The organism is Dysgonomonas sp. 216 (assembly GCF_010501065.1).
GTDB lineage: Bacteria > Bacteroidota > Bacteroidia > Bacteroidales > Dysgonomonadaceae > QVMM01.
The window spans coordinates 1-57671 of record NZ_QVMM01000002.1 but is presented as its reverse complement, the minus strand read 5'-3'; the positions used below and the strand labels follow the sequence as shown (position 1 = coordinate 57671).

The following is a 57671-nucleotide window of genomic DNA, read 5'->3' as shown; positions in this document are numbered from 1 at the left end:
GCTACAGCCTTAATTTATACAGTTTTCTTATTCACTAAGAGCCATTATGGAGGATCGGCCGAAGAATTTATAAGTGTATCTATAATTGTTAGTTTCTATTATTTTATTCTTTATTTTCGGGATAACGATTTACCAGATAAAAAATACCGAAACCAGATGTTTATACACGGATTGATGTTCGGATTAGCATTTTTGTCAAAACTTAGTATATGTGTATTTTGGGTTCCTCTTTTATTAGTGATTGGTATAAATTTACTATTCAAAAAAGAATATATTAAAGCACTAATATACAGTTTAATATTTTTATTAGGATTCATCGTTTTCATATTACCTTTCATTCTGTATTTTAGCCTGAATTCGGCATTATATGATGCTTATTTCGGCTATATAGAATTCAATTCTATGTATGCCGAATTTAATCCTGACATATGGCTTTTAAGAAAGATTGTAGTTCAATTTATAAAATTGATGATAAACGATTTTATATCGTTCCCTATTCTTGTATTAGGCGTTTGCATGCTATCGTTTACAAAACGGTATATAAAAAACAAGCTTTACAAATTTGGTATACTCGCATCATTCGCACTATCGTTTATATTCATTTGCTTATCAAAGTATATAATGACCTATGCACACATGGTTATTTATGCTTATTCCGTTTTCGGACTAATATTCATTTTTCAAATAATCGATAAAATCATAGATTATAAAAAATATAATTTATACATCTGTATTGCAGTTTTTGTAGGAACTTTAGTAATAGGAACCAACGACAAAAAATTATTTAATGAAGATATAAACTGTTTAACACGAAAAACAGAATGTACCTACATGCAAAAAAAATTTACACAAATAATTAATAAAGAAAAAAATCCTACTCTGCTTAATATAGGACTTGATTTTGGAGTTTTTACAAAATCTGGTATAGTACCCACTTATAAATATTTTTTCTATCCTAATATACCTTATCACATATACCCCGAAATAAGAGATTACCAAGTCAATCTTATCGAAACAAAAGATCCTATGTTTATTGTCATAGGAGAATATTCTTCTTATTTCGAAGTATATAATGATTTACCTGCATTACATAAAAATTATGAACTTATATCTACTTATAATCCGGATAGCACAGATATTGGCAAACAAGTTTTCTTATATAAGCGAAAACACTAAATAAAAATTAACCAACAAAAAAACCAAGACATGAATTGGAAAAAAGAACTGGAATTTAAGCTCGACAATGCTGAAGGTACACTTAAAATTGTTTACACACCTTTATCGGTAAAATTATTTCAAAACGACAAGGAAATAAAGAAAAAAGGATCGTTTGGAGGAGCAAAGTACGAAATAAACACTATTGATGGAGGTCAAGAAACCATAAAATTACTCACTAATGCTAAAAACGGATATACCGTAAAAACAGCGAACGGAGAAACTATTTATCTGGAAGAAAAACTAAGTGCAGGAGATCTTTCTTTTAGGTATAATTATTCCTCTTATTGTTATGAGCTTAGGATTTATATTCGTACTGGTCATGACAGGAGTTATAGGCGGAGCAATTTTAGGAGCAACAGTAGCCTTAGGTATAATGGCATCGTGCAATATAATGAGGAACGAAAAATCTATTGGTGCTAAAATAATTAAATCGGCTATAGTAGGATTAGTTGCTTACGGAATTTATTTTGCGCTTGCACTTGCATTTTCTGCTATATTCGGAGCTATGCTTTTACCATTTGCATAAATAATAAAAAACAACTGAGAATCAAATTATTAATTCTCAGTTGTTTATATTTTCAATTTCAATCATTTACCAATTGATTGACTATCTAAGGCTGTAATAATAAATTTACACATTAAATCTAAAGTGCATTATATCGCCATCCTGCACAATATATTCTTTTCCCTCAACACTCATTTTTCCGGCTTCTTTTACAGCTGCTTCCGATCCTAAAGTCAAAAAATCGTTAAGCTTAATTACTTCGGCACGGATAAATCCCTTTTCGAAATCGGTATGAATAACACCTGCACATTGTGGAGCTTTCCAGCCACTAACAAACGTCCATGCACGAACTTCCTGTACACCGGCAGTAAAATAAGTTTGAAGTCCTAAAAGTTTATAAGCCGATTTTATAAGGCGGGCAACACCCGATTCTTCCAAGCCAAGCTCGGAAAGAAACATTTGACGTTCGTCGTAAGTTTCAAATTCTGCTATTTCCGATTCTATTTTAGCAGCTACTACAAGTATCTGCGCATCTTCGTCTTTCACAGATTCACGAACCTTTTCAACATAAACATTTCCTGCAGATGCGCTAGCTTCGTCAACATTACAAACATACAATACAGGTTTGTAAGTAAGTAAGTAAATTTCACGAGCTATTTTTTCGTCATCTTTATTATCAAATTTAACCGTACGAGCCGATTTACCTTGTTCTAAAGCCTCTCTAAACTGAACCAAAATATCGTAAGCACGTTTAGCATCCTTATCGCCTCCTGTTTTAGCCTGTTTTTCAACTTTTTGTATACGAGACATCACAGTCTCAAGGTCTTTTAATTGCAATTCGGTATCGATAATTTCTTTGTCGCGAACCGGATTCACACTACCATCAACATGTGTTATATTGTCATCATCGAAACAACGAAGAACGTGTATAATAGCATCAGTTTCGCGTATATTAGCTAAAAACTTGTTACCTAACCCCTCTCCTTTGCTTGCACCTTTTACCAATCCGGCAATATCAACAATTTCTACAGTAGTAGGCACAATACGATTAGGTTTAACAAATTCGGCCAACTTGTTCAAACGTTCGTCCGGAACTGTTATAACTCCAACATTGGGTTCTATTGTACAAAAAGGAAAATTTGCCGACTGTGCTTTGGCATTCGACAAACAATTAAAAAGAGTAGATTTTCCAACATTCGGAAGTCCTACTATACCACACTGTAATGCCATTATTTATTTTAAATATTAAATTTCGAGGTGCAAAGATAGGTAAAAAATAAAGACTACGGATATAATTATAATTAAAGCCTTTTATTTCAGACTCTTTTAATAAATTGAATTTCTTGCGGGATCAATCATAGTACGCGATGTTCTGAAAAACTGTTCATCGGCAAGATTACCTGATTTATATTTTTTAATCAAGATACATTCCACGCATCTTCTGTATATCAACCTCAAGAACCTTTTCTAGGTAATTTTCAAGCGATCCATGCTCATTTTCTATAAAATCCAACCCAGCCTTTATAAACTCGGGTTTAACTTCAAATAAAGGCTTTAAATTAGGTTTTTCTTCTATATACTTTGTGTATTTACCACTCAGATAATTGTTAGACGATAAATAATCGTTTAATATAGTTTTTTCATCTACGCCTAATGCCGCCAAAGTTAGTGCCGCTGCCATACCAGTACGGTCTTTACCAGCCGAGCAATGAAACATTAAAGGAATATTATTACTATCCTGAAGTAATTTAAAATATGTTTTATATTGCTCAGTACAAACAGGATCGGAAACCAACATTTTATTTATTTCCATCATAATAGTATCCATTCTCGATAAAGGAGAACCTTCTATGCTTTCGACCGAAGTTATATTTCCGGGACTAATAGAAAGCGGATAAGCATTTTTTACCGAAACCGGCAATTTATCAGGATTTGTTCGAATTTCGCCCTCAGACCTGAAATCGACAACCGAAACCAACGGAACAGACGACAAATAATCCAAATCGGCATCCGTCAGGTTATGTAAATCATCCGAACGAAGTATCTTACCCCATTTTACGTGTCTACCATCCTTTGTTGGTATTCCGCCTAAATCCCTGAAATTATACCCGCCAGACATAGGCAGATGACGTTCGGCTAATATTGCTTTATCTTTACCTGAAACTATATAAAAATACCAACGCACACTACTATCTACATCGATAGGGAAAGTGCCACTCCCCTCTCCTATTGCTACAGGTTCAGAAAGATTGATATTTTCGACAGTAGTTCCGCCATATAGTTTCCACTTTTCGTTTTTATCTACGATTAAATAAGCAGCTTTAGTTTGTTTATCTCTTTTTATCTGTATTTTATCCGACAAGTCGTTCCCTTGATACATAATTTTATATTCTTTATTTCGACACGATGTTGCAAAGCAAATGATAGCTAACATTAAAAATAATGTTTTCATATAATATAGAATTTATATGTATGCGACATTAAAGTTACTAAACTTTTCGGTATATACTTTTTCAACAACCTATATTATTATATTCTTTTTATTTATTAATTAAAAAACTTATGATTATAATTATGGCCTGTTGAAAGTGTTAATACAAACACCTAATTTTATTTGCTTTTTAAGTTATTAATGTTTTTCAGTACAGTTTTAGTATTGTTATCAACAATTATTTTTCTGTTATTATTTCTGTATTTCTTGTAGTTGTGTACTTTTTTAAGATGATGTTGATAACTTGTTATGTTGATAATATTTTTGATAATTGTTCTTCTTTTTATGTTGAAAACCTCGTAAAATATTTAGCGTATTTTTTTGCTAAAAAATTTTAGATTTAAGAATTATCACTGCATGTACTTTTATTTCAAAGTTGCAACTTTTTCTTTTCAACGACTATCAACATTTTATCAACAAGTATTATTAAATACTTTATTATTTTTTCTTGTATAAGTAATAAGAATTACCGGTATTTTCTTTTACCGTTTTTACAATATCGTAGTTATCTTTCAGTATATCAGATTCTTTAAAATATGTATAGTAAAGATTTATATCGGAGAGTATAATAAATTGCGTACTTTTATTTTTTATATATTCTTCTTGTGTATTTCGAATAAGTGGATAGCTTTCGTATGCAATATTAGGATAGAAAAAATATTTAGTATTTGGCATAATATTATCTTTAGTGAAGATAGCAATACTTTTATTTAGTCCTAAGATAATTAGTGTGCGATTGCAACTTTTAGTTATTTCTTCCGAAAAAACACCGATTACATTGTTTGTTTGTTCTGTATCTCTTTTTAAAATATTAATAATATCATTGCCAAAAAAGCCTTTTATAATACAACCTATAATTATTGATGTTATAAATAAAGGTAATATGCATAGAACAGATAATTTTAAATTTACTTTTTCGTTTATAAATTTCAATATATAAATTAAACCGAACGAAACATATATTGTGAGTGGCAGATAGTAGTAATCGAGCATATATGGTACAGCCAATATTGTTATAAACAGAGGTATCGACGATAATATTACGAAAGATTTAAGCCATTTGTTTTTGAGAATATCTGAAAATGTAAAAGATAAAATACCGGTTATTATTAAAATTATAAATACAGGATTTTTTATACATAAATGCCAGAACTTAACAAGAAGTCCTAAAACAAAATGAAAATCGAATTTGAGGTTCGAATACAGCATATTAAATTCGAAGTATCCGAATATAAAATCATTAAAGGCATTATTAAATATAAAATACAATATAAGAGGTATGGTTATTAACGACATACCTAATGTGAAGTATGTAATGTTTGATAAAAAGTTTTTGAAATTTTTATTGTAAAAATCAAAAAGTGCTATTATTAATAATGGAAAAAAGAAAAAGCTTATAAGATTGATTTTTATAAATAGAATGGTAGCAAAAATGAAACCTTGTATAAAAAGTATTTTTTTGTTCGGTTTTTGAGAAATGTTATTGAAGTATTTTATGAAATAATATAAACTAACTGCTAATAACATAACAATAAATTCTTCGGCCGATCCTCCCGAATAAGAATTAGTTAGTATAAATAAAGAGAATATAAAGGATACAATAACCGATAAAAAATTATTAAGAAATAGTCTGGCTGTAAGATATACATAACATAAACCTATAAATAAGAATAAGCTGCTTAATATAAATATGCCTAGAAAACTGTTGTTTGATATTGTATATCCTATACTATATATAAAAAAAATTAGAGGACCTTTGTGGTCAAAAATATCCTGATAAAGAACTTGTCCGTTCAGCATAGTTTTGCCTATATTAAAATATATATTTACATCAGCCCATTGATTTATGTAGTATAGAGGTGAAGATTCGGTGCAAAAAAAAAGCAGTATAAACGAATAAATAAACAGACAAATATATACCGATTTCTCTTTCATAAAAGTTTTTGTATTACCAATCAAAAATCATAGAACTCCTTAATAATTCCGTTCTATTATGTACTCTACCGTGTTTATAAGCGCTTTTTTAATTTTATCTTCAGATAGCGAATTTATAATGTCGAGTGCTTTGTTTTTGTATTCTTCTATTTTTTGGTAAGTATATTCTATACCCCCGTTCTTTTTAGCAAACTGTATAAGTTTCTCTATATTTTCTTCAGTAAAATTATGTTCGTTTATTATAGAAAGTAATTTTTCCGATTCAATGGTATCTGAATTTTTTAAAGCATATAAAAGAGGCAGGGTTATTTTTCCTTCTTTAATATCATTTCCTGTAGGTTTACCCACGTCATCACTGAAATAATCGAAAATATCGTCTTTCATTTGGAAGCAAATTCCCAGATATTCACCCAATTGGGCAAACATATTTACATCCTTTTCGGTTGCACCAACAGATAATGCCCCTATTCTCATACATACCGATATAAGCGATGCTGTTTTTTTCTTTATTACTTCGAAATATTCCTTTTCTTCTATAATAATTTCTTTAACTAAAGAAAGCTGATTTAGCTCTCCTTCAGCCAAATTGCGCCCCAAATTCGATATAGAAGTAATAATATCTATATTTGAGGTAAGCACACTTTTTATAAGAGCTGTAGATAAAAAATAGTCACCTGCCAAAACAGCCATTTTATTATCGAAAGTAGCATTCACAGAAGCTTTACCACGTCTTATTTTCGATTCATCAACAACGTCGTCATGAATTAACGAAGCTGTATGCAATAATTCGACTGTTATAGCAGAATAATAAGTGATATTATTTATTTCGCCACAAGCTTTTGCTGCAAGCAAAAGTAAAACCGGACGGATTTTTTTACCATCAGATTTCATTATATAATCTATGATATTCTGAATCCGTGGATTATCACAAGAGATAGCTTCTTTGTAATAACTATCGAATTTATTTAATTCTTCGGCTATCGGTTCAGCTATTAAAAGCTTTCTATCCATAAAGAAAATTTACTAAGACTAAGGATGCAAAGTTATAAATAATTCGGCTTTTAATGTCATTTATTATAACTTTACCAACAATTACATCGGGTAATTAAATATTATTCTGATAAATTAATTTAATGTATCTTGTACCGATTCGTACAAATTATCAGAAAATTGATATTTAGAATGTTTTTATAAACAAATATTATCTACACTATGAGATTATTTCTTATTGATGCTTATGCACTTATATACAGGTCGTATTATGCTTTCATAAAAAGTCCGAGGGTTAATTCTAAAGGTTTGAATACTTCTGCAATTTTTGGTTTTGTAAATACACTGGAAGAGTTGTTGAAAAAAGAAAACCCAACACATATAGCGGTTGCTTTCGATCCTCCGGGCGGAACGTTCCGTCACGAAGCCTATGAACATTATAAAGCTCAGCGGGAAGAGACTCCCGAAGATATAAAACTATCGGTACCTATTATAAAGGATATAATAGCCGCCTATAATATAAAAATGCTTGAAGTTGCGCGGTACGAGGCTGACGATGTAATAGGTACAATTGCAAAAGAAGCAGAAAAAGAATCGTTCGAAGTTTTTATGATGACTCCCGATAAGGATTACGGGCAGCTCACAAGTGATAAAATATTTATGTACAAGCCCAATTTTTTTGGTGGAGGCTTTACTGTTTTAGACGATAAGGCAGTGATGGAAAAGTATAAACTCTCCCACCCTATTCAGATGATAGATCTTTTAGGGTTGATGGGAGATGCTTCGGACAATATACCCGGATGCCCGGGTGTAGGACCTAAAACAGCCGAAAAATTAGTAGCCGAATATGGTTCTATTGAAAATTTACTGGAGCATACATCAGAGATTAAGGGCTCGTTGAAAACAAAATTAGAGGAGAATAAAGATCAGATTATTTTTTCTAAATTTTTGGCGACTATAAAGACCGATGTTCCTGTTGAGTTTCATAAAGAAGAGTATGAACGTAAAGCTATTAATGAAGAAAAACTGGAAATTATATTCGAAGAATTAGAGTTTCGCACACTTATTAATCGTGTATTAAAAAAGGAAACAAAACCTCTTTCGTCCACAAAAGGCACACCGGTTCAGGGCAATCTTTTCGAAGAATTTTCAGTTCCCGAATCGGAAGAAATAAGCTATTCGAATCTTATCGATTTAAAAGCTATTCCACATAATTATTATCTTGTTGATACAGAAGATAAAATGAGGGAATTATCGGAGAAAATACTAAAACAGAAGAGTTGTTCTTTCGATACCGAAACTACCGGTTTAGATCCTATTATAAGCGAATTGGTAGGTATGTCGTTCTCTTTTACCGAAGGAGAAGCTTACTATGTACCGGTTTCAGCATCTTTTGAAGAAGCCTGTAAACAAGTCACTATTTTCAAAGATTTTTTGGAAAGCGAGTCGATTGAAAAAATAGGACAGAATATAAAGTACGATATCATTGTATTGAAAAAATATGGAATAGAAGTTAAAGGTAAACTTTTTGATACTATGATAGCCCATTATCTGTTGAATCCTGAGTTAAGGCACAATATGGATTATATGGCTGAAACATATTTAAATTATAGAACTATCCATATTGATGAACTGATAGGGTCACGTGGTAAAAATCAGTTGAATATGCGGGATGTATCTAAAAACATAGTTTGTGATTATGCTTGTGAAGATGCTGACATAACATTGAAACTGAAGAATATTCTTGAAAAAGAAATAGAAAATAACAATCTTCAGAAATTATTGTACGATATAGAGTTACCACTTATATATGTGCTTGCTGATATGGAATATACCGGTGTAGTGCTTGATAAGGAAACTTTGGGAGAATCGTCGGAAGTATTGACAAAAGAACTGCAACGTATCGAAAACGAGATATATTCGCTTGCCGGAACAGAATTTAATATTAATTCTGCCCGACAGGTAGGAGAGGTGCTATTCGAAAAATTGAAGGTAATAGATAATCCGAAAAAAACTAAAACAGGACAGTATACCACCAGTGAAGAAACTTTGGAAAAACTGAAAGATAAACATCCTGCAATAGGTAAAATTTTAGAATACAGAGGGCTTAAAAAACTTTTGAGCACTTATATAGATGCTTTGCCCCAACTTATAAGTAAAAAAGACAATAAGCTTCATACATCTTATAACCAAACTGTTACATCGACAGGGCGATTGAGTTCCAGCAATCCTAACTTGCAAAATATACCTATACGCGACGAACAAGGCAAAGAAATACGTAAAGCATTTACAGCCGATAAAAATTGTATATTTCTTTCGGCCGATTACTCGCAAATAGAATTACGTATAATGGCTCATTTGAGCGAAGATCCTCATATGGTGGAAGCTTTTAATAGTGGGGAAGACATTCATGCCGCTACGGCTGCGAAAATATATAAATTGCCGATAAATGAAGTTACCGGCGATATGAGGCGTAAGGCTAAGACAGCTAATTTTGGTATTATTTATGGTATATCGGTATTTGGCTTAGCCGAACGACTTACCATACCCAGAGGCGAAGCTAAAGAACTTATCGATGGCTATTTTGAATCGTATCCCGATGTAAAGAAATATATGGACAATAGCATTGAAATTGCTCGTAAGCAAGGATATGTTGAGACTATTTTTGGGAGAAAACGTTTTTTACCCGATATCAATTCGCGTAATGCTACTGTACGTGGTTATGCCGAGCGAAACGCAATTAATGCTCCTATACAAGGCAGTGCTGCCGATATTATTAAGGTAGCTATGGTTCGCATATTTGAGCGTTTTAGGCTTGCAGATCTTAAATCGAAAATGATTTTACAAGTACATGACGAGTTGAATTTTAATGTTGAAAAAAATGAATTGGAGCAGGTTAAACAAATTGTAATAGAAGAAATGGAAACAGCATATAGTCTGATTGTACCCTTAAAAGTAGACTGTGGTGTTGGAGATAACTGGCTCGAAGCTCATTAATAGAATCTTTTTTTAATAGTATAATAATTTTTGATGTACCTTTGCATTTAACAAGACTATGGAATTGAATAAATAGACAATATGGTGGATATAAAAAAATTACCCACAAGTTATAGGTTTCGTTTTTGGGTTTTTATAGCTATGCTTTGTTTCATGGCATGGTTTATGATGGTTTGTTATTTTCCATCAGGAGAATTAAGATTCGGCCACGATTTGTATTTTCATTTACTTAGGTTTCAGGCATTAATGGATGCACTTCGGGAAGGGTCGTTCCCTATATATATCGACCATGCTTCCTTGAATGGTTACGGTTATGCCACCAAATGGTTTTACCCCGATGTTATTCTTGTTCCGTTTGCTATACTAGGTAATTTTACCAATATTATAATTGCTTATAAAACTATGTTGTTTACAATGACAGTTTTATGTGGAATTATAACTTATGTTTCGGTAGTAAAAGTATACCGAAGCCAGTTTGCAGCTATCATTACAGCACTCTTATATACTTTTTGTGTTTATCGTTTGCAGGATTTGTCTGATAAGGGAGCTTTAGAAGAAGTTTTGGCTTTTACTTTTGTTCCGCTTATTATTTTAGGATGCTTCGAAATTATTACCCGGCATTATAAGAGATGGTATATATTGGCTGTGGGTTTTTCTTTACTTATATTTTCGCATCTTTTATTATCGGTAATGATGTCGCTTATTGTAGCTTTACTTGTTATCATATATCTGAGGAAATTAATAAAAGAACCTATACGTTTCGTTTATTTACTTTTGGCAACAGGAGTTACCGTGCTTGTTACAGTATATTATTGGTTGCCTATGCTTGAACAAATGTTTTCGGATACTTTTTATTTCGAAATTAACCGAGTTGTATTTTCTCCGGGTCATGGTTTGTCCTTTCGGGCGTTATTAAGAGCTTTATTTGCAGGATTTATACCTTCGTCTAAAATATTTTCTATTGGATTGGGAGCTTTGCTAACTATCTCTGTTTGTTTGCGTTTTGTGGTATGGCGAATGTCTGATTTGCAAAAAAGTGTCGATGTGGGAGTTATTATCGGTTTGTTACTTATATTATTTAGTAGTTCGTTTTTCCCTATTTGGATATGGCCTTTTAATAAATTAAGTTTTATTCAGGCTCCATGGCGTTTTTTTCTTATAGCGAGCTATTTTTTCGCATTAGCCGGAGGTTATTATTTATCTCGCTTGATAAGGGGGCTTAAGTACAGGTATATTGCTATGTTTATTGTATTTGTTCTTACTGCCATTGTAATAATAAACGAGAGCTATGGTAACAAAAGTAGAATGATGGCGGTTAATTTCGAAACAGTAGAACCGTCTTTAAGGAATAGTTTTCATTTAGGAGGACTTGAGTATATTTCTTCAAAGGTGCCATCAGTAATGTTTATTGCCGACAGAGGAAATAAAGTTATATCAAAATATAGTAAAACGGTTATATCGGATTTTAATAAAAATAAATCGGGTGTTACAACTTTTGAAATAGCATTAAATGGGCACGATAAGCTGGAATTACCTTTATTGTATTATAAGGGTTATGAAGCATCTGTAAATGGTCAGTTATTAGATATAACAGAAAGTCGTAATGGATTATTGGAGTTAGACGTAAACGGGTCAGGAATTGTTGAAGTTTATTATAAAGGAACAACAATTCAACAATTCAGTTATTATTTTTCGATATTGGCAATAATATTGTTATCTACATATATTTTATGGTTTAACCGTAGAAACTTATTAAACAGATTGAAGATTAATGCATAAAGTAGAGCAGCTTAGGTAAACACTGACCAACAGTGTAGATAAAAAAGTTTGTCGATATGAAGCAAAAAGTCGCCATGGGTAATAATAAATTGATCGAATGCTTGAAAATTTTGCTGAATACGGGTATATAGGGCTTTTCTTAGCATCGTTTCTTGCTGCTACCATTTTGCCTTTAGGTTCCGAAGTTGTATTTGTTGCTCTTATTGCTGCAGGATTAGACGCATGGGCTTGTGTTGCTGTAGCATCTGTTGGAAATTGGTTAGGTGGAATGACTAACTATTATCTTGGTATGCTTGGAAAGATTGAGTGGATAGAAAAATATCTGAAAATAAAACGTGAGAAGATAATTAAACTGCAAAAATGGCTGCAAGGTAAGGGGGCATCTATGGCCTTTTTTAGTTTTTTGCCTGTTGTGGGCGACGTTATTGCCGTGGCTTTAGGTTATATGCGTGCCAATGTATACATTGTGAATGTAAGTATGTTTTTAGGTAAATTTGTACGTTATGTAGCTATCGTGTACGGAGTAAACTTGTTTATGTGATAACGAAAGTTTAGAATTTATATTCTACATCTTAATTAAAATAAGTAACTTAGTATATAGATTAATTACCTGATGTTATTTTAAATATTGGGATGGCGGTTATGCAAAAGATATACGAAAGTTTTTTATAAAGGCATAACTGTAAAGTGATTGTAATTAGAAGAATTCAGAGAAGGAGTTAAAAATGTCGACAATATTATTCAACGAAATAGTTTTTGGGCCTATTCACAGCCGCAGATTGGGAATATCGCTTGGTATGAATATATTACCTTACGATGGTAAGGTATGTTCGTTCGACTGTATTTATTGCGAATGCGGATATAATAAGGATTTCAGAACAAAGACCTCGTTACCAACGCGAGATAATGTGAAACTTGCGCTCGAACACAGATTAAACGAATTGTTGAAAGAAGGCACTATACCCGATGTTATTACCTTTGCCGGTAATGGCGAACCTACTTTACACCCTCAATTTTCGGGTATTATAGATGATACGATTGAACTTAGGAATAAGTACGTTCCCGAAGCTAAGATAAGTGTGTTATCGAATGGTATGCACGTTGGTAAGGAAAATGTGTTTGATGCTCTTAAAAAGGTTGATAATAATATACTTAAACTCGACTCGGCTATATTAGAAACTGTTAAGTTGATAGATTGCCCTAATTCGCCGTCGTATAGTATCGGACATCAAATAGAACTGTTTAAAAAGTTTGAAGGCAACTTCATTATGCAAACTATGTTTGTAAGAGGTACGCATAATGGCAAAGTAGTTGACAACACCACTGATGAGGAAATAGAGGCGTGGATAGAAGCTGTCAGAGCCACTAATCCGCGCGAAGTAATGATTTATACTATCGACAGGGAAACACCTGAAAAGTTGCTCGAAAAAGTACCGGTAGAAGATCTTAATAGGATAGGGGACAGGGTTTCTCAATTAGGAATAAAAGTAAGTGTGGCAGGATAAAGAAAATATATCTCTGAACAGGCAAGTAAAGGAGTGTTCGATTAGAATATTCAGGCTGGACGAAGCCGAATCGGCAGGTTTCGGTAACTATCAGCGTTATGATTTTTACCAGATATTATGGCTTACCAAATCAGAAGGGAATCGAACCTATTTTCTCGACTTTAATGAATATACGGTTAGCAGTAATCAGATTGTACTTATATTTCCGGGGCGAATAGATAAGCTTGATATCGGGGAAAAAGATGGTTACGTGTTTGCAATTGATAACGATACTTTTTTTCGGTTGAATCAGAGGATAGATTCAGGATTCCTGAACGGTTATTTTTCCAATGTTTTTGTTTCGCCCGATACTAAAACTACCCAAATATTGGAGCAGTTAATGAAACTCATTTTAGGGGAATATTATTCCGAAAACCGGGCATTTTTAGTTGAAAGTTATTTCGGAGCTTTTTTATTTCATATATCGTCTGTTTTTGAACAAACAGAGGCATTTAAGAATAAATGCGATGTTTTTGTTGCAACACTGATGAGGCTCATTGATTCATATTTTATAGGAGAAAGAGAAACCGATTTTTATGCCCGCCGGATGGGAGTGTCGTGTAAAAAAGTGAACGAGCTTTGTAAAAGGGGAACCGGAAGAACCGTTAAGCAACATCTTCAGGATAGATTAATACTCGAAATAAAGAAAGAAATACGTCTTGGCGATAAAAACCTGAAAGAGATAGCGTTTAATCTGGGTTTTAACGAGCCCGCCTATTTTACCCGTTTTTTTAAACAACATACCGCTGTTACACCCACCGATTTTCGCGATAACGACCCATTTGTGCAAGTAAAAGGGCGATAATTGTAAGTAAAGCACAAGATGTACTAACTACTTTTGCTCCACAAAAATAAAAAGGAGATGAAAGGATTTAGTTTTATGCAATGGATTGTCATTGTTATTCTGGCTCTGTTAACAGCTTTAGAGCCGCTGAGTATCGATTTATATTTGCCCGGTTTCCTACAAATTTCGGAGTTTTTGAATACCGATTCTGCTTCGATTCAAATTTCACTGTCTACTTTTTTGGCAGGTTTTGCCATAGGGCAATTAGTTTGGGGGCCTTTAGCCGACAGGTTCGGGAGAAAGAAACCTATACTAGTATCATTAATTATTTTTATAGTTTCGTCGGTAGGTTGTATATATGTTTCTAGTATAGAACAGCTTTGGGTTATGCGTTTTATTCAGGCTGTTGGAGGCTGTGGAGGAGTAGTTATTTCGCGAGCAGTGGTAACCGATTACTTCGATAGATCGAATACTCTTAAAATATTTGCTTTGCTGGCTCTTATAATGGGTATTGCCCCTATATTAGCACCTACAATAGGTAACGGAGTTTTAAATATACTGGGATGGAAAGGTTTGTTCGGGACAATGATGGCGTTGGGAGTATTGATGTTTTTGCTTACCGTGTTTTTATTACCCGAAACACATAAAACGGGAATAGTCCAGTCTCATGGAGTATTGCGAAGCTATATGGAAGTTTTTAGAGTCCGGAAATTTCTAGTTTATTCGCTTGTAGCAGGTATAGTAAACGGAGCGCTGATGATATATGTGGCAAATGGGCCTTTCCTTATAATGGAAAAAGGCGGATTTTCGGGTAATACATTCAGTCTGATATTTGCAATGAATGCTTCGGGGCTGATGATTGGTTCTCTTATTGCCACTGTATTGCAAAAATATATGCGCACAAGCAAACTTGTAAAACTAACATTGTTTTCGATGGTGGTTATAGGGTTGTTGTTATTAGCATCCATGTATTTGGGTATGGATATGTGGGCTATATTGGCTGTTCTGTTTTGTTACATGCTTTTACTAGGTGTTCTGTTGCCAGCTACTACAGAATTGGCAATTACACCTTTTATCGAAAATAGTGGTACGGCTTCGGCCTTATTCGGGTCTATTCAGTTGGCAATAGCATTTGTGTGCTCAATAGTATCGAGCCTGATTCATAATGGGGAAATAATTACAGTTGGGTTATCTTTATTTTTATGTGGTGTAGTTGCCTTTATTATCGTGTTTATTCCGGTAGAGGTTAAACGGAGCCCGAAAGAAAGTCTAAGGCCTCTTTAAATCAAAGAGGCTAAGTTTTAAAGCTGCGAATCCAGATATTCGACTGCTGTAAAATGGCTTTCACGTTTATCGACAGGAGGAATATCCATATAATTACCATATTGTTTTTTGAGGTAAGTATCGGGGTCTTTAGGTGCAAAAAAGTATTTACCTTCGAATTTTACAGGGGCGGGCGGAAACATATAACCCGCATTATGATTAGTTGAATTTCCTATACCATAGCTGTGCAATATATTGTTGGGTTTTGTAATTGCACAGATAGCCCTTGCAACCCATACAAATAAATAGCCCAAAGGATAGAGTAGGAGAGACATACTATATTCGTAAAAGTAGCGAAGCGAACGAAAAGGTCTACCTCGTTTTAAACGGCGAAAAGCTCTTCCGTAAAAGAAATCGACGAAGTCTTTTAGTTTACGGTAGGTTCGTTCTTCGGTAAATATGTCAATATACACTCCCTTTTCTTTATATGGAGCCATATCCTCTTCTTCGGAGTGTATAATCGAAAATTTATCGCGCACTTTCGAAAACAGTAAACGATATCCCTTTTCTTTCGGTGTTTGTAAATAAAGATTATCAGGCAGTTCTTTTCTTAATATTTTCAGTAAGCGTTTGTAATCGGGGCGCATCAGCTCGATGTCGATATCGTCGTCCCAAGGGATAAAGCCTCCATGACGCATTGCACCCAAAAGTGTACCTCCGCTTATCCAATAAGGGATATCGTGTTTGCGGCAAATACCGTCAACAGTTTCCAGAATTTCGAGCATCCTGAGTTGGAGTATTCTTAATTCTGAACCTTCGGGGTTGTAATGGCTTAAATCTTCCGTCATATTTATTTATGTTTGGAGGCTTTAGTTGGCGTTAACTCAAACTTTTCAGGTTTTCAAATATTTTATCCCAGCGTTCTTCGTCTATTTTTGCGCCTATAAGTTGTATAACGTTAGCAGCAAGCAATGTGCCTATCTCTCCAGATGTTTTTAATGAATATCCTTTTACAAGTCCGTACAGAAAACCTGCGGCATAAAGGTCGCCGGCTCCTGTTGTATCCACGCAATTGACCGATAATGCAGGTACAAATACTTTTTGGTCGGCCTGTTGTATCCACGAACCTTTTGCTCCTGTTTTCACTATGGCAATATCAACCATTTTGGCAAGTTCGGATACGGCTGCTTCAGGGTCGAGGTTTAGTAACGATTTGGCTTCCTCTTCGTTAGCAAATACTATGTCTACGTATTTTGGCATTATTTCGAGCAGAAAGTCAAGGTTGGCTTCTACTACGTTGTAACTTGCCAAATCTAGAATAACTTTCAATCCGGCTTCTTTTGCAGTAACTATCGATTTACGGATAAGTTCGAGGTTTTGTACTAAATAACCTTCGATATAGAAATAACTGTAGCCTTCAAAATTTTTAGGGTCTATATCGGCAGGGGTAAGGTTTGCAGCAGCTCCCAGAAAAGTACCGAATGTACGCTCTCCATCTTTCGAGATAAATGTTGTAGCAACCCCCGAAGCTTCGTTTGTTTCGGTAAGGTGCGATTTTACCCCGTATTTAGTTAAGTCTTCCTTGAAATAATTTCCGTAAAAGTCTTTTCCTACCTTTCCTATAAATCCAGAGCCAATTCCCAACTTGCCCAAACCTGTAATGGTATTGGATGCCGATCCGCCCGATGCTAAATGTTTTTTAAAATTTACGAGAGCATCACTCAGAGACTTCATTGTTTGTTCGTCAATTAGTTGCATGCTGCCTTTTGGCAGGTTCATTTGTTCAAGTAAGCTATCGTCGTTAATAACTGCAAGTACATCGATCAGGGCATTGCCCATTCCTAGGATTTTCATTTTTATAATTATTTATTATTGGGTACAAAGGTATTGTATAAATTGAGAAATTAGTGTCATTTTTCCGATTTAGGCTTTTTGTTTTTGAACTCAGGAGGCATTACTATGTCGTTCCCGTCTCTTTGTGCATAATAATGTGGCGACATTAGTTCTATGCCGGCTTCGTTTGCCTTATCGTGAATAGACTGATGCAAATCGGAATAAATTTGTGCTAGTTTATCGGCATCTTTTATATATGCATTTATCTGATAAACAGCATAGTAATCGTGTAGCTCTACTTCCAGCACAAATGGCTTTGGATTTGATTGCACACGAGGTGTAGCTAGTGCTGCATTTATTAAAAGTTCAATAATCTGTTCTCTGGGCAATTCATACCCGAAAGTTACTTTTGAGTGTATAATTAAGCCATATTGCTCGGCCGAGTTACTGTAATTGGTTGTATGCGACGACATAATGAATGAGTTTGGTATAGTAACAATCTCATTCTTAGGAGTACGTATACGTGTAACAAAAGGTGTTTTTTCTATTACATTGCCTTCGGTATCGCTTAGCTTTATTCGGTCTCCTACTTTGAAGGGGCGCATATATGTGATAACCAGCCCTGCTATTATATTTGCAATGGCAGTGCTCGATCCTAACGAAACGATAAGCCCAACAAATACCGAAATTCCCTGAAATACACCCGAATCGGCACCCGGTAAATAAGGGTAAATCATGGCAATCATAAAAACATATAACAAAAATCTTATTATATTGAAAGTAGGTTGTGCCCAATCGGGGAAGAAGCCTGTTATTTTTAGTTTTCCGTTTTCTATTTCGGTTGCAATGTACTGAAGCCCTTTGACAATATATTTGATGCAAAAGTATATTATGGCAATAATGAATAAGTTGGGAACGTAATTTATTACTTTTTTAAAAATCATTACTATTGGGTCGAACGCATAGTTAAATAGCTGTAAAGCAATAGCCTCGGTTTGGGGGAAGATTGAGAATAGCATGGGTACACTAATCATCAATTGTATCAGTATTACAAAATACCGGAGCAAATTAGCCGAGAATAACAGAACACGTCCTTGGCGATGGGTGTCAAGAAATTCGTAATCGCGAATGGTTATAGATTTTAGCTTATGCAATGCAAGCCACGATATTTTACGGCGCAGTTTTCGGAATAAATAGTTGGTGAGCCTCCATAAGGCATATTGTATTACGAGTATCAACACAAAAAATAAGATTCGCTTACCAACTTTCAGAAGATTGTATTCTTTCTTGAGTTCGATAATTTTTTTAGTTATGGCAGGAATATATTGGTATGCTAATGCCTCTCTGGTAGAGTTTTGCCATAGAGCATCCTGATCTGTTACGCTAAAAACAACCTTATCGCCATACATTATATCCGAGAGGTTTTCGCTATCCAATACATAAACCGAATCGGTGGTCAGGCTATAGTCCTTCCCTATATTTATTATTATATTCTTTGCATTTTCGGCACGTTTGTGTGCAGTGAGCCCTCCTCTGTTTGCGTAAATTACGAATAAGGTATCTTCATCAATTATTAGCGGTACTCCCGGAGTATGGTTTCGCAGAGAGTCGATACGCCGCCGTTGTTCGGCTTTCTTTAACGAGTCGTTTTTATTGCTTGTACTGGCTTCGTCCAGCCTTCCCAGCAATAAAATTTCGTTTAATTTCATCTGTTGAATCTGGAGAGTAAGTTCTTGCATTCGGATAGAATCGTCCCGAAGTTTTTGGTTTATTAATATCGATGCCGAATCGGAATGAGCTGAATCCACAGCTGTTTGATTTGATTCTGTTGTGACACTTTCTATTAATTCTTTGGCCTTTTCTCTAAGTTGAGCGTTAATAGGTATTGCTATAAACAGGGCTACAGCAAAAAAGAGAATCCTTATCCGGTTTATTCTAAATATGTTAGTCATATCCTAAGCTTTGTAAACATGACAAAGATACATTTAAAAATAAATTCTTTTGTGTATTTAAAAAAGATAATTATCTTTGCATCCGAATTCTTCCTTAGCTCAGTCGGTTAGAGCATCTGACTGTTAATCAGAGGGTCCTTGGTTCAAGTCCAAGAGGAAGAGCAAAAGAATGAAGCGGTTAAGATTTAAGATCTTAATCGCTTTTTTATTTATGCGAATAAATTATCTAAAAAAAACGATGTCTAAAATAATTACTATTTATTCTATTTCTATATTTTTCATTCTCTATTCCTGTGGAAAAAAAGGAGAAAACCAATATAACAATTATAATTTAACATCTAAAGACTGGCAATTTTCAACAAACTGGAAAATCAAAAACGATTTGCTGAAAAAGAAATCGGCATTATATGCATTTCCTGAGAGATTTATAATAGAATATAAACCTGTTGCTGCTTCGTTGCATTATACTACAATATTAGCAAAAGAGAACTGCCCCGAAACAGGAAAAGTGTCCATTTTAAATAAGTGTAAGAATATAGACAAGGCTACTCTTCGTGTTTTGGGTAGGAATCTAAATGATCAATTAATCTATGAAGATTCGCTTGACATTAATACAAAAAACTGCTTGACAAAAAGAGAATTGAAGTTTCCGTTGTCGGATATTGATCAAATAACGATCTTGATCGAAGCCTTTGGTGACACAATATGTGACATTAATACTTTAGAAGACCAATATATATGTATAGAAGAAACAAAAATAAATTTTAGAGGGGAAGAATATGATATTGCAAAATGTGATACACAAGGCTCATTAAATACAGATTTTATATCTCCTGTTTCCGAAAATTGGGAAGGCGATTCGTCCCGTTTTATACAATCCAATGCAGTAAATGATTTTCTAGGAACAAAACAAATAATAGGTATTGGAGAAACACTGCATGGTAGTGAATCCTTAAATAAATTTGCCTTTGAGTTTATTAAGGATCAGATTATCAATAATAATTGCGGATATGTTTTAGTTGAACTTCCGATAGATATGGCTATGACCTTTAATATGTATGTTCAAGGACAGATAACAGGCGAAGCTATGAAATATCTCCATCAGAATTTCAAAAATTATATACATATATCGGATTCTGTTTTTTTTGATTTTCTACAATGGCTCCGAGCTTATAACGAAAATACGACAAAGAAGGTGCTTTTTTGGGGTGTAGATAAAGATCATCGTTTAATGGGGCATTCCTATTGTTTCGATTATTTATTTGCTGTATTCAAGAGTAATAGAGTAAATGGACAAAAGCTACTTCCTTTATTAAAGCTTGTTCATAATTTTAAAGAAGATTATAATTCAATATTTTCCTATATCGACAGAAATGAAGCTATGTTGAACGAGATATTAGGAAAGCAAAATCTGAAATTATTTATTTATACTTTTCGACAATATTTGGATAATCTGTCTATTTATTATGATACTAAAAGAGAAAGAGAAAAGTATGCCCAAATTGCTTTTCGTGATAAATTACTGTTCAAGAATTTCAGATTTTTACAGGAGAACTTTGTCAGTGACGATAGAAAGATTCTTATATATTATCATTATGGGCATCTAAATAAAATAAACTCAGCACCTTCCAGATCTTTTGTTCTCAGTTTTGGATATTACTTAAATAAAGAATTTTCGGAAAAATATGCAAGTATTGCTATAACAACAGGAAAAGGTAGCAGAATGAATGAACAAACAAGTGTATCTTACTATATAGAAGAGTTAGAAAGCCCTCCCTTTTGTAGTTTTGAATATCGAGCTCTGAATTCTCAATACGATAATTTTTATTATCCTTCTGATCGAATAAATGATAATATCACGAGTATGCGGCTTTTATTTAGCCATGGACCTAAGACCAAACATAAACAGTTCGAATATTATCCTTCAATAAAAAACAGGGTAGATGGAATTCTTTTTATAAAAAATAGCCAATCTATAAAAAAAGAGATTTATGATAGTAATAAAAGGCAAAAAATAGAGGAAGATATGTATTGGCAGAAAGAAAAAGAGTTTTCATTACTACTAAAATAAAAAAGGATGCATATCCAAAATTTAAAGTGAAATAATTGAGGACAAGATTGAAGGTTAGATGAAAAACTTTTAGGGTTATTATTGAGAAAACCATTTTTGTGTCAAAACGTCTCAGTTTTTGGATCAAAATAACCTAATTGTTTTGAAGTGTACTTCCTATTTTTGTAAATGAGAAGAGTCGGATTTTTGTGTTTGTTTATTTTTATCTATAGTTCTGTTATTTCATCTTACTCTCAAATACTCAATATCTACAATTCCTAATGAATTGAGTTATTATCAGATGACGGAGATAATCTGTCACAGATCGAAGATTATGATAATAATAGGCAGTTCAATGATATTTAGTTTTAAAATATAGTAATAAACGGAGAACGAACTACGGATTGAAACTATAGAAATTAGGGTTGAAAAGTTCTCAAAAGTATTACCATTTGTTAGCTGTTTGATCAGAGGCGTTCGTTATTGTTAACTTTAATCAAAATAATTGTAATGAGATTTAATTTTTATGTATTGAGAGATTACTTACTAATATCCAAAAATTTATTAAAGCATTTATTTTCAGCAATAGTTTTGTTTTCTTTTTGTGCTTATTCCAATGCAGCTACAATTGATAAAATTGGTTTTGGTAATAAGAAAGAATTGGAGAAACACGGCTTTTCGGGGAATAATTTCAATATAGAAGAAGGCGGATTGAAGCAAACGGCATTAGTATTATTGCCCGACTCTGCAAAGAAAAGCTGGGAAGGAGGTTCTTTCCGTTTCAGAATGAAAGTGAATCCCGAAAAACAAAATTATTTCACGGTAAAATTCTGGGGTAGCGATGTTACTAAAGGCCGTCTTATTTTATTTGCAGAAGGAAAGCAAATCGGATACCGGCACTTGGGTGATATCGATGTGTTGGATCATGGCAGTGACGAACCAGCTTATAATAATCGGTTTTATTATAAAACAAATCCGTTACCTATTTCAGTAACAAAAGGAAAAACGCATATTGATTTCGAAATTAGAAGTAACGGTCCGATTTGGGGATACGGTGGTAATTTTGAGGAATATCAGAAACCGCTGACAGACCCTTGCAGAGGTATTTATGCTTTATACACTCATGACGAAGGATATTTTGTTCCCGACAAAAACGAAAAGCAAGGAATGCCAGAAAAAAATCCGACAATAAGGACTGCACCGGGTGAAGAAGTTATTGATCAGGTGAAGGAAAAGGTATCAGCCGAAATTCAGAAGTTATTGGATTCGGATCGTCCCCTGACTCAAATGCAAATACAATTTCTGGCAAAATCTTATTCTGTAAAATGGGCTCCTTCTTATAATAAGAAACAAACAATAGAACGTCTGGTCAGTAGTATCGACTCACTTTATTTAAGGTATCTCAATAATCCCGAACTTGCCCATAGAGACAAAGCTACACCTAATCCCGGTTGGTTTGGTTTTGGCATGATAGGAGAGTCATTATGGTTATTGGATTCTACAGTGGAGCCTTATCTTGATCAGCCTGTCGATTCTAAAGACGGACAAAATATTAGCCGACGAAAAGCATATACACAAATGCTAAAAGAAAGCAGGGATTGGAACAGGGCTCGTCGTATACAGTATACTAACCAGTCGATGATTAAAGACCTTTACGGTATATATTATTCTAATAAAGGGCTACAATTCCTCAAATCGGAAGATGCTTTTCCCGAAAAACAAGCTTTGCGTTATTTATACGAATCGGTTGGCTTGCAGCCGTGGCTAGGAAGTGACACTCCCGAAGGTCCGGCAAAACCGTTGGGCGATGACTTTATCCAGCTTACCCGTAAAGGATTGACTAAGGAACTCGGTTATGTCGGAACATACGGCGAAGTACTTGACTGGGTGGCCCAAATTTACGAAGCAACTCGTCCGACTCCGGCAGGAGAAGGGGATCGTGCCATCAGGGATCAGCTTTTAAAAATAGCTAAAGCCCGCGCGGCATTCCGATATCAGACACTTGATCCGGAAGGAAATCAGGTAATGCGGGTTGAAACAGTAGTAGGTTGGCGCGACACCTCATATCCGGGTGTAGTGATTTATGCACAGCGTATGACATGGGACGGGACGGCTCTTGAGGTTGTTACTGCCTTAAAAGATAAAACACTGTTGGGTTATACCAAACAAATGTTCGATGATAATCAATTCTTCAAAGAAGTAGCCAAGCAGTTGAAATATGACAATTTCCGTATTACTGCCAGTTTACTACCCCTTCCCGAACAGTACGAATGGGTGAAAGCCAATATCGGTTCGGCTTCCGAGAAATTGCCAATGACATGGAGTGAACCCGATTATTTGTTTACGGATGAAGAAGACGGAGTATTAGCATTGAAAAGCGGAGATGAAATATTATATGTGTCGCTTTATTGGCGTGCCAGATATGCGATTAATAATCTATCGAGAGTGCATTACATAACCCCGTCGTATGACCGAGTTGCCGTTGTGGCGGTGGATTGCGAATTTGAACCCAGTGGATTGTTTTATACTCGGCCAAACTGGACAGATTTCGGTTTTGGAAACGGCGGGCACAGATATCCCGGCGAACAAAGTGTTTCGATTCATGCCGGCGATGTGTTGCCGATAGCTAAAATACCTGACGGAATAAAATTCAAGCCCGGAAATGAAAGCATTTATGCAGGGAAAGCCGATTATTATACGCTCAGATACGGTAAATACCTGATAGGAATGAATTGTTCAGCAGATAAAGTCTTTGATCTTCAGATTCCGGCAGGCGCAAAAAAGGTAACTGATTTCAGCAGTAAAAGCGTTGTAACTTCCAAGGTGCTGAAAGTAAATCCTTTTTCAACCGTTATTTTGGTCGTTGAATGATAACAGGGTTATTGAAAATAAGAAAATAAATTGAAGTTATATAAGTGTTTAAGTTAATCTTATGGTAAAAAAAAGTAGTTTGTTGTTTCTGTTTCTGGTTGTGATAATATTCTCTTCCGTAGCAGGAGTTAAAGTTGAGGATGCTTCTTCAAAGAAGATTTTTCCTTATCCCGAAAGAATTCGTTATAATGGTTCATGTTTAAGCATCGAAGGAAAGGAAATATTTATTTACAGTGCTGCCTTCCATTATTTTCGCACGCCGAAAGAATTGTGGCGCGACCGTTTTACAAAAATAAAAGAAGCCGGATTTAATACCGTCGAAACTTATATTCCTTGGAATCTGCATGAACTGAGCATGCCCAAAGATCTTGACGACTATTCGCAAATTGACCTTACGGCTTTTAAGGAATGGTTGGATATGGCTCAAAATGAATTTGGATTTTATACGGTAGCACGTCCCGGAGCATTTATATGTGCTGAATTTGCCGGAGGAGCTTATCCCCGTTGGCTGGCAAAATATCGCCCCGACGGATTTGACGACGGATTCGACAAGTTTTGGCTTCGTAGTGCCGACGATCGTTATCTCGACTGGCACGACCATTGGTACAAAGCTGTATGTAAACTAATCGAACACGAGCAAATAACCAATAAGCCCAAAGGGCAAAAAGGTATTATACTGATGCAGATTGAAAATGAGTATAATCACCATAAAACCAAAAACAAAGAATATGCTTTGCAACGCATGTATAAAACTACTCAGGAAGCTGGTATAACCATTCCTATATTTACATGCATGACTGACCAAACAAGAGGTAGTGATGATCCTGTTTTGTTGAAAGTATTTGATTGTGATAACTATTATGTAGGACAAAAAGATGCTATTACCTGTGCAAAACGTATGCAGAGCCTGAAACAAAAGCAGCCGGATGCACCCGGGTTTGTAACCGAATTGCAGGGAGGATGGTTTTCAACCGTAATGGGGAAATTGAGTGAAGAGCATTTCTCTGACGACAGGCATTTTTATGCTATTTCCATGATGTCGATTGCCGGTGGATCTACGGGTATATTCCCGTATGTATATGTGGGAGGAACTCATTTTGCTGGTTGGGGAGCCCGCGGACAGACCACAACATACGATTACAATGCAGCTATTAGGGAAAATGGTGCCCGCTCATATAAGTATTATGCTTCAAAAAATGTGGGGGAATTTATTAATAAATACGGTTCTCAATTGATTCATTCGCAAGGGGGAGTGTGTGCATTTAAGGATGCTCCTGCCGAAGTTGTAGGAGGGGTACGTATCTCTGAAGACGGAACACGTTTTGTATTCATACATAACAGTTCTACGGACAAAAAGATGCAGGGAAAGGCAATTGTGACTCCTGAAAATCCGGAATCGGGCGAACCGATATACAATGTAGATCAACACGAAAATAAAGTATTGATAAAGGTTGACGTAAAAGAAAATGCTGCTTTATCCGCTTTACCCGCTTTTGGTATTGATTATGAGTTAGAGCCTATGCAAACCAAGGTGTTGATTATTCCTGCCGGCTCCGCTTCTGAGAAGGGTTCTTGGTGGTTTTTCCAACGTCCGAATCTTAAAGAAGAAAAAGTAAAATCTGTTCGTATAGCAAAAGCAAAAAAGATAAATGAAGATGGGTTAAAAGCAAATTACCAGCCATTGGCTGATGGAGTATCTTTACCCGAAATAAAGGTTAACGATGTCAGATATGTACGCTATCGTTCTAAATTTAAACTCAATGATAAGGAAGCACATGAATATACTCATCTGTTATTTAACACCTTCTCGCGCGATATTGTAAACGTATTGGTAAACGGAAAACTTGCCCCACGGTTATATCCCGATGAAAAATGGGTTTCGGAAGTTACTCGTCAGCGCAATAAATCCTTTGCTTTCATCAATGAAACTGATTATGACAATCGATTTGATATAAAAGGCTTGCTGCGTAAGAAGGACAACGAGATAGTGGTAGTGTACGAGAATATCGGACACGAACATGGTTATTTTCCGATGGAAGAATTGTGCGGTATCCGTGCAGCAGGGTTAGCTGCTAATGATTCTATATTGCAGAAAAAACTGACATGGGAAGTGTCGACGGATTTAGCTGGTATTCAGAACGGGTTTACATCGCCTTCGTTCGAACCGAAGAATTGGGAGGCAGTACAATTAGATACTACTTATGAAATTCCCCGAAAAGGTAATAATATTCAACCCAAAGGAAAACAAGATGCCATGCTGACATGGTACACGGCAGAATTCGTTTTGCCCGAAAATGCGAAAGAAAACACATGGAGACTCTTGATTAATGCTTCAGGTAACGGCTATATTTATGTAAACGGACACAATATCGGTCGTCATTGGGAAGGAGGAGCACAACGTGAATATTATATTCCGGAATGTTGGCTTAATTTAGAGAAAGGTGGAAGAAATGTGATAACACTGGGTTTACGTCAAACTGTTAATGGTGCAGTTGTAAGAGCTATGGAGATAGCATCGTATACAGGTCAAATGTAAATATTTCAAATTCCTCATAATGAGATGTAGCGTAAGATATGCCTATGGTTTTATTCTTACGCTATTTTTTTATGAAAACCGGATGGCATTTTTTGTTGGAGTGTGTCGACTATTTTTCGATATCCGGATAGGGATATAAGATATCTTATTTCGGTATCTTAAATAGTTAAATACTATTCGTTATGGCAGAATGTTTCAAAATATCATATAAATAATGCGAAATTGTCCTATTTGTAGTGATAAAGAACTTCTATTAGTTGTCAGAAACGATAAGGAATATATTAGAATAGAAATAAGTGACACAGGATATGGCATTGAAGAAAAGGACCTGCCTCATATATTCGATCGATTTTATCAGATAAAGCATGATGATACATCGACAGGAAGTGGGATAGGTTTGCATCTGGTTAGAGAATACACCAAATTGCATAATGGAGATATTACGGTAAGCAGCGAGATAAATATCGGCAGTACTTTTACTGTTTATATACCTACTGATCTGCCTAAGAACAACGAGGACAAATATCCAGATGAGGAGAAGAATATAATAAGTAGTATCGCTTTACTAAGTACGAAAGAAAAAGATAACAAAAAAAAGATTCTGGTTGTTGAGGATAACGAAGAGTTTCGGAATTTTTTAACAGAACAACTTAGCGAAAATTATTATGTAATTGATGCTATAGATGGAGAACAAGCCGAAGGGTTGGTGTTATCAGAATATCCCGATCTGATAATTTCCGATTTGATGATGCCTAAAATGAATGGGATTGAATTGTGTCAACGAATTAAAAATAATATACAAACGTCTCATATTCCTTTCATTCTTCTAACTGCCAAAATTTCAAATGAATCTAAAATTTATGCTTATGAGGCCGGTGCCGATTCTTATATTTCAAAACCGTTCAGTTTTGAATTATTATCTGTACGGATAAAAAAGTTGATAGAACAGCAAGAAAACAGGAGAAAGTTATTTCATAAAACTATCGAAATTACTCCCAGTAATATTACTACCACCTCTCTTGACGAGGAGTTGATTAAAAAAGTATTGAGTTTTGTTGAAGAAAACATCAATAATTCGGAGTATTCAACCGAAGACTTGAGCCGAGATGTAGGGTTGAGTAAAGCCCATTTAAACAGGAAGTTACAATCTATAGTCGATTTAACTCCACTCCAATTTATCCGGTCGGTTCGTTTAAAAAAAGCAGCACAGTTATTGATTGATAGTCAGTATAATATAAATGAAATATCTTACATGGTCGGTTTTAATACTTTAAAATATTTCAATTCGTACTTTAAACATGAATTTCATATGACCCCCAGTCAGTACAGAGAAAAAAACAAAGAATAATTTCTCTGGATGATAATTGTTACAAATAGTTCTCGCAAAATGACATGTTGTTTTATTGTGTAAATAGATTGGGAATGGTAGAATAGAAATAAGGTAAAACTGTGAAAATTTTGTTTTTGAACTCTCAACAGTTTTACCTTATTTACTGAGTACGTGTAGTGTATATCTTTTATTTTACTACAGCCACAAACCCTCCGCGAGGAAGGCAGTTGATGTCCATCTTTTGATTCTTTTTAGTTATCTTGATGTTTTCTTCAATATTAAAAACTTTGTCATTGGCTCCATCGCTTATGATTGTAATAGTTTTCCCTAATAACGAAAGCTTTTTGAGATCGACTGAAAGCATCTTTTCTTTATCAGTCCCATTTATTCCTCCTAAATACCATTTATCTCCTTTTTTACGAGCAATAATAATGTGTTCTCCGGGATATCCCTTCAACAATTTTGTGTCATCCCAAGCAGTAGGCAATTCCGACAAAAAATTCTTCACAGCAGATGGAAGCGAATAATAAGTTGAAGGTTTGTCGGGCATATGTTGTAAAGCCGACTCGAAGATTACAGGAAGAGCCAACTCGTGCCCGTAAGATGTAATATGCGGATTTTGTGAATCCGAAAATGTTCCGGGTGTATAATCCATAGGACCTATAACGTTTCTGGTAAAGGGCAAAGTGGTATTATGACATGCTGCAAGAGTTGTAAGCTTTTTATTATTATTGTACCATTCTGCACCATAAACCGCCTCCATCGTCATCATATGTGGATAAGTTCTTTGCCAACCACGGGGGATTGTAGATCCATGAAAATTGATCATCAATTTGTATTTAGCTGCATCCTCAAGCAAGTCAATATAATAATTCATGGAAGAGGCTTTGTCCCCGGGAAAGAAATCAATTTTAATACCAACAACGCCTAGTTTATTGAGCCATGCATATTCTTTTTCCCTGTCTTCTTTCTTATTTAAACGATAAAGAGGCCCGAATTCGGCAGGGCACCAGTGTGTACTGGAATTGTACCAAAGCATTGGCTTAACGCCTTTTTCAAGAGCATATTTTACGGCATCTTCCACATTGCCGCCGTTGCCCATTGCATCCCACTGCCAATCGATCAGATCGTATGGCCATCTCATTTCCGCAGCCAAATCTATGTATTCTTTGACGATTTGAAAATCGCTTGAACTGTGATTATATGCCCAGTATATCCACGAAACAGGACCCGGTTTAATCCAATTAGTATCACTTACTTTAGAAGGATCGGACAAGTCAGTAACTAATGTAGATTCTACGATTGTAGACAAAGAACCAATAATTAGCACACGCCACGGAGAACTCCATTTGCCTTTTACAGAAAGTTTTTCGTCTTCCAATTGTACTTGATATTCGTTGCCTTTTTTTGTATTGTCTAAATACGAACCACAACGATCTCGCGACATATTTGCTTCGGTAAATAAAACAAAAGTTGAATTCGGGAACTCCATAAGCGCGGGATATCCCCATTTACCGCTTGTATGTTCCTCAGACAGAGGGTAGAATCCTTCATAGCCAATTGCGTATTTTTGCATCCAGCGTTTAGCCTTATCTTCAACCAGATAAGTTGTAGATTCATTAATTATGTTTTCGTTATCTGAAGTTGCATCGATGTTATATTGGAAAGCAACACCATCGTTGTAAACCCTCAATATAACTTCCAATATCTGCTGTTTATCATTTTCGAACCGATATATTCTTTCATTTGCAAAGTTTGTACAATGACTTCGTTTGCCTGTTATCATTATATAGTCGTCTTTATGCCATTTACTTTTAGATACTGATACAAGTTTAAGATTATCCGAAAAATTCTGCAGATCTGTTTCCAATCCTAATTTAATATTGGAAAAAATTGTTTTGCCATTATGGTCAACCGAGAAATAAGGATTTTTGGCGTTATCGTGCAATTTAATATTTAATTTCTTATTAGGCGAAACTGTGTTGCTACCAGCCGATAAGGGAAATCCAATACAGATAAAAAAGAAACAAAATAAATAATTTATTCTTCTTAGGTTCATAATATACATTATTAATGTGGAACGGCATTTATTAGTTGCGAACTTTAAATTCCCACAAACCGGGTTCTCCTTCTGTTATTTTTAATCGCAGGTAACGAGTTTTTATTTTCTTGTCGGATATATGAGGCGATTTTATTGCTTTCACACCTTGTTCATCTATTTTTGTCCAATTTATTCCGTCATCCGATTTTTCCAATACCCAAGCATGCCCAAATGTAGGGAAGACAAAAGACATCTCACATTGCGATATAGATGTTTTTTTTCCAAAATCAAGCATAATCCAAGGTTCTTTATCGTCTTTCGAAGCTACCCAACGAGTACCGTTTGATTCGTCAATTGCATTTTCAACCTTATAGTCAAAGGTACGAGTAGTCTCTATTGTTGATGTAGAATCCGGATAATTGCGATTTGTCTCAACCATTTTCGTGCTTATACGTGGCGATTTGATACTGGAAGCTGTAGCTTTAGCTTTCAACGATAGGTTTGCAGCCCGTTTTTGCTTCTTTCCTAAATAACCAACACCTTTAAAGTCGGGGGTAATGGTACGTATTGTACCATCTCCGTTGAATGTTAATTCGTTAGCAAAAACTTGCCGGGTAGTGCTTCCTTCTCCAAATTCCAAATAAACAAATATATATTTATCCAATTCTTCGTCATAAAATATGTTACCATGACCCGGTCCCCATACGCCTGTTTCGAGCGATGTAGAAATAAAAATATCTTTACCTTCCGGAGCATAGAAACCCGATAATGGCCCTTCTTTGCTCATCATGTATCCGTAACAGTAATTCTGATCTCCACCAATTGTATACAGATAGTAGTAGATGCCGTTACGTTTAAAGAAAGCAGGACCTTCGGAATAGCCTTCACGTTTAGTTGGGATATTAACCACAGGACCAACAAGAGTTGTGAAGTCATCTGATATTTTTGCAGCTTTTCTTCTTCGCCAATAGAAATAAGATTGACCATCGTCATCTGTGAATATTTCGCCGTCAATATCTTCTACTATTGGTTTTGTTGGAGTTAAATTCGGATCTGTATTTTCAAATAAAATTCCATCACCGGAAATAACACGGAAAGGTCCTTCCGGCTTTTCTGAAACCATGGCAAATACTCCACTATTTCCTTTAGGATAAACAATGGTAGGAAACAAATAATAAAGACCATCTTTTTCAATTGTTCTACCGGGTGCCCAGTAGCGGAAGAAGCCACTCTTTTCTCCAAAATGCTTACGAGTGTTCCAGTCAATATCGTCAATCAGAACTCCTTCGAAGCTCCAGTTTACAAAATCCTTGGATTTCCACACAACAGGAGGTCCCATTTCCCATAAACCTCTGTCTATATCTGTTGTTCCATAAAGATAATATGTATCTCCAAATTTAGAAACAGAAGGGTCGGCAACGTTATCCGGTATTATGGGATTAAAATTTTGCGCTGTAATAGTGCTTGCGGATATGAAAGTTATTATAAGCAAAATTAAATTTTTCATTTTATGAAAATTTACATAAGTAATCTATTTTTTGTATTCGAAGTAATCAACGTCTACATAGCCATTTTCATTCTTTTCGTTATAAGTGAACATGCCTACTCTTGTTCCCCGATAGTCGTTCCATGTGAATTGGAAAGGTGTTCCTAATTCGATAAATGTTTTTCCATCAGTGCTATATGAAAATTTATTTATACCATCGAGCCCCCAAACGGAACGAAACCAGATATTTTTGGTACGTCCTATTTCGATGTTCTCTGATTTTCCATTCCCACTGAAAACGATATTCATACTTCCATTCGTCTCAGAAATTCCGATATAAGCCGAAGCTCTGGCAAAGTGGCATAGACCAGCAACTTGTCCGTCTTCCATTCCTTGCACATTCATTTTTAGGGTTACTTCACTATGTGAAGTTCTATATATGCGCTGTGTTAATATGTTCGGCGTTTTTCTTAAATTGTTGTTTTCCACAGGTTTTACAGCTCTCATCCTTAAATGCCCTTTTTTCTCTGAAAGTGACCACATCTCGTTACGCGGATAGTAGTTCCACTCCCAATTAGCATCAAGTTTTTTCGATTTAAAATCGTCGAAGAACGGTTTCTTTTTTTTATATTTCTTATTTAAAGGCATCTTGCCAGACCAGATCATATATCCCAGTCCATCGTCTCCTACCTTTCCCATTATAGGCCAATCGTTTATCCAAGTAACAGGTAAAAGACTTGCAATTCTTCCTTCCCAGTCGCCTCTTCCGTGATGTGTGAAAAAGTACCAATTTCCGTCAGGACCTTCAATGATGCCTCCTTGATTAGGTTCGTTTGACTCCTGGTTGTAAGCCATTAATTGTTTTTCTTCGCTCCATGTACCAGAGATATTCTTGGCACGTTTCCCCATTACAAATCGGATGCCATCTTCTACTTTGCTGTATATTAGATAATACCAGTCTTTTACTTTAATAAGTTTGCTAGCTTCACGTCTATCTCCCTCGTTTACAAGCACTGCGCTGTTTCTGTCTATCGAGCTACAATCGGGAGCCATTTTAAAAATATACGTGCGGTAACCTCCTTTGAAGTGTGTTCCGATGAAATATGCTTGTCCGTTTTCGTCCCATATCGCGGAGCAATCGTCCCAACCTCCCTCTGGAAGAATGTTAGTTAAAGGAGCCCACGGGCCTTCGGGTTTTTCCGCCCAAGTAGTGAAGAATCCTTCCTCGGGAGTTCCGAAAAGGACATAGAATTTTCCGTCGTTGTAGCGTATCGAACCTGCCCATATTCCTCTGCCGTAACGATTCATTCTGTCCCAATTCATTTCAGGACCTATTTGACGTATGTCTTCTACAGCATGGCCTATAATATTCCAATTGACAAGATCTTTAGAATGCACCACAGCCATTCCCGGAGAGTATTGGAATGTGGATGTTATAGCATAATAATCTTTTCCGACACGGATGCAGTCTAGGTCACTAAAATCGGCAGGAAGCACAGGATTCTGATACATCCCGTCTGGTTGTTCCCCCCATTTTTCCCACATGCCCCATTTTGATGGAGCTTGTGCAAACATATTTGTGGTGCACAGAAAGTGAATTGTAATAAAAAAAAGTACGATGCGATTTTTTTTCATGGTTAAAAGTTGTTTTATTATTTTATGATTTTTCATGGTTCGTGCCTTTCCGAGTTATATGTTTAATTATTACTTATATAATTGCAATCTGTATCTTGACAAGATACAAAATATTCGGAGGTTTTTCTGATTATAAACTGATACAAAAATAAAACAATTTGAACTTTTAAGTTATGGCTTATTGCTTCAAATAATAGGACGAAATGAGTCATTTGTGGCGAAGTTTTAATAGCCCCTGAATTTTCATTCACTTTTTTGTTTTGGGATTCTAATTTTCTGTTAGTTGTAAGTGTTCAAAATGTATTATGATTTGCTTCAAAACGGCCTAGTTGTGTTCAGATATATTTACGAAATTTACGAACCTGTAAATATATTATATCAATAACTAAAAAATTAGTACACATGAGAACATCTACAACTTTATTTTTACTGCTTTTTATGTTTTCGGCTCTGAATGCCCAAAACACAAAAAGTAGCATGGAAACCGAACCGATGGAAACGGGTATTTACGAGGGATCGTGGGAATCTTTAAAACAGTACGGAGAAGCTCCCGAATGGTTTCAGGATGCAAAATTCGGTATTTGGGCCCATTGGGGTCCACAATGTGAACCGGAAGACGGTGACTGGTATGCACGGGCTATGTATTTTCCGGGAAGTGGTCAATATAATACACATGTTTCGAAGTATGGGAATCCAAGTGTTTTCGGATTCAAAGATGTGATTAACGTTTGGAAAGCCGACAAATGGGATCCTGAGAAGTTAGTTGCCCTTTTCAAAAGGACCGGAGCGCAGTACTTTATGGCATTGGCTAATCATCACGACAATATGGACTTATGGGATAGCAAGTATCAGCCATGGAACTCGGTAAATATGGGTCCCAAACGGGATATATTGGGCGAGTGGGCTAAGGCTGCCAAGGACAACAAGTTGCCTTTCGGTATCAGTATTCATGCTTCGCATGCATGGACATGGTACGAAGGATCTCAGGACTTTGACGGCAATCTGACCAAAGAAGATGGTGCCGGAAAATGGTGGGAAGGCTATGATCCGCAGGATCTGTATGCACAGAATCATCCACGTAGCGAAGGAAGCAGCAATATCGGTAATATTCACAAACAATGGAATTGGGAAAAAGGTGCGGCTCAGCCTTCGGAAGAGTTTTGTAATAATGTTTACAACAGAACCATTGACGCTATAAACCGATACAATCCCGATGTAGTATATTTTGATGACACAGTATTGCCTTTTTATCCGATAAACAACGATATAGGTCCCCGTATTGCGGCACACGCATATAACAAAAGCCTGAAAGAAAATGGAAGTCAGAAGGCTGTTATCCTAGGTAAAGTTCTGAATGAAGATCAGAAAGAATGTATGGTTTGGGATATTGAACGGGCTATTCCCGACAAAATAGAGGAAAAGTATTGGCAAACATGTACATGTATAGGTACATGGCACTACCAAACATCTTTTTATGATGATAACCGGTATAAATCGGCAAAGACAGTGATTTATATGCTTGTTGACATAGTAAGTAAAAACGGAAACCTACTTTTAAGCGTGCCAATGAGAGGTAACGGAACCATAGATGATAAAGAAGAGGCTATTCTTAAAGGGATATCTGACTGGATGGACATAAACAAAGAAAGTATCTACGGAACAAGACCGTGGAAAGTATTTGGAGAAGGTCCGACTAACTCGGGGCCTATAAGAGATCAAGGGTTTAACGAAGGCTTAGTGTATACAAGCAAAGACATCCGATATGTGGAAAAAAATGATGTTCTGTATGCAACGGTACTAGGATGGCCCGATGACAGGAAAGTGACTTTGAAGAACTTAGGTACTTTCTCTCCTCATTATACAGGAAAAGTGAAAAAAGTAGAATTACTCGGCTACGGAAAAGTAAATATCGTTAGCCGTAATGAGGACGGATTAACAGTAAAGCTTCCGGCTAAGCAAACGAATGATATCGCCCCTGTTCTCAAAATATCTTTATAACTATTTTGTGATAACTGATATTGATGAATAATAAAAATTAGAAAATTACATGAAGAAATTTAATTTGACGTTATTGTTGATAGTATGTTTGGCTGTGCTTGGTCATGCCCAAGCTTATCAGAAAACCGATTTAGGAATAAAATCAATAGTAGATTCGACTGCAATTGAAATTCAGGTGTATAGCCCAACTACTATTCGGATAGTAAAATCGCTGAAAGAGGTTCCTTTTACGAAGGAAAGTTTATCTGTTATAAAAGAACCTCAAAAAACGGCTTTTTCTGTAAAGCAGGATGGCGATTTAATCATAGTAAAAACAGCAAAAATAGATGTTAGCCTGAATAAACAAAATGGTAAAGTTTCGTTTTTTTCGAAAAAGGCGGGAAATTTACTAAGCGAAGAATCTTCAGCTGTTTTTACAGACTTTAATGACGTCGGAAATAAAACCTACTCAGTTTCTCAAACTTTTAAACTGAATCAGGATGAAGATATTTACGGTTTAGGTCAGCATCAGCATGGTAAAATGTCTCAAAGAAATACCAAATTCAATATGGTGCAAAGTAATAAGGACGATTATGTTCCATTCTTTGTTTCGACAAAAGGGTACGGTTTATTTTGGGACAACTATTCTCCGACATTATTTGAAGATACGCCTGAAGCTACATTATTTAAATCAGAAGTAGGCGATTGTGTTGATTATTACTTTATGTTTGGCGAAAGCATGGATGGTTCAATAGCATGTATGCGCGATCTTACAGGTCAGGCTCCTATGTTTCCGCTATGGACATATGGTTTTTGGCAAAGTAAAGAAAGATATAAAAGCCAGAATGAAGTAGTAGGTGTGGTAAAAAAATACCGCGAATTAGGTGTACCGTTAGATGGCATTATTCAAGACTGGCAGTATTGGGATAGTAACTATTTATGGAATGCAATGGAGTTTCTTAGCCCTCAATATAGAGATCCTAAAAGAATGATAGAAAATATTCATAATATGAATGCTCATATTATCGTTTCTATATGGTCGTCATTTGGTTCAAAAACTAAACAGTTCCAAGAAATGGAGCCAAAAGGGATGCTTTTGGATTTTGGTACATGGCCACTATCGGGAATAGATGTATGGCCTCCCAGACGCGATTATTTATCGGGAGCAAAGGCCTATGATCCATTTAATCCTGAAGCTCGGGATATATACTGGAAGTATCTTAATAAAGGACTTTTTTCGTTGGGTATTGATGGCTGGTGGATGGACTCGACCGAACCAGATCACATGAATCCTAAACCTACTGATTTTGATAATAAAACATATCTTGGTTCACTTCGTAAAGTGCGAAATGCTTATCCTTTAATGACTGTTGGAGGTGTTTATGAAAACCAACGTAAAGCATCATCAGACAAGCGAGTATTTATTCTTACGCGTTCGGCATTTGCCGGTCAACAGCGTTATGGTGCAAATACTTGGACGGGTGATATAAATTCAACTTGGGATGCATTACGCAGACAGATTCCTGCAGGTCTGAATTTTACATTGAGTGCAATTCCTCACTGGAATAGCGATATAGGCGGATTTTTTGCCAATGCTTATAATAATACGGATGGTGATGGAACTGCTACTAAAAACCCATCGTATCAGGAACTGTATGTTCGCTGGATGCAGTTTGGTGCATTTTGCCCTATGATGCGTTCGCATGGAACGCAGATTTCAAGAGAAATTTATCATTTTGGAGAAAAAGGAGAACCTGTTTATGATGCAATTGTAAAGGCAATAGAACTTCGTTATTCGTTATTACCATACATCTATTCGACGTCATGGGAAGTAACCAATAAGCAAGGAAGTTTTATGCGTGCTTTAGCAATGGATTTTGACGATAAGAAGGTGCGAAACATGAACAATGAGTACATGTTTGGAACATCTATATTGGTAGCTCCCATTGTTAATGCCCAATATACTTCAGAGAAAGCCGTAAAATCGAACGAATACTCAGGTTGGGAAAAAACAAACTCAGAGGATGATCGTAAAACTCTACCAGCAGTAGATTTTACTCAACCCAAATCAACTAAAGTTTATCTGCCCGCTGGTACGGCATGGTTTAACTTTTGGACCGGTGAAAAAATTGATGGAGGTCAAGAGATAACCACCGAAACGAAAATAGACATGATTCCTTTATATGTAAAACAAGGAAGTATCATTCCGTTTGGTCCACAGGTTCAATTTGCTACTGAGAAAAATTGGGAAAGTCTTTTGATACGCGTATATCCTGGAGCAAACGGCGAATTTACGTTATATGAAGATGAAAACGATAATTATAATTACGAAAAAGGAGCTTATTCAACTATAACATTCAAATGGAACGACAAATCTAAAACATTGACTATCTCTGACAGGAAAGGTTCGTTCTCCGGTATGTTGAATAATCGCAAATTTAAAGTAGAACTTGCCGGAAAAGACAGCACATACAAGGATGTAGAATATAAAGGTAAAGCAACAAGCGTAAAATTAAATTCACAAACTCGTTAACTAATTTGTGTATTTTATGAAGGTTTGAGAACTTTCTAAGAGAAAAAACAAGAAAATGAAGCGATTGGGATTCAAAATCTCAATCGCTTTTTTTTTACTATATTCTCAACTTAGCACCATTTTCGGCATAACTCATATCGCCAACCGATAAAGTTTTAAAAATGCCATCTTCATATATAACTTTACTTACCGAAGCATTTAGCAGATGGTTTTTCTGTAGTTCTCTACCTCCCAAATTATGCAGCATAGCAGTAATACTCATACCATGAGCAACTAACAATATATTCAAGGGTTTTCCCTTAGCCGATTCTTTTTCGGCTACTAGCTTCAAACCAAGATGAGTACGGGTTTCTAGTTGTTCGAAAGTTTCGGCAATACCAAGTTTATCAAGTGAGCTTATTGCATTCAGAACATGCTCGCCCGATATTTCTTTTCGGAATATAGCTTCCGACATTTTTTCGGGAGAATTATAGTGTAAATAAATAGATGCATCTGTCCACATACGGGAATTTTCCCCCGATTCGTAACTGCCAAAACAGCACTCCCTAAACTCTTTCATTTCTGTTATAGGTAGTTCTGGCTGTCCTTTTTCGTCTAATAATATTTGAGCTGTTTGCCGGGTTCGTCTAAGATCGCTTGTATAAACAGCATCGAACTTAATTTTTCGAAACCCTGCGCCTAAATCCTTTGCCACAGCAACTCCTTCATCTGTTAATGGAGAATCGCACCAACCCTGTACACGCTCAAGTGTATTCATCAGAGTCTTTCCATGACGAACAATATAAAATGTAATAGTAGTTTTCATTCTTGATTTTGCTAGTACTTGTGCAAAGATACACTATGCTTGCGTTTTATTTACAAAACACATATAAAAAGAGAATAACGGATATACTCATTGATTTATATCAACCGGATCGCCTAAGAATTTAGGTTCTTTATCGAAAATAAAATCTACAAAAACTTTTACTCTCGCGAACTTTTCCCTTATGTTTGTTTTTCTCGAAGCCCGCCTGCTTCTCACATCTTCTGCATTATAGCCATAGGCTGTAAGCCCATAATGCTGTGCTAAGAAAATGGCTCTTTCGTTATGAAACTGCTGCGATACTATAATAAACGAACTTTGCCCAAATATCTTATTCATCCTGACAATAGAATCAAGGGTGCGAAATCCGGCATAATCAAGATAAATAATACTATCGGGAACTCCAACTCCGATAAGGGCAACGCGCATATCTTCCGGTTCGTTATAACTATGCTTTCCATTATCGCCACTTACAACAATGGCTTTCACTTTTCCTGCGTCATATAACTCTTTTGCAGCTTGTATTCTATTTATGAAATAAGGATTTACCGCTCCGTTTCTTAAATTTTTTGAAGCTCCGAGAACTAATGCTACTTTTTGCGAAGGAATATCCTCTATACTGTCAAAAATATATTCTCCTGTATCGTGAGGAATTTTCCAGTTGGCATACAACAATGCGGAAAGGACAATAACAGCCACTATGATTGTTACCACAATTATACGTATTGCAAGCTTAGGAAAAGTTTTTTTCATTCCGAATATGTAGATATCAAATTCTGTTGAGTACTGTCTTTATTAAATCTTCGATCGATCCTTTATAGTTCGCATTCGACTCACCGGCCAATCGGTTTGCAATAATGGTGCATATAGTCATTGCCTTATGCCCCATCAGCTTGCCTAAGCCGGCAAGGGGAGCACTTTCCATCTCGTAATTAGTAATAACATGTTCTCCGAACTTGAAAGACTCGATTTTGCTATTTAAATCAGGGTTGGCCAGTGGCAGCCTTACATAGCGTCCTTGTGGCCCGTAAAAACCGATAGCCGATATTGTTACACCTTTAATCATATCAAATCCTATCCTGTCAATCAACTCTTGGTTGGCACTCACAACATAGGGCGAGCAATGCAACGGCGACCAGTTAACATGCTTTTTGAATGCATCTTCAAAATCTTGTTCAGCAACAGTATTCCTGTCTGCATAGTAATTAAGTACACCGTCAAATCCTATCGACTTCTGGGCAACTACATACGATCCTATCGGACAATGAGGCTGAAGTCCTCCTGAAGTTCCAACCCTTACCATTGTCAGCTGTTTAAAATCTTTTTTTACCCGACGGGTAGCAAAATCGATGTTTGCCAAAGCATCCAGTTCTGTTATAACAATATCTATATTATCGGGGCCTATGCCGTGCGACAAGGCCGTAATTCGCTTACCTTTGTATGTTCCGGTAATGGTATGAAACTCCCTGCTTTGAATCTCGCACTCAATATTGTCGAAAAAAGACGCTGTAAGTTTAACTCGTTCAGGATCGCCCATCATTATTATCTTTTCCGATAACTGTTCGGGGCGAATATGTAAATGAAACACACTTCCATCATCATTAATAATCAGCTCTGAGCCGGGTATAGTTCTCATATATCAGTATTTGAAAAATTAAATTTATTTTAATTGTCGGAATACAAACTTACCCATAAAAGTATTACAAACCAGCCATTATTTCAATAAAAGCCCTCAAAATTATAGCGGAGAACGAAGATAATCCAACAATGAATATTATTATTTTTCGGATTATAATATTTAATTAAACTACCTTTGTTGCGATTTATAATAATATCGATAATATGCAAAAAGACATTGATTTACGCCTGAGCCCCCAACAAGCTTCGGATTTAGATACGATTAAAACTATTTTTTCTGCCGAAACGGGTATTCTGTACAAGGATATAGAATCGGTTCGCATTATTCGCCGTTCGATAGATGCACGGCAACGGAATATTATTGTAAACGTGAGGGTCAGAGGCTATATTAATGAACAAGAACCGCAAATTAAATATTCATCAATAGAATACCCCGATGTTAGCAACGCTAAACAAGTAATTGTGGTGGGGGCAGGTCCTGCCGGGTTATTCGCTGCTCTGCGTTTAATAGAACTGGGATTAAAACCAATAGTAGTTGAACGTGGTAAAAACGTACGTGAAAGGAAACACGATACAAGTATGATGAGTAAGGAGCATATTGTAAACCCCGAATCGAATTATTGTTTTGGAGAAGGAGGCGCAGGTGCTTTTTCTGACGGTAAGTTATATACCCGCAGCAAAAAAAGAGGGAATGTAGAAAAAATATTGAACGTGTTTTGCCAACATGGGGCTAATACGGATATTCTTGTGGATGCGCATCCTCATATAGGCACAGATAAACTGCCCGGGATTATTGAAAAAATGCGTATGCAAATAATAGCATCGGGAGGAGAAGTACATTTTAACACACGAATGGACTCTCTCGTTATCGACGATGGTAAAGTCAAAGGCATTACTACAAATACGCAACAAGAATTTGACGGAGCAGTAATTCTGGCCACAGGGCATTCGGCTCGCGATGTTTACCGTATGCTCCATAAACAAAATATACGTATCGAGGCAAAAGGCTTGGCAATAGGTGTACGTATAGAGCATCCTGCACATCTAATCGATCAAATTCAATATCACTCCGAAGAAGGAAGGGGTAAATATCTGCCTGCAGCCGAATATAGTTTTGTTGAGCAGGTTAACGGACGAGGTGTATATTCGTTTTGTATGTGTCCGGGAGGTATTATTGTACCTTCGGCCAGTGGAGAAGAACAAGTAGTTGTAAACGGCATGTCGCCGTCTAACCGAGGGTCTAAATGGTCAAATTCGGGGGTTGTGGTTGAGATTCACCCCGAAGATTTTCCCGAATATTCGGAATATGGCGAACTATCGTTACTCCACTTTCAGGAATATATCGAAAAACTAGCATGGATTCATGGAGGAAAAAGCCAGATTGCACCGGCACAGCGACTTTATGACTTTATAAATAATAAGAAAAGTTCAAATTTGCCACCAACATCATATACACCCGGAATAGTATCTTCCTCTTTACACGAATGGATGCCTCTATTTATATCGTCGCGTTTGCAGGAGGGCTTAAAAGCCGTAGGAAAGAAGAATAGGGGATATTTAACAAACGATGCATTAATTATAGGTGTCGAAAGCCGAACTTCATCGCCTGTCAGGGTTGTGCGCGAAAGAGAAAGCTTACAACACCCCGATATTGAAGGGCTTTATCCTTGTGGAGAAGGTGCAGGATATGCCGGAGGAATTGTTTCTGCTGCAATGGACGGAGAAAGATGTGCCGAAGCCTTAGCCTTCTGGCTACAAGCAAAGAGCTAAAAATAATTAGCCAATATAATACACGATAAAAAGCAAACAAGCATTACCAATATAAAAGAAATAATAACCCACATATAGGTTAAAACAAACGACTTACCCCATTTCTTTTTTGTGTTTTTTTTATACCACGGAGTAGACATATACCCCGGAGGAATTTGGTATTTACATTTTTTACTTTCATTTTTTGCACTACGCGAACAAGGACAATTGTTTTTGAATTTTCGGAAAAGTATAAGCCTTCGCCACGAAACCGATTTACCATTATAACAATGCTGGCACAATGTATTTTCGTTATAAGAAAATGGGTAATCGTATATGCATGACAGAGCAAGATTGCCTTCGATGTTAATACACCCTACCGATTGTATATCGTCTTTAATAAGAGGCTGGGATTTGGCAATATTGTTTTTGTAACGAAACGATAAATCGGGAATTAAACACAGTTTCCCTTTGGTATCAATATAAATCCATTCGTTATTTATCGAAACCAGAGCTTGCCCATTATTAAAATCCTTTGCATTATCGTATATGAAAGGTATAACAATGCTATTTTCTTTATCAATGTATCCAAACTTTTTATTAAAGCATACAGCGGCCAGACCTTCGCAAAAAGATGAAGCTTTTTCGTACAGAAAAGGTATAACAATTCTTCCTTGTCTGTTGATAAACCCATACTTATTATTATCCTTTAGAAGCAATAAGCCCTCTTTGTATCTGAAGCTTATGTTTGAGAAAAACGAACTGTTGGTTTGCATAGCTTTCCTCTTTTTAGTTTAACCGCAAATTATGAAATTGCAACCAGATAAATATAAAACATTTGGCACTGAAAAGGATAATAATATCCTCTTTTATTGCATAATATGGGTATTTAGTATCAGAAAAAGAAAAGATAGCTGTTGATGCTTCTTTTTTGTTCCTGTTTCCGAAAAAAGGAAAACTAGTAAAAGTGTTAAAAGTTAATCTGTTAAAGTAATTTGTTGATTCCGAAATTTAGATTTAATCGTTATTACAACTGCGAATAAGACATCGAAAAAGTATCGCCATCGGTAATATTACCCGTTTGTAAACCTTTTTTTAACCATCGGGCACGTTGTGCCGAAGTACCGTGATTGAACGAGTCGGGTACGGTATATCCTTGTGCTTCCATTTGTAAACGATCGTCCCCTATTTGTGAAGCGGCATTTAAACCTTCTTCAATATCGCCTTCCTCGATCGACTGAAAAATCTTATTGTCGTGATATGCCCACACACCTGCATAAAAATCGGCTTGCAATTCGAGACGAACATTCAACTGATTGCTTTCCGTTTTGCCTACTTGTCGTTGGCGGCGTTGTACTTGATCGAGTGTTCCTAGCAAATTCTGAACATGATGGCCTACCTCGTGTGCCACTACATAAGCATAAGCAAAATCGCCTCCGGCACTCAGTTGGTCTCTCATCTGGTTGAAGAAGGATAAATCAATATAAAGTGTTTTATCAACAGGGCAATAAAAAGGTCCGGTTGACGATGCGGCTGTACCACACCCCGATGTTGTACTTCCTGTAAACAGTACCATTTTTGGTGGCACATAAGTCATATTATTTTGCTCGAATATCTCCTTCCACACATCTTCTGTTCCTGCCAGTATTGTTTTAGAAAATGCCGCCGCTTCTTCTTCCTCGGGTGTGGGAGTATAAACCTGCTCGGTATTAGTTAAGCCTTCACTTGCCTGTTGAGACAGAAAACTCATAGGGTCGCCACCCATTATCCAAATAATTATAGCGCCTATAATCACTCCGCCTATTCCTAAAGATGTTTTGCCAGCCATTCTTCCTCGGCGATCATCTACATTATCACTCTGTCGTCTTCCGTCCAGTTTCATCGTATTTCTTTTTTTAATTGGTATTTCTTACTGCAAAAAAATATATACTTTTAAACATTCATATATTTTTTTTGTTCGTTTTCGATCACAATTTTCGAAAACGCTGAGCACGAATAAAATACCACACGCACATGAATATAGAAGAATTGAGAGAATATTGTATATCGATAAAAGGTGCGTCCGAAAGCACTCCGTTTTTGGATGACTCTGTTCTGGTGTTCAAAGTAATGGATAAAATGTTTGCTTACGTTGCCCTGAAACCGAAGGATGGAATTTTTAGAGTCAATATGAAATGTATCCCTGAGCGCTCGGCAGAACTGAGGGAACAATATCCAGGAGTGGAAAGGTGTGCCAATACACGTAGTCTGACGTGGAATTCTATTCAAATAGAAAGTGATATTCCTGACGGGCTTATAAAAGAACTGATTGACCACTCGGTGGCGGAAGTTATTAAAGCATTGCCGAAGAAAAAACAGGAGGAATATCATAATTTATGAAAAAAACAGACAACAGATAAAGTTGTCTGTTGTCTTTAGTTTTATATATGTTTTAAAACTTTCCCAACTTAAATATTTTTACGAGCTTTATATTAAACCATAGGGTTGTGAAACCAGGAATTGTAATATTATTTATGGAACCTCCGGTATATCCATAACCTAACTGATAAGGAATAACAATTTCTACTTCGTCTCCTTCTTTCATGTAATATAATGCTGTGCGCCACCCTTCGGGTACTCTTGCAACACCCATGCCTTTTACTACTGCGTTATTGTCTTCAGTCGATTCGAAAGTGATTTTTTCGCCCTCTTTGTCGAAATACCAGCCTATACAGCGATACGAAACGGAGTCGGTGAATAAAACTCGGTCGTCATCGTTAGCCGATGATTTTACATCAATATCATTGTCTGAAATAACAGATGATTTTTTCCATAAGATGTATCCGTCTTGAGTTTGGGAATTCCGGCGTTGGTACGAGCCTTCAGCCTCAGCTTCGCTAAATCTGTTTTCATTCAGTGCTTTCCATTCCTCATCTATTTCATAATCGTCGTCATCTCCAATACAGGATGTTGTTAGAAATAGTATGAAAAACATGCACAAAATCGGCAAGGCGAATATCTTTTTACTCATTGTTATTGATTTTCATTTTGTTCGGAGCAAAAATAAAGGTTTTAGACAGAAAACCTTTATAAAAAATGTGAATATTATCGTGTATTTCTACCTCTTTGTATTTTTTATAGCATTAAGGTTACGTTTTAGTCCTGAAAATTTGGCTCTTTTTATTGCTGAGTGTTTGAAAATCTGCTGGTAATCGGGTTCATCCATCAATTCCAGTTTCTCTGTAGTTAGTGATAAAAAGTCGGGGGAAGGTTCAAATTCATCAATATTATTAGGTGTTGCAAACCTGTTCCATGGGCATATTTGCTGGCATATGTCGCAACCATATAATCGATTATCCAGACAAGGAATTATAGAGATATCTATATCTCCTTTATTTTCTATTGTCTGATAAGAGATACACTTTTGGGAGTTGAGTATATAAGCTTGTTCAAAAGCTTGGGTAGGACAGCCCTGTTGACATTTATTACAACTACCGCACGAAATGTTTAATGGAGTATCGTACTCCAGTTCTATGTTAGATATGATTTCGCCAAGGAAAAAGTATGATCCCTTACCGGGTATAATAAGCAACGAGTTTTTCCCTATAAATCCTATTCCTGCTTTTGCGGCCCAATATCGTTCTAATACTGGTGCTGTATCGCAAAACATACGCCCTTCGAGAAGCGGATGCAAAGTTTTAATATAATCGAATAGCTGTTGTAATTTGTTTTTTACAACGTTGTGGTAATCTTTTCCATAAGCATAATATGCTATTTGAGGATTTGTTTGCGGTTGTTTTTGTTGCGGATAGTAGTTTAAAGCAACGCTTATAACCGATTGTGCTCCTTCGACAAGAAGAGTTGGATCGAGTCGCTTATCAAAATAGTTAGCAAGGTAATGCATTTCGGCATGATAACCTTTTTCTAACCAGCTTTTCACATGTTCTTTTTCAGTTTTGGCATCTTCGGCTTTCGCAAAGCCACAAGCATCAAATCCTAATGAAAAGGCGTATTCTTTTATATTCTCCGATATTGTTTTTCGGTTCATCTGAAAATGTCTGGAAGAAGAAGTTTATTTCTATTTACTTACCTAATAGGCCTTTGGTTACATTCTTTCTGAATTGTAATAACTTAATCCCTTTCGATGGGTTCAATGTTATTGTATAACCAATGCAAAGTATAACCGATGCTCCCCATTTGACGGCTTCGGAAAATAAACGTTTACGATACGATTTCTCCGATATGTTTTTGGTACGTATGCGTTCGCTTTTACCAATGGAGTAAGTTAATTCGTTAAAGAACTGTTCTGTTAGCTTTTCGGCAGGAATATGATGATATACAGGCATACCGGGCAAATAATAACAATCGATATTATTTTCGATAAGGCGCAGCATCATATCTTTGTCTTCGGCACCCATCAGTCCTTTTCCTTTACGTCCAAGATCGGTATTGTAATAGCCAAATCGTTCGAAAAGTTCTTTCTTTATAATTGTATGCCCTGTGCCGGGATAATTTTTTGCTTCCAGCTTTTTCACCTCGTTGCCTTCGTCGTAATAGCCTGTAACTAGCCGTAGGGTAAAATGAGAGAGCCATTTGGGCTTCTCGGTTTCATACACGGGAAGTACGGCTGTTCCGGCAAGAATAATCTGGGGAAAAGCGTTTAAATATCCATCAAACTTAGTCAGATAGTCGGAAGCGATTGTTTCATCGTCGTCAACAAATATTATAAACTCGCCTTTTGCTTCTTTAATGCCCCGATTACGGGCATAAGAAACACCCTGACTGGTTTCTTTTATGTAACGGATGTCAATGGCCGGGTATAAGGCAATCATTTTCAGACAAACAGCCTCGGTATTGTCTGTACTGTTGTTGTCTACAATGAGCAATTCGAATTGGTCTGCCTTAAAATCTAAAAGGCAGACCGATTCGATAGTTTTTCCTATATATTTTTCGCGGTTATACGAACAGATTACGAAGGAATACCTCATTTCTCAACGGAAGTTTCGTTTCCTTTTCTTTTTCCTACAAAGCTGTATACAATAGTTCCAAATAGCAGCAGAATAAGTAATCCGCTACTTATTTCCGATATCGTGCGGGAAGTATAGTATTGATGAGGCACAAACTTAAACTCAATGTTGTGCTCTCCTGCAGGAATACGCATAGCCCGTAAAACCCAGTCGGCTTGGATATGAGGAACAAGTTTTCCGTCAATATATGCTTCCCATCCATTAGCATAATAAATTTCGGAGAATATAGCTAACTGTTCCGATTTGGCGTTCGATTTGTAAACTACCCTGTCTGGTTTATACAGAGTCATTTCTATTGATGCTGTAGAGTCAGGAGTTATTGCTAAACCATTCAGATCTTGCTCGAAGCGTTTATTTATAACTGCTGTTTTTACTGGGTTTGTATGGTTTAATGCTGCAATTTCGTCATCTGCGGTATTAACAAATGTATAACCCGATACAAACCATGCGTTTCCAAAATGATATGGGTTTTCTAATGGTTGCTGATTCGGGCTAAGTATCACATATTTAGTGTTAAGCATATTTAGTGTTGGGGTTGCTTGGAATGTAGCGATAACACTATCGATATTCTGTGTTTGGAACGATGCTACTATCATTTGCATTTCGGGTAAAATGCGGTGTTCTATCAACTCCTGATAACGGCGCAATTTTGCAGCATGATATCCTCCAACAGCTTTGTGGTGGAAAGCTGTTGTGGCTTCGTTAAAGGCTGTTGTTAAATCGTTAGGGTTAGTCATATTCAGAACCCTATACGATGGCGACTTGTCTTGTAAGATATATTTATCGGCAGCCGATTCGGGAAATAATTGAACCGGGCGTTCTTTTTTTACAAAATTCGATTCGTTAAGAAATCGTTTATCAATCGTCCACAAATCGACTAGTACTAAAACAACAAGCAAAGATGTGAATATAATATTTGCTTTGGTTTTAGCCATTTTAGTACCGGCAGCAATCCATAATATAGCTGCAGCCAGCAGTATAAAAATAAGCGAACGTAATGCATCGGCAGTCAGCAAAGCTTCCCTGTCTTTAATCATAGCATCGAGCATCCATCCATAATGATTTGCTATTTGGAGTTCACTATCTTTTGTAAAGCTAAGGAACGAAGTAGGAATAAGCCATAATAAAAGGCAGAAAATACCGGTTACACCTGCCGACCAGTATAAGGCTGTGTGTAGTTTTTTCTTTTCTATAGTTCCGCTCAAATACTCTTTTACTCCCCAAATTGCAACAATAACCATTGTGAGAGAAGGAATGACCAAAGCCATAGAAACTGCCCTGAATTTGTTATAAAGAGGGAAATTATAGAACATCCAGTTATTCAGTATTTCGAAATGACGTCCCCACGACAGTGCTATAAAGAAAAGCGATATAGCAAGGAACATCCACTTCATTTTGCTTTTTATAACAATCATCCCCAGTATGAATAAAAAGCATACGATAGCACCAAAGTAAACAGTACCTTGAGTAAACGGTTGATCGCCCCAGTATTTCGACATAAAGCGCATCAGGCCGTTGGCTTCTGCCTCAGAAATGGTTTTGTTTTGATAATTTGTTATTAATGTTTTATAGCTTTCCGATTTTTCGTCGAACGGAGCAGATACTCCTCCATATAAATTAGGAATAAGTAATGTAAATGTTTCGGCTTTACCATAACTCCAACGAAAAGCGTACTCGATGTCTAAACCTGACGATTGTTTTTCTGTTTCGGAAGGTTGCGAAAGCTCCGATTGCCCGCGGATACTCTCTTCTGCCATCTCGTAGTTCGAGAAGAAATTTGCCGAATTGCTGATAGCCCCTAGCGCAACAGCCACTGTTAAAACGGCTGTGCCTATACCTAATCCTTTGAAATCTTTGTCTTTTATGGTTTTGTATAAGTAACCCAAGTATATAAATGCACAAGTAAGTCCTGTATAATAGGTTATCTGGAGGTGGTTGTTTTTTATTTGCAAGGCTAAGCCTATAGCCATAAGTAAGCCTCCAAGTAAATATTTTTTACGGAACATAACCAGCATTCCGGCCAAAATAAGCGGCATATAAGCTATAGCCCAGGCTTTGGTAACGTGCCCGGCTTCTATAATAACTATGTTGTATGACGATAACGAAAATGCAATGGCCCCCAGTGCGGACGGTAGAGCGCCAAAGCCTAAAACAAGAAACAACAAATAGGCCATGAGCATACCTGTGAATACTGGGCCTGAAGTTCCTGCTCCAAGATTTTTCAGGGGTTTTTCTATATAATCGAGTAAGTTAGGATTAGACCCCCATACGCCTATCTGGTAAGCAGGCATGCCCGAGAACATCGAGCCTGTCCAAACCGATGATTGCCCTTCTTTTGCATAGTATTCGCTCAATTCGTGAGACATACCCGTGAAGTGGTGTACATCGTTCTGTTTTACTACTTTACCCTGAAACTGAGGCGAAAAATATACCAATGTTATAACTAAAAAACAACACACTACCACTAAGTGGGTTAGTATATTTTTCGTAAGATTCTTTCTCTGACCTATCATAATTTATATAAATGTGATTTCTAATTTTTCTTTAATATGTATACAACCGAACTGCATTTTGTTATGCCCGAAAGGCTTTGCAAAAACAAAAAACCTCCTTTTATCAGTCCTACAAGGCTTGCGAGTATTGTCTTTTTATTTTTTTCGCTCAAAAGAGATATATAAAAAACATCAAAGTACATAGGCTTCATTTTTATTACACTAAAACCGTGTTTTTCGGCAAGCGTACGGAAGTCTTCGGGCGAAAAATGCCATAAATGGCGTGGCACATCGTATGCCGCCCAATATTTTTTATAGCAGTTTGCGTCTGCCGATTTTTTGTTAGGTAATGCTATTATCGCTGTTCCATCGGGTTTTAGTATCCGGCGAATAGCACTCATGGTTTCGTTTAGTTGTTCAACGTGTTCTAAAACATGCCACATCGAAACTGCATTTTTCGATTCTGCTGTTATGTTAAATAAATGTTCGGATTCGTGGAAGTTCATCCCGAATTTATCTTTTGCATATTCACGTGCCGATTCTTCTTTCTCTATACCTGTTACCGTCCATCCGCATTCTTTCATTCTATTCAGAAAGTAGCCCGTACCGGTACCTATGTCAAGAATTTCTCCTTTGGCGATTCCTGAATTTTTTATGACCAATTTCGACTTCGATTTAAGGGTAATTTTCCGGACAATATGGTATAATGTATTTATAAATCCTTTTTGCGTATCGCTATGCGATACATATTCGGGGGCATCGTAATAACGGCCTATCACATCTTCGGATGGAAAATTTTGGGTAAATGCAAATCCGCACTTATCGCATTCAAGAATCGTAAACTCCTCGCCCGACGCTAAATAATCTTTGTATTTTAGTTTATCTGTAAATTTATTATTTCCGCAAACGGGGCAGGTGTCGATATGTACGGTTGTCATTTATTATGGTTTATTTTTTGAAAACTCCACAAAAATAACAAATACTTTAAAGAAATACAGGACGTTATAAAAAATTATATGAATGAAAAAGCAACATAACGTAAATTGGTCGTATTGTTATGTTGCTTTCTTGTATCTAATAATTTAATCGAAAGTTTATTTAGCGTACATCTTTTCGCGCAATGCTTTAATATCTTCCGATGTAATATAATCGTCGTAATCCATCATTTTATCAATTGCTCCGTTCGGAGTTAATTCTATTATGCGGTTACATACGGTTTGGATAAACTCGTGGTCGTGCGAAGCCATCAATACATTTCCTTTTAAAACTTTCAGCGTATTGTTAAATGCTTGTATCGACTCCAGATCGAGGTGGTTTGTGGGCGAGTCTAATACCAAACAGTTAGCCTCTTTCATCATCATACGGGCAATCATGCAACGCATTTTTTCACCTCCCGACAATACCTTGGCATTTTTCAGAACTTCTTCTCCCGAGAATAACATTTTTCCAAGGAATCCCTTTATATATATTTCGCTGGTGTCGTCCGAAAACTGTGTCAGCCAATCTACCAGATTTACATCGTCCTTAAAGTAGTCGCTGTTGTCCAAAGGCAGATAAGCTGTGGTTATTGTTTGCCCCCAGCTGAAAGTTCCGCTATCGGGTTGGGCATAGTCGTTTATTATCTCGAAAAAGGCAGTCATTGCCCTCGGATCTTTCGAAAGAAACACAACCTTATCGTCTTTTTCTACATTGAAATTCACGTTGCTGAACAAGGTTTTTCCTTCGATTGAAGCACTTAGCCCCGAAACTTCGAGAATTTTATTTCCCGGTTCGCGCGAAGGTGTGAATATAATACCCGGATATCGGCGCGAAGAAGGTTTTATTTCTTCGATATTCAATTTCTCGAGCATTTTTTTACGGCTGGTAGTTTGCTTCGATTTGGCAACATTGGCGCTAAATCTGCGGATGAATTCTTCCAGTTCTTTTTTCTTCTCTTCAGCTTTTTTGTTTTGTTGCGCTTGCTGGCGCGATGCCAATTGGCTCGATTCGTACCAAAAAGTATAGTTTCCTGCAAAAAGGTTTATCTTTCCATAATCTATATCGATAATGTGTGTACAAACCGAATCGAGGAAGTGCCTGTCGTGCGAAACTACAAGAACAGTATTGTCAAAATTGGCAAGATAATTCTCTAACCACATAACAGTATCGATGTCAAGGTCATTGGTCGGCTCGTCCAATAATAGGTTATCTGGGTTTCCAAACAAGGCACGAGCCAGCAAAATACGTACTTTCTGCTTACCACTCATATTTCCCATCAACTGATAATGTAAATCTTCGGCAATACCTAATCCGCCAAGCAACATGGCGACATCGCTTTCGGCATTCCAGCCTTCAAGTTCGGCAAAGCGTTCTTCCAATTCCGAAGCTCTTATCCCGTCGGCATCAGAGAAGTCTTCTTTTGCGTATAATGCATCTTTTTCCTGCATTATGTTCCAAAGCACAGTGTGGCCTTGCAGAACTGTATTCATAACAGTCTGATCGTCAAAAGCGAAGTGATCTTGCGATAATACCGACATGCGCTCGTTTGGTCCCATGGAGAAGGAACCTTGAGTGGCATCTTTTTCTCCGCTCAATATTTTAAGGAATGTTGATTTTCCGGCACCATTGGCACCTATTATTCCGTAGCAGTTGCCATTTGTAAATTTTAGATTAACATCCTGAAACAAAACCCTTTTACCAAACTGAATACCTAAATTTGAAACTGTTATCATAATTATTATTTAATAAACAAAATGGTGAATAGTTGTTTTTACTATTCACCAATTATTATATGTAATTTATTTGAAATCTCAATGTTAGAATGCTTTTACCGCTATCGATTTCTTAATTTCGGGTTTGATAGTAAATTTCTTTGATTTTCCGTCTATCTTAGCTTCTATGATGATTGAGTTGCTTGAATTGCTTTGCGATACATAGGCATTGAAGTTGTAAAGGTACTGCATTGTTGCTGCATAAATTCCTTTCTTGAAAGCTTTTCTTACATCGCCATATTTATCATGTTTCCAATACATCGCATTGGGATAACCGTTAGCGTCGGTAAATTGGGTTGCCGGATTTCTTAGTTTCATTGTTTCAACAATAAAACGTTTGTATCCTTCCATTACGTCGTCTTTTGTGAAATTGAATTTACTACCATCTATTTTCTCGATAATAGCTCCGGGTTTTATACCTGCATTATAAGCCGGAGAATTTGGATCGACTTCTGTAATGGTTTTTAAGTCATCGAAATTATAATTTAATCCCGTATAATTATATTTCTTGAAGCTTACAGTATAACGCGCAAATGTTTTATCTACCGAATAGGGGAATTGCATCATAATAAGTGATGCATGAGTACGGATGTAATCCTCAAGAGAATAACTATCGTTGCTAAGATACTCCCTTACGTTTGCTTCCCATATAAGCGTTGGATTTTCGGGATCGATAAGTTTTTGCTCGTAAAACCTTATGCTAAAGTGAAGTTCGATACTACCTTCTTGTTCGGCATTTGAATCGTCGCCCGAAAAAATGGGTAATAAAACCATCTTTTCGGTTATAGGATCGTAACGCCATGTTTTTTTATTGGTCGAATTTCTTAGTTTCGGATTTGGTTGGTAGCTATAATCGGTTTGAACTAAGATATCGGGATTTTCATTGTCTAAAACCAAACCTTTTTCTAAAAGAGCACGCTCAATTTCTGCGTTTATATAACTGTCGACATCAGGAGCCCCCGATGTTTCCATGAAACTGAAGGTGTGATAGTCTGTATAGTCGACATCTTTATTGGCTGCTATTTTCAGGGGAAGCGTAAAAGATCTTTCTTGTGTGTCTTCTATACTGTACATCGAAAACGATGTAGCCAGTTCGTATTCGCCTATCGAATTAATTGAACGGCATTGACGAGGAAGTTCGTATTCTTTGAAATAGGTATTTAAATTCCGAATTGTAAGAATTGAATAGTCCGAGTCGGAATTAAATAACCACGAGGCTATTGTTTGATAGTTACGCAGGTAAGTGGCAGCGCCATTTATTTCCATAATAATATCGCCGGGTTGTATTCCTGCTCTTTTTGCCGGAGAGTTTGATTCTACCGACAATATAACGGGTTCGCCATACCCCCAGTTCGGGTTATTGCTTATTTCGAATGTGATTCCAAAATGACAAGTACGTTCAACCGACTGGGCTTTCATTCCCAAAACGGAGATTATAAGCAAAAGTGATGATAATAAAAGTTTCATTTATTGCAGTTTAAAGTTTTGCGCCTTAGTTTTATTTATTCAGTTGGCAAAGATACATTTTTATCTGTTAAATTCAAGATAAGACTTTAACGAAATGCAAACTTGCCGAATTTATTGAGCTATAAAACTTATAAACAAAGAGCCACAGGGAGTTATGTGGCGATAATTGTTTTGTTTATCTGTGTAAACCGGCAACAGGTATATTGTAGGGGCGAGAGTCAAAATTTATTTCAAATTAGGGGGGTATTTGTTCCTAAATTCAGAGCAGTGCTTTTAATCTCGATAAATTTCTATTTCTTTGTTTATAAGGTCTAAACCGAAGAATAAATACCTGGAAAATAGAAATAATGAAAACTAAATTACTAATCTTTTCAACAGTTCTGCTTTTAGCAGTTTCGATGAAAGTTTCATCACAGAATATTAATGTTAAAATTGATCCTCAAACCCAATATCAGCAGGTTGAGGGGTGGGGGGCGTCCCTTTGTTGGTGGGCCCATATGGTCGGTCGGTGGGACGACGACAAGATTGACGAAATTGTTGATTGGATAACCTCGCCCGATGGATTGAATATGAACATATTCCGATACAATATAGGTGGGGGCGACGATCCTTCGCATTACACAACCGGGGATGAAGAAGGTCATATGGTGTCGGGAAAAGGAGTACGGGCCGAAATGGAGGGGTTTAAGCCATCGGAAACAGCAGCTTATGATTGGACTGCCGACGCCGGACAAAGAAAAATAATGCTGAAAATTAAAGAAAAGCGCCCCGATGCTATATTTGAGGCTTTTTCTAATTCTCCTCCTTATTGGATGACATATAGCGGATGTTCGGCAGGAAATAATCCGGCTGGAATAGATAACCTGAAACCCGAATATTACGATGCTTTTTGCGACTATTTAATTGATGTTTGTAAACACTATAAAGATGAATATGGCATAGAATTTAAAACTTTAGAGCCTTTTAACGAACCCCTAACTAGTTATTGGGGTTATCTTGGAGGGCAGGAGGGGTGTCATTTCGGAGCTTCTTCGCAAATATCACTGATAAAAAAGCTATACCCCAAATTACAGGCATCGGGGCTGAATACAGTAATATCGGCATCGGACGAAACCAGTCTTAGCGATTTTATTACAGCACTGAATGCTTATATCTCTGACGGGAACACATTGCCTTTAATCGGACAAATAAATACACATTCCTACTCAGGATCTAATGCCGAAAGAGCCAGTATATTAAGACTATCGGAGAGGGTAGACAAAACTTTATGGCAGTCCGAGACAGGGCCGTCCGGGTTCAGTTCTTCGGGCATTGCAAATAATATTGATTTGGCTCAGCGTTTGTTTGACGATATGCGACTTATGCGCCCTTCGGCTTGGCTCGATTGGCAATTGATGGAGGAATGGAACGATACTTGGTGCCAGATACGTTGTAATTTTGCTGAACAGACTTATTATAGGGTGAAGAATTTTTACATACGCATGCAGGTTACCCGTTTTGTTAAGCAAGGCTACACAATAATAAAAACAAACAACGAAAATGTTCTTGCTGCCGTTAATCCGCAAAGAGACGAACTTGTGCTTTGTTTTATAAACAATACCGATGGAAATCGAACGTTTGCTTGCGATCTTTCGGCGTTTAATGCTATTGGCGAAAAAGCTGTTGTTTACCTGACAAATTCAATAAGGAATTGTCAGAAACAGTTAGATAAAAAAATCGATTCGGAAGTTATAGATGTGAGTACCACAAGGCAGTCGGTTACCACCTTGATTATTCCTGTTCTGTTTGCCGATAAACAAATGTTCGACATCCTTAGCGAAATTACATTTGAGGACAATAATGCCAATGGGTTCAGAAGTAATACTGCGTTTTTTTCGGTTGAAGATAATATGAAAAATGAAGCGCTTAATAACAGCGGAAAGAACCTTGCAGTACAAATAATGGATGGCGACAGCATAATATATAATTTGAATAATACATTACTTACATCCGAAAAGTTCCGCTATCTGCATGTTATGACATATACCGGTATGGATGCTAATTCGGTAGCGAATGGCAATCTGCCTGATGATGTTGTTGTTTTAAATGCAGGCAGCGAATGGAAGGATGTAGTTATTGACCTGAAATCAGGAACGTTTATAGATTCTCTTATTTTTATGTCTTCTCATAATCAGGTATCTCTGTGTCTCGATAATATAGTTATTAATAACAATCCTGATCCGAGAGAAATTACAGAGGAAAGTTCGGTAATAGATTTTGAATCGGATAATTACCGTGCAGAGATGCTAACCAATAATAATGTAATATACAAAATAGAGCCGAACGACGATAAGACGGGGTTAAATGTTTTAGGTAATGCGTTGTCGTTTTTGGTTCCCACTTCCGGATCGTTAGCAACTACTGATACTGTGGCGATAAAACTTTCTTCGCCTCTGAAAATAACCGATAATACTCGTTACCTCCATGTAATGATAAAGCATGCCGAAGGAACAAAGGCGAATATATCGGTTGGTGATATATCGGCAGACAAAATATTCGGAACAAATTCGTGGCGCGATTTAGTTGTGGATATGGAGGCTTATATAGGGAATATTGTATATGAAGTGAAGATATCTCCGTATGCAACATCTAAACTTAATACTAAAGTATGGGTCGATAATATTTATTTCGATAGTAACAGCACTGCTAAAACATATACATTCGAAGCTCCTGAAATTAATGTTCCGTATGCGATTGTTAGCCGTAACAGTGAGAATGCCCTTGCCCAAAGCGACAATCTGCTTATTCAATCTACTTATTCGTCAGATTATAATAATAGCGATCAGCAATGGATATTTGCAAAAGCCGGCGATTATTATACAATTTCTAATAAAAATACCGGTAATTTGATTTCGGATAACGATGAATATTACGCCGAAATAAAGGAAGCCTCGGGCGACTTATTGGGACAAACATTCTTGGTTGAGCATACCGATAACGGATATGCCAAAATTACATCTACTAGAACTAATAAAGCGTTGGATGTTGATAACGCAAGCACAAGCTCGGGTGCTAAAATAGGTTTTTGGGCATTTAAATGGTCAGGTAATTACAATCAGCAATGGGCATTAATAAAACTGACAGATGGGGGAGGGACAAGTATCGATAATGAGATGGTTGATACAAATGCGCCTACATTGTATAGCGGGAAGGGTGTTTTATGCCTAACTAACTTGCCAGATAAAGGAAGCTATATTGTTTATTCGGTTAACGGAATGTTGATGAAACAGGGTGTATGTAAGAGCGATTCCGAAACTGTTTATTTGCCAAGTGGCGTTTACATTGTAAAGGTTATAGATTCGGGTAAGCAATATAACATGAAAGGTGTTGTCAGGTAATATTTCAATACGTATTTATCTATTTAATGAGATGTGTTAGAGATTGATAAATACTACACAAATGCTATAAAACTAAAAATAAAGAAAGTTGTCAGGTATGTCAGTTTTTTTTATTATATGCATTTTATGGCATTGTAAGTTGCATGTAATTCTATATTGATAGAATAAATATATAGCAAGTGTTCTTTAAAATTATACTTATTAATTAACTGTTGTTACTGCGCGTGATCGAAGATCACTTGCATTCCTTTTGCCCTATGCCGCAAAAGGAATCAAAAAGGCATTTTGCGTCTGTACCTTCTTGGGGACAGCATTGCAGCCGTAAAGGCTAAATTAAAAATAACTCGCAGCTAAAGCTGCTCAAACAGCTTTTAATTTTTAACGCCTTTGCCGCCTGCATGCCTTGTCCGTCGAAGCTAAGGCCGCTCTCAGACAATGCATCGCAAAAAGGACCGACCTCGCCGTATGTGCGGGGTACCCGCTTAGCGAAGTGAACGCCCGGAACAAAAAGCTGTTTGAGCATAGCCTGACTTAAAAGTCAGCACAATCTTTTGTGCGAGTTATTTTTTGTTCAGTGAACAAGCTAAATGGCGGGTCGCACAGCAGGCGCAGTCTTGATTTTTTGGTTCGTTTTGCATCA

General features: G+C 36.5%; 40 protein-coding genes, 1 tRNA gene and 1 pseudogene (1 of these 42 running past the window's edge). 19 read left to right on the top strand and 23 right to left on the bottom strand.

Annotation, left to right across the window (positions count from 1 at the left end; genetic code table 11):
* The 3 genes in view from D0T53_RS01840 to D0T53_RS13520 are tightly spaced (at most 30 nt apart) and all read left to right on the top strand, a layout consistent with a single transcriptional unit that may run on beyond the window.
* Nucleotides 1-1176: the 3' portion of a glycosyltransferase family 39 protein gene (locus D0T53_RS01840; RefSeq protein ID WP_163264490.1), read on the top strand. 357 nt of this gene lie to the left of the window's left edge; the window shows 1176 of its 1533 coding nt (coding positions 358-1533); its start codon lies beyond the left edge, outside the window; its stop codon occupies nt 1174-1176.
* A 30-nt stretch (nt 1177-1206) separates the two neighbouring features.
* The gene (locus tag D0T53_RS01835; protein WP_163264488.1) at nt 1207-1638 is read left to right on the top strand and encodes a hypothetical protein; all 432 of its coding nucleotides are present in this window, start codon (nt 1207-1209) and stop codon (nt 1636-1638) included.
* Nucleotides 1610-1744, top strand: coding sequence for a hypothetical protein (locus D0T53_RS13520; protein ID WP_255489370.1), 135 nt, complete (start codon nt 1610-1612; stop codon nt 1742-1744). Before D0T53_RS01835 ends, D0T53_RS13520 begins: the two co-directional genes overlap by 29 nt.
* 105 nt (nt 1745-1849) lie before the next feature.
* Here D0T53_RS13520 and ychF read toward each other — a convergent pair whose 3' ends face one another.
* The 5 genes and pseudogenes from ychF to D0T53_RS01815 form a co-directional block, all read right to left on the bottom strand.
* Nucleotides 1850-2953 carry a redox-regulated ATPase YchF gene (gene ychF, locus D0T53_RS01830; protein WP_163264486.1) on the bottom strand — a complete coding sequence of 368 codons (1104 nt, stop codon included), beginning with the start codon at nt 2951-2953 and terminating at the stop codon, nt 1850-1852.
* A 184-nt stretch (nt 2954-3137) separates the two neighbouring features.
* Nucleotides 3138-4175: a tyrosine-protein phosphatase gene (locus D0T53_RS01825; RefSeq protein WP_163264484.1), complete on the bottom strand. Its 1038-nt coding sequence runs from the start codon at nt 4173-4175 to the stop codon at nt 3138-3140.
* A 477-nt stretch (nt 4176-4652) separates the two neighbouring features.
* Nucleotides 4653-5147 (bottom strand): hypothetical protein, encoded by a 495-nt coding sequence (locus D0T53_RS13515; RefSeq protein ID WP_255489369.1) that lies wholly within the window; start codon nt 5145-5147, stop codon nt 4653-4655.
* Nucleotides 5148-5507: 360 nt separating this feature from the next.
* Nucleotides 5508-6014 (bottom strand): annotated as a pseudogene (locus tag D0T53_RS13700) (glycosyltransferase family 39 protein); the annotation flags it as partial.
* A 174-nt stretch (nt 6015-6188) separates the two neighbouring features.
* On the bottom strand, nt 6189-7160 hold the full coding sequence (locus tag D0T53_RS01815) for a polyprenyl synthetase family protein (RefSeq protein WP_163264480.1): 972 nt from the start codon (nt 7158-7160) through the stop codon (nt 6189-6191).
* A 201-nt stretch (nt 7161-7361) separates the two neighbouring features.
* Between D0T53_RS01815 and polA the strand changes: the two genes are divergently transcribed.
* The 6 genes from polA to D0T53_RS01785 all read left to right on the top strand — a co-directional run bounded on the left by polA (nt 7362) and on the right by D0T53_RS01785 (nt 15527).
* On the top strand, nt 7362-10136 hold the full coding sequence (gene polA, locus D0T53_RS01810; protein ID WP_163264478.1) for a DNA polymerase I: 2775 nt from the start codon (nt 7362-7364) through the stop codon (nt 10134-10136).
* Nucleotides 10137-10217: 81 nt separating this feature from the next.
* On the top strand, nt 10218-11915 hold the full coding sequence (locus D0T53_RS01805; protein WP_163264476.1) for a hypothetical protein: 1698 nt from the start codon (nt 10218-10220) through the stop codon (nt 11913-11915).
* 97 nt (nt 11916-12012) lie between these two features.
* Entirely contained in the window at nt 12013-12456 is a 444-nt protein-coding gene (locus D0T53_RS01800; protein ID WP_163264474.1) for a YqaA family protein, read from the top strand.
* Between the two features lie 184 nt (nt 12457-12640).
* A complete protein-coding gene (locus tag D0T53_RS01795; RefSeq protein WP_163264472.1) occupies nt 12641-13420 on the top strand; it encodes a radical SAM protein in 780 nt (259 codons plus the stop codon).
* On the top strand, nt 13407-14264 hold the full coding sequence (locus D0T53_RS13695) for an AraC family transcriptional regulator (protein ID WP_163264470.1): 858 nt from the start codon (nt 13407-13409) through the stop codon (nt 14262-14264). The genes D0T53_RS01795 and D0T53_RS13695 overlap by 14 nt, the downstream gene beginning before the upstream one ends.
* A 57-nt stretch (nt 14265-14321) precedes the next feature.
* Nucleotides 14322-15527, top strand: a complete 1206-nt coding sequence (locus D0T53_RS01785; protein ID WP_163264468.1) for a multidrug effflux MFS transporter — start codon at nt 14322-14324, stop codon at nt 15525-15527.
* Between the two features lie 17 nt (nt 15528-15544).
* Here D0T53_RS01785 and D0T53_RS01780 read toward each other — a convergent pair whose 3' ends face one another.
* The 3 genes from D0T53_RS01780 to D0T53_RS01770 are packed head-to-tail and all read right to left on the bottom strand — an operon-like array spanning nt 15545 to nt 19291.
* Nucleotides 15545-16354, bottom strand: a complete 810-nt coding sequence (locus D0T53_RS01780; RefSeq protein ID WP_221411480.1) for a phosphorylcholine transferase LicD — start codon at nt 16352-16354, stop codon at nt 15545-15547.
* Nucleotides 16355-16385: 31 nt separating this feature from the next.
* Nucleotides 16386-17360: an adenosine kinase gene (locus D0T53_RS01775; protein WP_163264466.1), complete on the bottom strand. Its 975-nt coding sequence runs from the start codon at nt 17358-17360 to the stop codon at nt 16386-16388.
* A gap of 56 nt (nt 17361-17416) precedes the next feature.
* Nucleotides 17417-19291 carry a mechanosensitive ion channel family protein gene (locus D0T53_RS01770; protein ID WP_163264464.1) on the bottom strand — a complete coding sequence of 625 codons (1875 nt, stop codon included), beginning with the start codon at nt 19289-19291 and terminating at the stop codon, nt 17417-17419.
* Nucleotides 19292-19379: 88 nt separating this feature from the next.
* Here D0T53_RS01770 and D0T53_RS01765 point away from each other — a divergent pair.
* The 5 genes from D0T53_RS01765 to D0T53_RS01745 all read left to right on the top strand — a co-directional run bounded on the left by D0T53_RS01765 (nt 19380) and on the right by D0T53_RS01745 (nt 28096).
* A tRNA-Asn gene (locus D0T53_RS01765) sits at nt 19380-19453 on the top strand.
* A 76-nt stretch (nt 19454-19529) separates the two neighbouring features.
* On the top strand, nt 19530-21362 hold the full coding sequence (locus tag D0T53_RS01760) for an erythromycin esterase family protein (protein WP_163264462.1): 1833 nt from the start codon (nt 19530-19532) through the stop codon (nt 21360-21362).
* 489 nt (nt 21363-21851) lie between these two features.
* Nucleotides 21852-24212: a hypothetical protein gene (locus tag D0T53_RS01755; protein ID WP_163264460.1), complete on the top strand. Its 2361-nt coding sequence runs from the start codon at nt 21852-21854 to the stop codon at nt 24210-24212.
* Between the two features lie 61 nt (nt 24213-24273).
* Entirely contained in the window at nt 24274-26748 is a 2475-nt protein-coding gene (locus tag D0T53_RS01750) for a beta-galactosidase (protein ID WP_163264458.1), read from the top strand.
* 214 nt (nt 26749-26962) lie between these two features.
* Nucleotides 26963-28096 carry a response regulator gene (locus D0T53_RS01745; RefSeq protein WP_163264456.1) on the top strand — a complete coding sequence of 378 codons (1134 nt, stop codon included), beginning with the start codon at nt 26963-26965 and terminating at the stop codon, nt 28094-28096.
* 169 nt (nt 28097-28265) lie between these two features.
* On the opposite strand, the gene D0T53_RS01740 is transcribed toward D0T53_RS01745, so the two are convergent.
* Genes D0T53_RS01740 through D0T53_RS01730 form a run of 3 tightly spaced genes read right to left on the bottom strand, consistent with a single transcriptional unit; the run spans nt 28266 to nt 33240 of the window.
* On the bottom strand, nt 28266-30137 hold the full coding sequence (locus D0T53_RS01740; RefSeq protein ID WP_255489368.1) for a glycoside hydrolase family 97 protein: 1872 nt from the start codon (nt 30135-30137) through the stop codon (nt 28266-28268).
* 31 nt (nt 30138-30168) lie between these two features.
* Complete coding sequence (locus tag D0T53_RS01735; protein WP_163264452.1) at nt 30169-31626, bottom strand: family 43 glycosylhydrolase; 1458 nt, start codon at nt 31624-31626, stop codon at nt 30169-30171.
* 24 nt (nt 31627-31650) lie between these two features.
* Complete coding sequence (locus tag D0T53_RS01730; protein WP_255489367.1) at nt 31651-33240, bottom strand: glycoside hydrolase 43 family protein; 1590 nt, start codon at nt 33238-33240, stop codon at nt 31651-31653.
* A 402-nt stretch (nt 33241-33642) separates the two neighbouring features.
* Between D0T53_RS01730 and D0T53_RS01725 the strand changes: the two genes are divergently transcribed.
* Together D0T53_RS01725 and D0T53_RS01720 are read left to right on the top strand one after the other, a co-directional pair.
* A complete protein-coding gene (locus D0T53_RS01725; RefSeq protein WP_163264450.1) occupies nt 33643-35238 on the top strand; it encodes an alpha-L-fucosidase in 1596 nt (531 codons plus the stop codon).
* Nucleotides 35239-35287: 49 nt separating this feature from the next.
* Nucleotides 35288-37750, top strand: a complete 2463-nt coding sequence (locus tag D0T53_RS01720; protein WP_163264448.1) for a TIM-barrel domain-containing protein — start codon at nt 35288-35290, stop codon at nt 37748-37750.
* A gap of 97 nt (nt 37751-37847) precedes the next feature.
* Here the strand turns inward: D0T53_RS01720 and D0T53_RS01715 are convergent, their stop codons facing one another.
* The 3 genes from D0T53_RS01715 to D0T53_RS01705 all read right to left on the bottom strand — a co-directional run bounded on the left by D0T53_RS01715 (nt 37848) and on the right by D0T53_RS01705 (nt 40188).
* The gene (locus tag D0T53_RS01715) at nt 37848-38555 is read right to left on the bottom strand and encodes a histidine phosphatase family protein (RefSeq protein ID WP_163264446.1); all 708 of its coding nucleotides are present in this window, start codon (nt 38553-38555) and stop codon (nt 37848-37850) included.
* 87 nt (nt 38556-38642) lie between these two features.
* The gene (locus D0T53_RS01710) at nt 38643-39305 is read right to left on the bottom strand and encodes a vancomycin high temperature exclusion protein (RefSeq protein WP_163264444.1); all 663 of its coding nucleotides are present in this window, start codon (nt 39303-39305) and stop codon (nt 38643-38645) included.
* 16 nt (nt 39306-39321) lie between these two features.
* Nucleotides 39322-40188, bottom strand: a complete 867-nt coding sequence (locus tag D0T53_RS01705) for a nucleoside phosphorylase (protein ID WP_163264442.1) — start codon at nt 40186-40188, stop codon at nt 39322-39324.
* A gap of 206 nt (nt 40189-40394) precedes the next feature.
* On the opposite strand from D0T53_RS01705, the gene D0T53_RS01700 reads away from it, so the two are divergent.
* Nucleotides 40395-41960, top strand: coding sequence for an NAD(P)/FAD-dependent oxidoreductase (locus D0T53_RS01700; RefSeq protein WP_163264440.1), 1566 nt, complete (start codon nt 40395-40397; stop codon nt 41958-41960).
* Here the strand turns inward: D0T53_RS01700 and D0T53_RS01695 are convergent.
* Nucleotides 41957-42715 (bottom strand): WG repeat-containing protein, encoded by a 759-nt coding sequence (locus D0T53_RS01695; RefSeq protein WP_163264438.1) that lies wholly within the window; start codon nt 42713-42715, stop codon nt 41957-41959. The two genes, D0T53_RS01700 and D0T53_RS01695, sit on opposite strands and share 4 nt — an antisense overlap.
* A 251-nt stretch (nt 42716-42966) precedes the next feature.
* A complete protein-coding gene (locus D0T53_RS01690; RefSeq protein WP_163264436.1) occupies nt 42967-43821 on the bottom strand; it encodes a neutral zinc metallopeptidase in 855 nt (284 codons plus the stop codon).
* 131 nt (nt 43822-43952) lie between these two features.
* Here D0T53_RS01690 and D0T53_RS01685 point away from each other — a divergent pair, with 131 nt between their 5' ends.
* Nucleotides 43953-44318, top strand: coding sequence for an MmcQ/YjbR family DNA-binding protein (locus D0T53_RS01685; RefSeq protein ID WP_163264434.1), 366 nt, complete (start codon nt 43953-43955; stop codon nt 44316-44318).
* A 52-nt stretch (nt 44319-44370) separates the two neighbouring features.
* On the opposite strand, the gene D0T53_RS01680 is transcribed toward D0T53_RS01685, so the two are convergent.
* The 7 genes from D0T53_RS01680 to D0T53_RS01650 all read right to left on the bottom strand — a co-directional run bounded on the left by D0T53_RS01680 (nt 44371) and on the right by D0T53_RS01650 (nt 53654).
* Entirely contained in the window at nt 44371-44949 is a 579-nt protein-coding gene (locus D0T53_RS01680; protein ID WP_163264432.1) for an FKBP-type peptidyl-prolyl cis-trans isomerase, read from the bottom strand.
* Nucleotides 44950-45036: 87 nt separating this feature from the next.
* Nucleotides 45037-45966, bottom strand: coding sequence for a tRNA epoxyqueuosine(34) reductase QueG (gene queG, locus D0T53_RS01675; protein WP_163264430.1), 930 nt, complete (start codon nt 45964-45966; stop codon nt 45037-45039).
* Between the two features lie 34 nt (nt 45967-46000).
* A complete protein-coding gene (locus D0T53_RS01670) occupies nt 46001-46906 on the bottom strand; it encodes a glycosyltransferase family 2 protein (protein ID WP_163264428.1) in 906 nt (301 codons plus the stop codon).
* Nucleotides 46903-49458: a YfhO family protein gene (locus D0T53_RS01665; RefSeq protein WP_163264426.1), complete on the bottom strand. Its 2556-nt coding sequence runs from the start codon at nt 49456-49458 to the stop codon at nt 46903-46905. The genes D0T53_RS01670 and D0T53_RS01665 overlap by 4 nt, the downstream gene beginning before the upstream one ends.
* Nucleotides 49459-49478: 20 nt before the next feature.
* Complete coding sequence (locus tag D0T53_RS01660) at nt 49479-50375, bottom strand: class I SAM-dependent methyltransferase (RefSeq protein ID WP_163264424.1); 897 nt, start codon at nt 50373-50375, stop codon at nt 49479-49481.
* Nucleotides 50376-50531: 156 nt separating this feature from the next.
* Nucleotides 50532-52148 (bottom strand): ABC-F family ATP-binding cassette domain-containing protein, encoded by a 1617-nt coding sequence (locus tag D0T53_RS01655; RefSeq protein WP_163264422.1) that lies wholly within the window; start codon nt 52146-52148, stop codon nt 50532-50534.
* 84 nt (nt 52149-52232) lie between these two features.
* Nucleotides 52233-53654 carry a PDZ domain-containing protein gene (locus D0T53_RS01650; RefSeq protein ID WP_163264420.1) on the bottom strand — a complete coding sequence of 474 codons (1422 nt, stop codon included), beginning with the start codon at nt 53652-53654 and terminating at the stop codon, nt 52233-52235.
* Nucleotides 53655-54001: 347 nt separating this feature from the next.
* Here D0T53_RS01650 and D0T53_RS01645 point away from each other — a divergent pair, with 347 nt between their 5' ends.
* Entirely contained in the window at nt 54002-57031 is a 3030-nt protein-coding gene (locus D0T53_RS01645) for a glycoside hydrolase (protein WP_163264418.1), read from the top strand.
* Nucleotides 57032-57671: the final 640 nt, after the last annotated feature.

Bases quoted from the DNA above. Each gene is read 5' to 3' on its own strand.
- D0T53_RS01835 (WP_163264488.1), top strand. From the start codon at position 1,207: ATGAATTGGAAAAAAGAACTGGAATTTAAGCTCGACAATGCTGAAGGT.
- D0T53_RS13520 (WP_255489370.1), top strand. From the start codon at position 1,610: ATGAGGAACGAAAAATCTATTGGTGCTAAAATAATTAAATCGGCTATA.
- ychF (WP_163264486.1), bottom strand. From the start codon at position 2,953: ATGGCATTACAGTGTGGTATAGTAGGACTTCCGAATGTTGGAAAATCT.
- D0T53_RS01825 (WP_163264484.1), bottom strand. From the start codon at position 4,175: ATGAAAACATTATTTTTAATGTTAGCTATCATTTGCTTTGCAACATCG.
- D0T53_RS01815 (WP_163264480.1), bottom strand. From the start codon at position 7,160: ATGGATAGAAAGCTTTTAATAGCTGAACCGATAGCCGAAGAATTAAAT.
- polA (WP_163264478.1), top strand. From the start codon at position 7,362: ATGAGATTATTTCTTATTGATGCTTATGCACTTATATACAGGTCGTAT.
- D0T53_RS01805 (WP_163264476.1), top strand. From the start codon at position 10,218: ATGGTGGATATAAAAAAATTACCCACAAGTTATAGGTTTCGTTTTTGG.
- D0T53_RS01800 (WP_163264474.1), top strand. From the start codon at position 12,013: ATGCTTGAAAATTTTGCTGAATACGGGTATATAGGGCTTTTCTTAGCA.
- D0T53_RS01795 (WP_163264472.1), top strand. From the start codon at position 12,641: ATGTCGACAATATTATTCAACGAAATAGTTTTTGGGCCTATTCACAGC.
- D0T53_RS01785 (WP_163264468.1), top strand. From the start codon at position 14,322: ATGAAAGGATTTAGTTTTATGCAATGGATTGTCATTGTTATTCTGGCT.
- D0T53_RS01780 (WP_221411480.1), bottom strand. From the start codon at position 16,354: ATGACGGAAGATTTAAGCCATTACAACCCCGAAGGTTCAGAATTAAGA.
- D0T53_RS01775 (WP_163264466.1), bottom strand. From the start codon at position 17,360: ATGAAAATCCTAGGAATGGGCAATGCCCTGATCGATGTACTTGCAGTT.
- D0T53_RS01770 (WP_163264464.1), bottom strand. From the start codon at position 19,291: ATGACTAACATATTTAGAATAAACCGGATAAGGATTCTCTTTTTTGCT.
- D0T53_RS01760 (WP_163264462.1), top strand. From the start codon at position 19,530: ATGTCTAAAATAATTACTATTTATTCTATTTCTATATTTTTCATTCTC.
- D0T53_RS01755 (WP_163264460.1), top strand. From the start codon at position 21,852: ATGAGATTTAATTTTTATGTATTGAGAGATTACTTACTAATATCCAAA.
- D0T53_RS01750 (WP_163264458.1), top strand. From the start codon at position 24,274: ATGGTAAAAAAAAGTAGTTTGTTGTTTCTGTTTCTGGTTGTGATAATA.
- D0T53_RS01745 (WP_163264456.1), top strand. From the start codon at position 26,963: ATGCGAAATTGTCCTATTTGTAGTGATAAAGAACTTCTATTAGTTGTC.
- D0T53_RS01740 (WP_255489368.1), bottom strand. From the start codon at position 30,137: ATGAACCTAAGAAGAATAAATTATTTATTTTGTTTCTTTTTTATCTGT.
- D0T53_RS01735 (WP_163264452.1), bottom strand. From the start codon at position 31,626: ATGAAAAATTTAATTTTGCTTATAATAACTTTCATATCCGCAAGCACT.
- D0T53_RS01730 (WP_255489367.1), bottom strand. From the start codon at position 33,240: ATGAAAAAAAATCGCATCGTACTTTTTTTTATTACAATTCACTTTCTG.
- D0T53_RS01725 (WP_163264450.1), top strand. From the start codon at position 33,643: ATGAGAACATCTACAACTTTATTTTTACTGCTTTTTATGTTTTCGGCT.
- D0T53_RS01720 (WP_163264448.1), top strand. From the start codon at position 35,288: ATGAAGAAATTTAATTTGACGTTATTGTTGATAGTATGTTTGGCTGTG.
- D0T53_RS01715 (WP_163264446.1), bottom strand. From the start codon at position 38,555: ATGAAAACTACTATTACATTTTATATTGTTCGTCATGGAAAGACTCTG.
- D0T53_RS01710 (WP_163264444.1), bottom strand. From the start codon at position 39,305: ATGAAAAAAACTTTTCCTAAGCTTGCAATACGTATAATTGTGGTAACA.
- D0T53_RS01705 (WP_163264442.1), bottom strand. From the start codon at position 40,188: ATGAGAACTATACCCGGCTCAGAGCTGATTATTAATGATGATGGAAGT.
- D0T53_RS01700 (WP_163264440.1), top strand. From the start codon at position 40,395: ATGCAAAAAGACATTGATTTACGCCTGAGCCCCCAACAAGCTTCGGAT.
- D0T53_RS01695 (WP_163264438.1), bottom strand. From the start codon at position 42,715: ATGCAAACCAACAGTTCGTTTTTCTCAAACATAAGCTTCAGATACAAA.
- D0T53_RS01690 (WP_163264436.1), bottom strand. From the start codon at position 43,821: ATGAAACTGGACGGAAGACGACAGAGTGATAATGTAGATGATCGCCGA.
- D0T53_RS01685 (WP_163264434.1), top strand. From the start codon at position 43,953: ATGAATATAGAAGAATTGAGAGAATATTGTATATCGATAAAAGGTGCG.
- D0T53_RS01680 (WP_163264432.1), bottom strand. From the start codon at position 44,949: ATGAGTAAAAAGATATTCGCCTTGCCGATTTTGTGCATGTTTTTCATA.
- queG (WP_163264430.1), bottom strand. From the start codon at position 45,966: ATGAACCGAAAAACAATATCGGAGAATATAAAAGAATACGCCTTTTCA.
- D0T53_RS01670 (WP_163264428.1), bottom strand. From the start codon at position 46,906: ATGAGGTATTCCTTCGTAATCTGTTCGTATAACCGCGAAAAATATATA.
- D0T53_RS01665 (WP_163264426.1), bottom strand. From the start codon at position 49,458: ATGATAGGTCAGAGAAAGAATCTTACGAAAAATATACTAACCCACTTA.
- D0T53_RS01660 (WP_163264424.1), bottom strand. From the start codon at position 50,375: ATGACAACCGTACATATCGACACCTGCCCCGTTTGCGGAAATAATAAA.
- D0T53_RS01655 (WP_163264422.1), bottom strand. From the start codon at position 52,148: ATGATAACAGTTTCAAATTTAGGTATTCAGTTTGGTAAAAGGGTTTTG.
- D0T53_RS01650 (WP_163264420.1), bottom strand. From the start codon at position 53,654: ATGAAACTTTTATTATCATCACTTTTGCTTATAATCTCCGTTTTGGGA.
- D0T53_RS01645 (WP_163264418.1), top strand. From the start codon at position 54,002: ATGAAAACTAAATTACTAATCTTTTCAACAGTTCTGCTTTTAGCAGTT.